Origin of the sequence: Salmonella sp. 741265073_HBA (assembly GCF_046569105.1) — a bacterium.
Lineage (GTDB): Bacteria > Pseudomonadota > Gammaproteobacteria > Enterobacterales > Enterobacteriaceae > Salmonella > Salmonella enterica.
Map to the genome: position 1 here is coordinate 57,672 of NZ_JBKFRY010000009.1, position 57,671 is coordinate 115,342.

Consider the following 57,671-nt stretch of genomic DNA (forward strand, 5'->3'; position numbering starts at 1 on the left):
CCCTGCAAGGGCAACTTTTCCTGCGTCCGCTGCGCGACGCTGTCGCGGCGTTGCCTGGCTTCCAGTTCGGCAATATTGCCGAAGAGAATCTTTCGCGCAGCCTGGACGAAGTTCAGCTTACGTTGGATAAAGGCGGACGTGGTGAAGTGAGTGCTGCCAGCCAGTGGCAAGAAGCGCATTCGCCGCTGCAGGTAATTCTACAGGCCAGCCTGCTGGAGTCTGGCGGTCGTCCGGTCACTCGTCGCGTAGAGCAGGCGATTTGGCCTGCCGATACGTTACCGGGAATTCGTCCACAGTTCGCCGCCAAAGCGGTATACGACTACCGTACGGATACCACCGTTAATCAACCGATTGTCGACGAAGACAGCAACGCCGCATTCGATATTGTTTACGCCAACGCGCAGGGCGAGAAAAAAGCGGTGTCCGGTTTACAGGTGCGGCTCATCCGCGAGCGTCGCGACTATTACTGGAACTGGTCGGAAAGCGAAGGCTGGCAGTCGCAGTTTGATCAAAAAGATCTGGTGGAGGGCGAGCAGACGCTGGATCTGAACGCGGATGAAACCGGAAAAGTCAGCTTCCCGGTGGAATGGGGCGCGTACCGTCTGGAGGTCAAAGCGCCGAATGAGACGGTCAGCAGCGTTCGTTTCTGGGCCGGCTATAGCTGGCAGGATAACAGCGACGGTAGCGGCGCGGCGCGTCCGGATCGCGTCACCCTCAAACTGGATAAAGCGAATTATCGTCCAGGCGATACCATGAAATTGCATATTGCCGCGCCGGTCGCCGGTAAAGGTTATGCGATGGTGGAGTCCAGCGACGGTCCGCTGTGGTGGCAGGCGATCGATGTGCCGGCACAAGGTCTGGAGCTCACGATTCCAGTGGATAAAACCTGGAATCGCCACGATCTCTATCTCAGTACGCTGGTGGTGCGTCCTGGCGATAAATCTCGTTCCGCGACGCCAAAACGCGCCGTGGGGTTACTACACCTACCGCTGGGGGATGAAAACCGCCGCCTCGATCTGGCGCTCGAAAGCCCGGCTAAAATGCGCCCAAATCAGCCGCTCACCGTCAGGGTGAAAGCCAGCGTTAAACACGGCGAAATGCCAAAACAGATCAACGTGCTGGTCTCCGCGGTCGATAGCGGCGTATTGAACATCACCGATTACGCGACGCCGGACCCGTGGCAGGCGTTCTTCGGTCAAAAACGCTACGGTGCGGATATCTACGATATTTACGGCCAGGTCATTGAAGGGCAGGGGCGGCTGGCGGCGTTGCGTTTTGGCGGCGATGGCGACGACCTTAAGCGCGGCGGAAAACCGCCGGTAAACCATGTCAATATCATCGCGCAGCAGGCGCAGCCGATCACGCTCAATGAGCAGGGCGAAGGGGTCGTAACGCTGCCGATTGGCGACTTTAACGGCGAACTGCGGGTTATGGCGCAGGCATGGACAGCGGACGATTTTGGTCGCGGCGAAAGCAAAGTCGTTGTCGCCGCGCCAGTGATTGCCGAGCTGAATATGCCGCGTTTTCTGGCGGGAGGGGATGTTTCGCGACTGGTGCTGGACGTCACCAATCTGACCGACCGCCCGCAGACGCTGAATATTGCGCTCGCCGCCAGTGGGTTACTGGAACTGCTTAGCCAGCAGCCGCAACCGGTCAACCTGGCGCCGGGCGTGCGCACCACCTTATTCGTTCCGGTACGCGCGCTGGAAGGTTTGGGCGAAGGCGAAATCCAGGCGACCATTAGCGGTCTGAATCTGCCGGGAGAAACCCTCGGCGCGCAGCATAAGCAGTGGCAAATCGGCGTGCGTCCGGCCTGGCCAGCCCAAACGGTAAATAGCGGCATTGCGCTGGCGCCGGGAGAGAGCTGGCATGTACCAGGGCAGCATCTGGCAAACGTCTCGCCAGCCACGTTACAGGGACAACTGCTGTTAAGCGGAAAACCGCCGCTCAATCTGGCGCGCTACATTCGCGAGCTGAAAGCATATCCGTACGGGTGCCTGGAACAAACCGCCAGCGGGTTATTCCCGGCGCTGTATACTAATGCCGCTCAATTGCAGTCGCTCGGTATTACCGGCGATAGCGATGAAAAACGGCGCGCCGCGGTGGATATCGGCATCTCCCGCATACTACAGATGCAGCGTGATAACGGCGGTTTTGCGCTATGGGATGAAAATGGGGCGGAAGAGCCCTGGCTAACGGCCTACGCGATGGATTTCCTCATTCGCGCGGGCGAGCAGGGATATAGCGTCCCGCCGGAGGCCATTAACCGGGGCAATGAGCGACTGCTGCGCTATCTGCAGGATTCCGGCACGATGCTGATGCTGATTCGTTATAGCGATAATACCCAGGCCAGTACTTTTGCCGCTCAGGCTTACGCCGCGCTGGTACTGGCGCGTCAGCAGAAAGCGCCGCTCGGCGCGCTGCGCGAAATCTGGGAGCGCCGTAGTCAGGCGGCTTCAGGACTGCCGCTGATGCAATTGGGCATCGCGTTAAACACGATGGGTGATGCCAGACGCGGCGAAGAGGCCATTACGCTGGCGCTGAATACGCCGCGTCAGGACGAACGGCAATGGATAGCGGATTACGGCAGTTCTCTGCGCGATAACGCTCTGATGTTGTCGCTACTGGAAGAGAACAACCTCAGACCGGACGCGCAAAACGCGCTATTAAGCTCGCTTTCTGAGCAGGCCTTCGGTCAGCGCTGGCTCTCTACCCAGGAGAACAATGCCTTGTTCCTCGCCGCGCATTCGCGACAGGCCAGCGCGGGCGCCTGGCAGGCGCAGACCTCGTTAGAGGCGCAGCCGCTGTCGGGCGACAAGGCGCTGACCCGTAATCTGGATGCTGACCAGCTGGCCGCCCTTGAGGTGACGAACACCGGTAGCCAGCCGCTATGGTTGCGTCTGGATAGCAGCGGCTATCCCTCATCTGCGCCTGAGCCTGCCAGCAACGTTTTGCAGATTGAACGACAAATACTGGGGACCGATGGTCAGCGCAAATCGCTGTCCTCGTTGCGTAGCGGCGAACTGGTGCTGGTCTGGTTAACGGTAGTGGCCGATCGCAATGTGCCGGATGCGCTGGTGGTGGACCTGCTCCCGGCCGGGCTGGAGCTGGAAAACCAGAATCTGGCTGACAGCAGCGCCAGCCTGCCGGAGAGCGGTAGCGAAGTGCAAAATCTGCTTAATCAGATGCAGCAGGCGGATATTCAGTATATGGAATTCCGCGACGATCGGTTTGTGGCTGCCGTCGTTGTCAATGAGGGCCAGCCCGTGACGCTGGTCTACCTGGCGCGCGCGGTAACGCCGGGGACGTACCAGCTTGCGCAACCGCAGGTGGAATCGATGTACGCGCCTCAGTGGCGGGCAACCGGCGCGAGCGAGGGGCTGCTGATTGTGACGCCTTAAATGAACGGTTGGCGTGGTAAACGTGGCCGCTGGCTGTGGCTGGCGGGCGCGCCGCTTTTTATTTTCCTGGCGTTATGGGCGGCGGATAAACTCTGGCCGCTGCCGCTCAATGAGGTCCATCCTGCGCGGGTCGTGGTAGCCCATGACGGTACGCCGCTGTGGCGCTTTGCCGACGCCGGGGGGATCTGGCGTTATCCGGTGACGATAGAAGAGGTCTCTCCCCGTTACCTGGAGGCCTTAATCAATTACGAAGATCGCTGGTTCTGGCGGCACCCTGGCGTTAACCCTTTCTCCGTCGCGCGCGCGGCATGGCAGGATCTTACCGCCGGGCGCGTTATTTCCGGCGGCAGTACGCTGACTATGCAGGTGGCGAGACTGCTGGACCCGCATTCGCGCACGTTCGGCGGTAAAATCCGCCAGCTTTGGCGCGCCCTCCAGCTTGAATGGCATTTGTCCAAGCGCGATATCCTGACGCTGTACCTGAACCGCGCGCCGTTCGGCGGCACGCTACAGGGTATTGGCGCTGCAAGCTGGGCCTACTTCGGCAAGCCGCCCGCGCGCCTGAGCTACGCTGACGCGGCGCTGCTGGCCGTATTGCCGCAGGCGCCGAGCCGGTTACGCCCCGACCGCTGGCCTGCGAGAGCCGAAGCGGCACGAAATAAAGTGCTGGATCGGATGGCGGCGCAGGGCGTCTGGCCTGCCGAAACGGTACGCGAGTCGCGTGAAGAACCGGTCTGGCTGGCGCCGCGTCAAATGCCGCAACTGGCGCCGCTTTTTGCCCGAATGATGTTGAGTAAAAGCCAGAACGACAAAATTGTGACCACGCTGGACGCCGGGTTACAGCGGCAACTGGAAGATCTGGCGCGGGCATGGAAAGGGCGGTTGCCGGCACGCAGTTCGTTGGCGATGATCGTTGTCGATCATACCGATATGAGCGTGCGCGGCTGGGTCGGATCGGTAGACCTTAATGACGACAGTCGTTTTGGTCATGTCGACATGGTAACGTCGATCCGATCGCCGGGATCGGTACTCAAACCCTTTGTGTATGGTCTGGCGCTGGATGACGGCTTGATCCATCCCGCATCATTATTACAGGACGTTCCGCGCCGCACCGGAGATTACCGCCCGGGAAACTTCGACAGCGGATTTCACGGCCCGGTCAGCATGAGCGACGCGCTGGTACGCTCGCTGAATCTGCCTGCCGTTCAGGTGCTTGAGGCCTATGGGCCGAAACGATTTGCGGCAAAACTGCGTAACGTCGGCCTGCCGCTATATTTGCCTGCTGGCGCGGCGCCCAATCTTTCGCTGATTCTGGGCGGCGCGGGCGCGCGGCTTGACGAGATGGCGGCGGCATACAGCGCGTTCGCTCGTCATGGGAAAGCGGCGAAATTACGGTTACAGCCGGACGATCCGCTGTCGGAAAGACCATTAATGTCGCCGGGAGCGGCGTGGATCATTCGACGAATTATGGCGGATGAAGCGCAACCCTTACCGGATAACGCGCTGCCGCGCATTGTGCCGTTGGCGTGGAAAACCGGCACCAGCTACGGCTATCGCGATGCGTGGGCTATTGGCGTTAACGCGCGCTATATCATCGGCATCTGGACAGGCAGACCCGACGGCACGCCTGTGGTGGGGCAATTTGGTTTTGCCAGCGCGGTGCCATTGCTTAACCAGGTCAATAATTTGTTACTGGCGCATACGGGACGCCTACCGGAAGATCCGCGTCCGCAGACGGTAAGCCGCGGCGTCATTTGCTGGCCGGGCGGACAGACTCTGCCTGCCGGAGACAGCAACTGTCGCCGCCGACTGGCGACATGGCTGCTTGACGACAGCCAGCCGCCCACGCTGCTGTTACCTGAGCAGGAAGACATCAACGGTATTCGTTTCCCGGTCTGGCTGGATGATACGGGGCGGCGTGTCGCTCCCGACTGTCCGCAGGCGCGTGCGCATACGTTTATCGTCTGGCCGCGGCCGCTGGAGCCGTGGCTGCCGCCTGCGGAAAGACGTAGCGCCCGCTTGCCCGCGGCGTCCGCTTACTGTCCGCCGCTACAGGGCAATGATGCCGCGCCGTTAATGCTGTCAGGAGTGAGGGATGGCGCGGTGATCAGGCAATTGCCAGACCAGGAAAACGTCACGCTGCCCGTCTCGACTACCGGCGGTAAAGGGCGTCGCTGGTGGTTTTTAAATGGCGAACCTGTTAATGGCGAAAATAATCGTCTTTCTTTATTACTCAATATCGCTGGACGTTATCAACTTGTCGTAATGGATGAGTCCGGTCAGGTTGCAGCGGTTAATTTTGAATTAATACGTTAACAACTCTTCAGAATAAATTATGAATTTCATTTAATTTAAAGTTAATGAGAATTATTAATTCTCCGGAATTACCCTTAATGAGGGAGCTTGATAAATATCAAGAGATCTAACACTTAAAAACGCGAGAATGGGTTTTTATTTGACGAGTCGGATCATGAAAAATATAAAAAGCCAGGGAAATGGCGAACAGCCTGCTATTTCTCGCCGCCACTTTATCCAGGCCAGCTCCGCGCTTATTGCGTTACCGTTTGTCTCCTCGCCAGCTACCGCTCAGGCGCGCGCTGTGACGGCAACTGAAAACAGGCCTGCGGAAAAAGTCGTTCAGACATGCAGCACTTTTGACTGCGGGGGCAAATGCGATATTCGGGCGCATGTTAGTGACGGTATCGTGACGCGAATTTCAACGCGACCGGATAATGCGCTGGATGCGCAAATGCCGGTGATGCGTGCCTGTGTTCGTGGACGCGCATACCGTAAATTTGTTTATCATCCTGACAGACTTAAATATCCCATGAAGCGCGTAGGAAAACGCGGTGAAGGAAAATTCGAGCGAATTTCCTGGGATGAAGCGACAACCTTAATCGCCGATAATTTAAAATCGATTACTGAAAAATATGGCCCGGCTTCGCGCTATGTTCATGTTGGCACTGCCGTTTCCGGCGGCACCTTTTCCGGCGATAAAATGGCGCGTCGCCTGCTGAATCTGACCGGCGGCTATCTCGAAAGCTACCATTCTGTGAGTATGGGCAACACGGCGGCCGCGACGCCTTATACTTACGGCATTGCCGCCAGCGGCAGTTCGCTGGATACGCTTTTGGAGACCAAACTGGTGATTCTGTGGGGCCATAACCCGACGGAGACCATTTTTGGTCATACCAACTATTTCTTGCAGAAGATGAAGCAGAACGGTACGCGGTTTATCGTGGTCGATCCGCGCTATTCCGACACCGTTTCGTCGCTGGCGGATCAGTGGATCCCGCTACTGCCCACCACCGACAATGCGCTGATGGACGCGATGATGTACGTCATCATCAGCGAGAATCTGCACGATCGCGCATTTATTGCGCGCTACGCTATCGGTTTTGACGAAGACTCAATGCCGGAAGGCGTACCGGCTAACGAATCGCTGGTGGCATATCTGACCGGCGCCAAAGACGGTGTCGTTAAGTCCCCCGAGTGGGCGGAAAAGATCACCCATGTGCCGGCGCAAACCATTCGCCAGTTAGCGCGTGATTACGCGAATACCAAACCCGCCGCGTTGATTCAGGGGTGGGGACCACAGCGCCACAACTGCGGCGAGCGCACCGCGCGCGGCTCGACTCTACTGGCGACCATTACCGGTAATGTCGGCATCAAAGGCGGTTGGGCTGCGGGTTACGGCGGCTGCGCTAACCGTAAATTTGCCGCGGGTCCGGAGATGCCGGATAACCCGGTAAAAGCCAAAATTTCGGTGATGAACTGGGTACAGGCCGCAGACGACGCCAGCAAAGTGACGCCGGATATGGGGCTGAAAGATGCCGATAAGCTGGACAGTAACATCCGTATTCTGTTCTCGCTGGCCGGGAACTATCTGGCGAATCAGAACCCCGATCTGCACCAGGCGGTACGCGTACTGGAGGATGAATCAAAGATCCAGTTTATTGTCGCCAGCGATCTGTTTATGACGCCGAGCGCGAAATACGCTGATCTACTGCTGCCGGAAACCAGCTTTATGGAACGCTGGAACATCGGTGAAACCTGGGGCACGGCAAGCTACCTGATACTCTCTGAAAAACTGATCGAGCCTGAATTTGAGCGGCGCTCCGACTACGACTGGCTACGTGAGGTGGCGGCGAAATTAGGCATTGAGAATGAATTTAGCCAGGGGCGCGATGAGAAAGCGTGGATTGAACACATCTGGGAACAGACGCGCCTGGCGATGCCGGACGAAAATCTGCCGGATTTCGCCACGCTGCAAAAGACCCGTCAGTATCTGTTCAAAAGCGCGCCATTTATCGCCTTTGAAGACAATATTCGCGATCCGGAAAATCATCCGTTCCCGACGCCGTCAGGGAAAATAGAGATCTTCTCGAAGCGCCTGTACGACATGCAGCATCCGGAAATCCCGGCGTTATCGCACTACGTTCCTGCGCATGAAGGCCCGGAGGATGCGCTGGCGAAAGATTTTCCGCTCCAGTTAATTACGTGGAAAGGAAAAAACCGCGCCAACTCAACGCAATACGCTAACCCGTGGCTGATTGAAGTGCAGCAGCAGACATTGTGGATCAACCCGCAGGATGCGCAAAAGCGCGGCATTACGCATGGTGACATGGTGCGCATTCATAACTCACGCGGGATTTGCGAAATCCCGGCGGAAGTGACGCCGCGCATTATTCCCGGCGTTGTCGCGATGCAGGCCGGCGCCTGGTGGCAGCCGGATGAGAACGGTATTGATAAAGGCGGCTGTGCGAACGTCCTCAGCTCGGCCCGTATTACCGCGCTGGCGAAGGGAAATTCACATCAAACCATGCTGGTGGAGGTGGCTAAAGCATGAGTCAGTTTACACATTACCCGCCGGTGAGCGATAAACAACTGGGATTTTTCATCGACTCCTCACGCTGCTCCGGTTGTAAAGCCTGCCAGGTGGCCTGCAAAGACAAAAACAATCTGGAAGTAGGCCGTCGTTTCCGCCGCGTCTATGAAGTCAAGGGCGGAAGTTTCATCCCGACCGGGCAGGGCGGGGTCAGCAATAACGTATTTGCTTATACGCTTTCCATTTCCTGCAACCACTGTGCGGACCCTGTCTGCACCAAAAATTGCCCGACTACCGCTATGCATAAACGCCCTGGCGACGGCATCGTGCGCGTTGATACCGACAAATGCGTCGGCTGTGGCTACTGCGCCTGGTCCTGCCCTTACGGCGCGCCGCAGCTTAACGAGCAGACCGGCCAAATGTCCAAGTGCGACATGTGCGTTGATTTACTGGCGAAAGGTGAACCGCCCGTCTGTGTCGCGACCTGTCCGCTGGAGGCCATCAAGTTTGGCCCGATTGATGAACTGCGCGCGAAGTACGGTAGCGTATGCGACGTTAACGGGCTGCCAGATTCATCCATAACCAAGCCTAATCTGGTTGTAAAAGCGCATCAGGGCGCAGAAAAAGAGGGTAAACGCCATGCATGAGTTACCGCTGCTGATTTTTACGCTCTGTTTGCAAGGGTCTGTAGGGGTGACTCTGTGGCTGGCGTTGGGCCGCCAGTACGCCGTAGAGGGACGCGTGCCTGCACGCGGCGCGCTTCCCGCGATGGCGGGGGCGTTTGTGCTGGCCTGCGTGGGGCTGCTTGCTTCAGCGCTGCACATGGGCTATCCCCTGAATGCGCTAAATGCGTTACGTCATGTCGCCAGTTCGTGGCTGAGTCGCGAAATCGTCTTTGCCAGCCTTTATCTGGCGGCGCTGGGACTGGGGGTTGTGCTGCTGTTTTTCCGAAAGCCAGGCTGGCAGCCGCTGCTGGCGCTGGCGGCAGCGTTCGGGCTGGTGGATGTATTCTGCATGGCGCAGGTTTATATCCATGCCTCGGTGGCGACCTGGCAGCATAGCAACACGCTGGCGCTGTTTTTTGGCACGTCAGGCATTATCGGTTCGGTAGTCATTGCGCTGGCTTATCTGCGCAACGCTGGCACCGCAATGCGCTGCGCTGTGGTGGTGGTCGCACTGATGGTGCTGATTCGCCTGATCATGCAGCCGCTATGGCTGGCGGATATTAATGCGGTGGATACGACGGTCGTCACTTTCCCGCATCATCCGCTACAGGCGCTGGCGCAGTTGCGTGACGTCTATCTTCTCGGCTGGTGTGTCTCAGCGGCGGGAATGCTCTGCTTTGCCGCAGGCGGTCTGCGAAACGCCAGAGGGACGCTGGTGGCGGGCAGCGTATTGCTGCTTATCGGCGAGATTATGCTGCGCTACGTCTTCTTTAGTATTGGCTGATGGTTAACCTGACGATCGATCCGGCGGTAGACGTGACGCAGGCCTGCGTCCGTCGTCGCTTTCGTTTTTCTTCCTGCCGCGCTTGCGCCGATGTTTGTCCGGCGCAGGCGTTTTCGCTGGCGCAGGGGCAGGTCAGCATAGATACGACGCGCTGCATAGCCTGTGGCGACTGTCTGTTTGTCTGTCCTGTTGACGCCATTACCGGTATCAAACCGGTTAAACGCTTTGTGCAGGGGGATACGTTGGTGGGGCCGTTTTCGCTACAGGCGCCAACGGTCGATGAACTGCTTCTCTGGCACAGCCAGTACGGTATTCGCTTTATTGATATTGCGGTGGAGCGATCGGCGCAGTGGCTGATGGCGCTGGCGGGGCTAAATTTAGCGCTGCGCCGCTATGGCGAGCCGGGCTGGTCTTTCAAACACGTTGTCGGCGCGGAGATTAACGCCTCGCGGCGCACTCTGTTTCATGTTCCGCGCGACGCCATTACCCCGTGCGCCGTCGAGCCGGGGAAACGGCGTCTCAGACAGGCGTTTTCCGCGTTCAGCGAATGCGTACCCGAAATCAGTCCGCAAGAGTGCAGGATGTGCGGCGCCTGCTGGCGAAGCTGCCCGGAGAACGCTATCCAGTTTGACGACAATACCCTGACGATAGCGGCGGCGCGTTGTACGGGATGCGGCGGCTGTGCGGCGGTATGTCCGCATCAGGCGCTGCGGCTGCGGTTTGACGTGGAACCCGCCTCAACGCGGCATAGTGCGGTGTATACGCTCACCTGCGAAAGCTGCAAACGTACTTTCCATGCTCTCACGCCTGAACACACGCACTGCGTGCTGTGTCAGTCCCCTGAGTTTGCTGTGCGCCTTTAACTTTTGTTGCTAATGCTCATTTTATTTTAAAAAAATGTTACCTGCATCCATAGGCAATTGATGGGATGCTCTTTATAATCCGCGCCTGACATAACAACAGAACATATTTCAGAGGTAAACATGGCTATTGAACGGACTTTTTCCATCATTAAACCCAACGCGGTGGCAAAAAACGTTATTGGCAGCATCTTTGCGCGCTTTGAAGCTGCAGGGTTCAAAATTGTTGGCACTAAAATGCTGCATCTGACCGTTGAGCAGGCGCGCGGCTTCTATGCTGAGCACGACGGTAAGCCGTTCTTTGACGGTCTGGTGGAGTTCATGACCTCTGGCCCTATCGTGGTATCCGTGCTGGAAAGTGAAAATGCGGTACAGCGTCACCGCGATCTGCTTGGCGCCACCAATCCGGCGAACGCGTTGGCGGGTACGCTGCGCGCCGACTACGCTGATAGCTTAACTGAAAACGGCACCCATGGTTCGGATTCGCTGGAATCCGCGCAGCGCGAAATCGCCTTTTTCTTCGGTGAAGGCGAAGTGTGCCCGCGCACCCGTTAATCTCCTTCGTCTTTCACGCTGTAAATGCGTTGGCGATAAATTATCGGTTCAAATATTATTTTCGCTAATGCCGCGTGCAGACGTGGCATCCTTACGCCAGAATTTGTACAATGCAGCGCCCCCGGACGAGCAGTAAGCTTACCGGGGCGTTTCTTTTTTCAACCCTCCAGGGGCCATAACGTGTAATAACGAGGCCGGAATAGCATATGTCTGAACAAATTGTCACACCTGAAAGCAGTACCCCGGTAGTTCCTAACAACGAAACAAAAATCAACCTGCTGGATCTCAACCGTCAGCAGATGCGCGAGTTTTTTAAAAACTTAGGTGAAAAGCCTTTCCGCGCCGATCAGGTGATGAAATGGATGTATCACTATTGCTGCGATAATTTTGATGAGATGACCGACATCAACAAAGTGTTGCGCGGCAAATTAAAAGAGGTCGCGGAAATCCGCGCGCCGGAGGTCGTTGAAGAGCAGCGTTCCTCAGACGGCACCATCAAGTGGGCGATTGCTGTCGGCGATCAGCGCGTTGAAACGGTCTACATCCCGGAGGACGACCGCGCTACGCTGTGTGTCTCTTCACAGGTAGGATGCGCGCTGGAGTGCAAGTTTTGTTCAACTGCGCAGCAGGGCTTTAACCGCAACCTGCGCGTATCGGAAATTATCGGTCAGGTCTGGCGTGCGGCGAAAATCGTCGGCGCGGCCAAAGTCACCGGCCAGCGTCCGATCACCAATGTGGTCATGATGGGGATGGGCGAGCCATTGCTTAACCTGACCAATGTCGTACCGGCGATGGAAATTATGCTCGATGACTTTGGTTTCGGCCTGTCCAAACGTCGTGTCACGCTCTCAACGTCCGGCGTGGTGCCTGCGCTGGATAAACTGGGCGATATGATAGATGTCGCGCTGGCTATCTCCTTACATGCGCCGAATGACACTATTCGCGACGAAATCGTCCCGATCAACAAAAAATACAATATCGAAACGTTCCTGGGCGCGGTTCGCCGCTATCTGGAGAAATCCAACGCCAATCAGGGGCGCGTGACGATTGAATACGTGATGCTTGACCACGTCAACGACGGCACTGAACACGCGCATCAACTGGCGGAGCTATTAAAAGAGACGCCTTGTAAGATTAATCTGATTCCGTGGAACCCGTTCCCTGGCGCGCCGTATGGCCGCAGCTCTAACAGCCGTATCGATCGCTTTTCTAAAGTTTTGATGAGTTATGGTTTCACGACCATCGTACGCAAGACGCGTGGCGATGATATTGATGCGGCGTGCGGACAGTTGGCAGGCGATGTGATTGACCGTACTAAACGTACCCTGCGTAAGCGTATGCAGGGAGAGGTGATTGACATCAAGGCTATTTGATAGCAGTTGCGCCACGGGGCATTCATTATACCGTGGCGCAATGTCAGTTGAATAATGTCTGGCGTTGTACTTGTCTGGTCAATAATAACGGTGCGTTTTTGTCGACTTTAAGGCAGTATGTAATGGTGCAACAAGAGTTTAGCCTTGTGTCTTAGCGGTTTTGTCATCTGCGGCCTGACAGGCTTATACTGTCTGACTAAGGTTAACTAACCTGATGTTTCGCGGTGTGGGCGGGCATTACGGCTCGTCGGCGCCTGAATCCTAATTTACACGTACCTGTAGCTGTAGCGAATGAATACTGAAGCCACGCACGACCAAAATGAAGCACAAACCACCGGCGTTCGTCTGCGCAATGCCCGTGAACAACTCGGACTCAGCCAGCAGGCTGTCGCTGAGCGACTTTGCCTGAAGGTTTCTACGGTACGCGATATTGAAGAAGATAAGGCGCCGTCCGATCTTGCTTCAACCTTCCTGCGCGGATATATCCGCTCATATGCGCGTCTGGTGCATGTTCCAGAAGAGGAACTGCTGCCGGGGCTGGAAAAACAGGCCCCGCTGCGCGCCGCCAAAGTCGCTCCGATGCAGAGTTTCTCATTAGGAAAGCGTCGCAAAAAACGCGACGGCTGGTTAATGTCTTTTACCTGGCTGGTACTGTTTGTGGTCGTAGGGCTCACCGGCGCCTGGTGGTGGCAGAACCATAAGGCGCAGCAGGAAGAGATCACGACAATGGCCGATCAAAGCACGGCTGAACTGAACGCAGATAAAGACAGCGGCCAAAGCGTACCGCTGGACACCCGTGACGCGACAAGCCAGGATACGACGCCAGCGCAAACGGCTCCGGCTCCTGCGACGCCGGTTGATTCGACAGCGGCGACGCAAACGCCAGCGCCAACGGCAACGCAAAATACGGTAGTCGCGCCTTCGCAGGCGAATGTCGATACGGCTGCGACATCTGCCGCGCCAGCGGCAACGGAAACGCCGTCCGCGCTGCCGACCAGTCAGGCTGGCGTAGCGGCGCCTGCTGCCGATCCGAACGCGCTGGTGATGAATTTTACCGCTGACTGCTGGCTAGAAGTCACTGACGCCACGGGTAAGAAGCTGTTTAGCGGTATGCAGCGTAAAGATGGTAATTTAAACCTAACAGGTCAGGCGCCTTATAAACTTAAAATTGGCGCGCCGGCCGCGGTGCAGATCCAGTATCAAGGAAAACCTGTCGATCTGAGCCGCTTTATCAGAACTAATCAGGTTGCGCGTCTGACCCTTAATGCCGAACCGACACCGGCGCAGTAACAGACGGGTAACGCGGGAGATTTTTCATGCATAACCAGGCTCCGATTCAACGTAGAAAATCGACACGTATTTACGTTGGTAATGTGCCGATTGGCGATGGCGCCCCCATCACCGTCCAGTCGATGACTAACACGCGTACCACTGACGTGGAAGCGACGGTTAATCAGATCAAAGCGCTGGAACGCGTTGGCGCAGATATTGTTCGTGTTTCTGTACCGACCATGGACGCCGCCGAAGCGTTCAAGCTTATCAAACAGCAGGTTAACGTCCCGCTGGTTGCCGATATTCACTTCGACTACCGCATTGCGCTGAAGGTGGCGGAATACGGCGTTGACTGCTTGCGTATCAACCCCGGCAATATCGGTAACGAAGAACGCATTCGCATGGTGGTGGACTGCGCGCGCGACAAAAACATCCCTATTCGTATCGGCGTAAATGCCGGATCGCTGGAAAAAGATCTGCAGGAAAAATACGGTGAGCCGACGCCGCAGGCGCTGCTGGAATCAGCCATGCGTCATGTCGATCATCTCGATCGTCTCAACTTTGATCAGTTCAAAGTGAGTGTAAAAGCGTCCGATGTATTCCTTGCTGTTGAGTCTTATCGTTTGTTGGCTAAACAGATCGATCAGCCGCTGCATCTGGGGATCACCGAAGCGGGCGGCGCGCGTAGCGGGGCAGTCAAGTCGGCGATCGGTTTAGGTCTGCTGTTATCGGAAGGTATCGGCGACACGCTGCGCGTATCGTTGGCGGCCGATCCGGTGGAAGAGATCAAAGTCGGTTTCGATATCCTGAAGTCGCTGCGCATTCGCGCGCGCGGCATCAATTTCATCGCCTGCCCGACCTGTTCTCGCCAGGAGTTCGACGTTATCGGCACGGTGAACGCGCTGGAGCAGCGTCTGGAAGATATCATCACCCCGATGGACGTCTCGATCATCGGTTGCGTGGTGAACGGGCCGGGCGAAGCGCTGGTATCAACGCTGGGCGTGACGGGCGGCAATAAGAAAAGCGGCCTGTATGAAGACGGCGTGCGTAAGGACAGACTCGATAACGACGATATGATTGCGCAGCTTGAATCTCGTATTCGCGCGAAAGCAAGTCAACTTGATGAAGCGCGTCGGATTGACGTGCTGCAGGTTGAAAAATAAGAACGTGATGGGAAGCGGCGCGCTTCCCGTGTATGATTGAACCCGCATGGCTCCCGGTTCGTTCGGGGAAGCGCTGAGGGTTCATTTTTATATTCAGAAAGAGAATAAACGTGGCAAAAAACATTCAAGCCATTCGCGGCATGAACGATTATCTGCCTGGCGAAACCGCCATCTGGCAGCGCATTGAAGGCACACTCAAAAACGTGCTCGGCAGCTACGGTTACAGTGAAATCCGCTTGCCGATTGTAGAGCAGACCCCGTTATTCAAACGCGCGATCGGTGAAGTTACTGACGTGGTTGAAAAAGAGATGTACACCTTTGAGGATCGCAACGGCGATAGCCTGACATTGCGCCCTGAAGGTACGGCGGGCTGTGTACGCGCCGGCATCGAACATGGTCTCCTGTACAATCAGGAACAGCGTTTGTGGTATATCGGCCCGATGTTCCGTCATGAGCGTCCGCAAAAAGGCCGCTACCGTCAGTTCCACCAGCTAGGCGCCGAAGTCTTCGGCTTACAAGGCCCGGATATTGACGCGGAGCTGATTATGCTGACCGCCCGCTGGTGGCGCGCGCTGGGCATCGCTGAACACGTTAGCCTGGAGCTGAACTCTATTGGTTCATTAGAGGCGCGTGCGAACTATCGCGATGCGCTGGTCGCGTTCCTCGAACAGCATCAAGAGACGCTGGACGAAGACTGCAAACGCCGCATGTATACCAATCCGCTGCGCGTGCTGGATTCAAAAAATCCGGACGTGCAGGCGCTGCTCAACGACGCGCCCGCTCTCGGCGACTATCTCGATGACGATTCACGCGAGCACTTTGCCGGCCTGTGTAAATTGCTGGACGCGGCGGGGATTGCCTACACCGTCAACCAGCGTCTGGTACGCGGTCTGGATTACTACAACCGCACCGTATTTGAATGGGTAACAAACAGTCTGGGGTCACAAGGCACCGTCTGTGCGGGTGGTCGTTATGACGGTCTGGTGGAACAACTGGGCGGTCGCGCTACCCCGGCAGTGGGCTTTGCGATGGGCCTGGAACGACTTGTTTTGTTAGTTCAGGCAGTTAATCCGGAATTTATTGCCTCTCCTGTTGTCGATATATACCTGGTAGCTGCCGGCGCACAAACGCAGTCTGCGGCAATGACGCTGGCGGAGCGGCTGCGCGATGAAATGCCAGGCGTGAAGCTAATGACAAACCACGGCGGCGGCAACTTTAAGAAACAGTTTGCCCGCGCCGATAAGTGGGGCGCCCGTATTGCACTGGTTCTTGGCGAATCTGAAGTCGCCGATGGGACTGTTGTAGTGAAGGATTTGCGCTCCGGTGAGCAAACGGCAGTGGCGCAGGACAGCGTCGCCGCGCATTTGCGCACTTTATTGGGCTAAGGAGAAGGACAGCGTGGAAATTTACGAGAACGAACACGACCAGGTGGATGCGATTAAACGCTTCTTTGCCGAAAACGGCAAAGCGCTGGCTGTCGGAGTGATTTTAGGGGTTGGCGCGCTGGTTGGCTGGCGTTACTGGAGCAGCCATCAGACGGAGTCCGCGCGTGCTGCTTCTCTGGCGTATCAAAATGCGGTGACGGCGGTAAGCGCCGATAAGCCGGATAGCATTCCCGCCGCAGAAAAATTCGCGGCTGAGAATAAAAATACCTATGGTGCGCTGGCGTCTATGGAACTGGCGCAGCAGTTTGTGGATAAGAATGAACTTAAAAAAGCCGAAGCCCAGTTGCAGCAGGGGTTGGCGGCCACCAGCGATGAAAATCTCAAAGCGGTGATTAATCTGCGTCTCGCTCGCGTTCAGTTACAGCTTAAGCAAGCTGATGCCGCGCTGAAAACTCTGGATGCCGTTAAAGGCGAAGGATGGACGGCCATTGTCGCTGATTTGCGCGGCGAAGCGTTGCTGAGTAAGGGTGATAAAAAAGGCGCGCGCAGCGCATGGGAAGCGGGCGTCAATAGCGATGCTTCTCCGGCGTTGAGCGAAATGATGCAGATGAAAATCAATAATTTGTCCATCTGAGAGGGACCCGATGCAATTGCGTAAATTACTTCTGCCAGGGTTGCTTTCCGTTACCCTGCTCAGCGGCTGTTCACTGTTTAGCGGCGAAGAAGATGTCGTCAAGATGTCTCCATTACCGCAGGTTGAAAACCAGTTTACCCCGACCACTGTCTGGAGCACCTCTGTCGGTAACGGAATTGGCGAATTTTATTCTAACCTTCATCCGGTAATGGCAGATAACGTGGTCTATGCAGCCGATCGCGCGGGCGTGGTAAAAGCGCTCAATGCGGATGATGGCAAAGAGATCTGGTCTGTGAATCTGGGCGAAAAAGACGGCTGGTTCTCTCGTTCGTCCGCGCTGTTGTCCGGCGGAGTCACGGTCGCGGGCGGTCACGTCTATATCGGCAGTGAAAAGGCCGAGGTTTATGCGCTGAATACCAGCGACGGCACTACAGCATGGCAGACGAAGGTCGCAGGCGAAGCGTTGTCTCGCCCGGTTGTCAGTGATGGAATCGTCCTTATCCATACCAGCAACGGTCAGTTGCAGGCGCTAAATCAGGCGGATGGCGCCATTAAATGGACGGTGAACCTGGATATGCCTTCGCTGTCGCTGCGCGGGGAATCTGCGCCGGCAACCGCGTTCGGCGCGGCTATCGTTGGTGGCGACAATGGCCGCGTCAGCGCCGTGTTGATGCAACAAGGCCAGATGATTTGGCAACAGCGTATCTCCCAGGCCACTGGCCCAACGGAAATTGACCGTCTGAGCGACGTTGATACCACGCCGGTTGTGGTAAACGGCGTCGTTTACGCGTTGGCGTATAATGGTAACTTAACGGCGCTGGATCTGCGCAGTGGTCAGATTATGTGGAAACGCGAGCTGGGTTCGGTCAATGACTTTATCGTCGACGGCGACCGTATCTACCTGGTCGATCAGAACGATCGCGTGCTGGCGCTGACCACTGACGGCGGCGTAACGCTGTGGACGCAAAGCGATCTGCTGCACCGTTTGCTGACCTCCCCGGTGCTGTATAATGGTGATTTAGTCGTCGGCGATAGCGAAGGTTATCTGCACTGGATTAATGTTGATGACGGGCGTTTTGTGGCCCAACAAAAAGTAGACAGTTCCGGTTTTCTGACCGAACCGACGGTGGCGGATGGTAAACTGCTCATCCAGGCCAAAGACGGTACGGTCTACGCGATTACGCGTTAATCGTCACGGTTGTGCGTTTTAAAAAACGGCTCCTGGTGTAGGGGCCGTTTTCCTGTTTTTAACAATGGCGCAAAATGCGCGCGTTGTCTGATGATTTTTTTAATGAGGCTTTAAACATGGTACCTGTGGTCGCGCTTGTCGGGCGCCCTAACGTCGGAAAATCCACGCTATTTAACCGTCTGACCCGCACCCGAGATGCGCTGGTTGCGGATTTCCCGGGTCTGACTCGTGACCGTAAGTACGGTCGTGCGGAGGTTGAAGGCCGCGAGTTTATCTGTATCGACACCGGCGGTATTGACGGCACCGAAGATGGCGTCGAAACGCGGATGGCGGAACAGTCGCTGCTGGCGATTGAAGAAGCGGATGTGGTGTTATTCATGGTAGATGCGCGCGCTGGCCTGATGCCGGCGGATGAAGCGATTGCCAAACATCTGCGTTCCCGTGAAAAACCGACCTTCCTGGTGGCGAATAAAACGGATGGTCTCGATCCCGATCAGGCGGTTGTCGATTTTTACTCGCTGGGATTAGGCGAAATTTACCCTATCGCCGCCTCACATGGTCGCGGCGTATTGAGCCTGCTGGAACATGTGCTTCTGCCGTGGATGGATGATGTCGCGCCGCAGGAAGAGGTGGATGAAGACGCGGAATACTGGGCGCAGTTCGAGGCGGAACAAAATGGCGAAGAAGCGCCGGAAGATGATTTTGACCCGCAAAGCCTGCCGATAAAGCTGGCGATTGTTGGTCGCCCGAACGTAGGTAAGTCCACACTCACTAACCGTATTCTCGGCGAAGAGCGCGTGGTGGTATACGACATGCCGGGCACCACTCGCGACAGCATTTATATCCCGATGGAACGCGACGAACGGGAATATGTGCTGATTGACACGGCGGGGGTGCGTAAGCGCGGAAAAATCACCGATGCGGTAGAAAAGTTCTCGGTGATTAAAACGTTGCAGGCGATTGAAGACGCTAACGTCGTACTGTTGGTTATCGATGCGCGCGAGGGGATCTCCGACCAGGATTTGTCTCTGCTGGGCTTTATCCTCAATAGTGGGCGCTCACTCGTTATCGTAGTCAACAAATGGGATGGCCTGAGTCAGGAAGTCAAAGAGCAGGTGAAAGAGACGCTGGATTTCCGTCTGGGCTTTATTGATTTTGCCCGCGTTCATTTTATCTCTGCGCTACACGGCAGCGGCGTCGGCAACCTGTTTGAGTCCGTACGCGAGGCTTACGACAGTTCCACTCGCCGGGTGAGCACTGCGATGCTGACCCGTATCATGACGATGGCGGTTGAAGATCATCAGCCGCCGCTGGTGCGCGGTCGCCGTGTAAAACTGAAATATGCCCACGCTGGCGGCTATAACCCGCCGATTGTGGTTATTCACGGCAACCAGGTAAAAGATCTGCCAGACTCCTATAAGCGCTATCTGATGAACTACTTCCGCAAGTCGTTGGAAGTGATGGGGACGCCGATTCGCATTCAGTTTAAAGAAGGGGAGAACCCGTATGCGAACAAGCGTAACACACTGACGCCAACGCAAATGCGCAAACGTAAGCGTCTGATGAAACATATCAAGAAAAGCAAGTAATGTTTTTTCAGTAATATTCCAGGCCTGACAAGCTCGCGCTATCAGGCCTTTCGAGTAAAAGTGAGTCACGCGCCTGAGGAGAATGTTATGGAAATAACCTGCCCCGTTTGCCATCACGCGCTGGAGCGCAATGGCGATACTGCGCATTGCGAGACATGCGCTAAAGATTTCTCGTTACAGGCAATTTGTCCTGACTGCCGCCAGCCGTTACAGGTTTTGAAAGCTTGCGGCGCAATGGACTATTTTTGCCAGAACGGTCACGGTTTAATTTCAAAAAAACGGGTTAATTTCGTCATTTCCGATCAATAAAACCGCTGTCGACGTTGCGCCGCAGAGCAGAGGCGCCGACGTCTTATCCGGCTAAAGGCAAAATAGTTATTCGATACTCCCGTAATATCAGCATAGTATTCTGCCCGGCGGCTATTTAATTCTTTTTATTTATTCAACTATTTATAGGGAATATTATTCCCTAAAATTAATATTATAAATAAATAGCAGCTTTCTTTTTTATTTATTATATCAATATTATTAGTCTGTTTCATATTAAACATTTCTTTTTAGGAATATATTTAGGCCTGTTGGTTATGATTCCGTGTGAATCATCCATATAATATCGTTTTATAGAGGCGTATTTATTTAACGACAGGGATATCATATGGTGCGAAGGATTCGCATTCTGGTTCTGCTATTAGTGTCTGGAGTATCAGTAGCGGCTTCCGGCGCAGATAACCCTGTATCTGCAAATAATGATGAAAGCCACTCCTCCCTGCCTGATTTAGCCAGCGAATCCGCGAAAAAAGAAGAACAGGAAAATAAAGGAAAGACCTTTAAAGAACGGGGCGCTGACTACTTTATTAATTCCGCCACCCAGGGCTTTGATAATCTCACCCCGCAAGCGTTGGAATCCCAGGCGCGCGGTTATATTCAAGGGCAAGTCACGTCTTCTGCGCAATCCTATCTCGAAGGTATGCTTTCGCCTTATGGTAAAGTTCGTACCAGTTTATCTATTGGCGAAGGCGGCGATCTGGACGGCAGTTCGCTGGATTATTTTATTCCCTGGTATGACAACCAGAGCACGCTTTTCTTTAGCCAGATTTCGGCTCAACGTAAGGAAGACCGCACCATTGGTAACGTTGGGCTTGGCGTGCGCCAGAATGTCGGCAACTGGCTGCTTGGCGGCAACGCATTCTATGACTACGATTTTACGCGCGGTCACCGTCGATTAGGTCTGGGAACCGAAGCCTGGACGGATTACCTGAAATTCTCCGGCAACTATTACCATCCTCTTTCTGACTGGAAAGATTCCAAAGATTTTGACTTTTATGAAGAACGACCCGCGCGCGGCTGGGATATCCGCATGGAAAGCTGGCTGCCGTTTTATCCGCAGCTTGGCGCTAAATTAATTTACGAACAGTACTACGGCGATGAAGTGGCGCTGTTTGGCACCGATAACCTGCAAAAAGATCCTCATGCCGTTACCGTCGGACTAAATTATACGCCGGTACCGCTGGTCACGGTTGGTACGGATTACAAAGCCGGTACTGGCGATAGTAACGATTTTAGCGTTAACGCGACCGTGAACTATCAGATAGGCACGCCGCTAGCGGCTCAGCTCGATCCGGAAAACGTTAAAATTCAGCACTCCTTAATGGGCAGCCGCACCGATTTTGTCGATCGTAACAATTTCATCGTTCTCGAATATCGCGAGAAAGATCCGCTGGACGTTACGTTGTGGCTGAAGGCTGACGCCACCAACGAACACCCGGAATGCGTGATTGAAGATACGCCTGAGGCTGCGGTGGGGCTGGAGAAATGTAAGTGGACGGTCAACGCGCTGATTAACCACCATTACAAAATTATTTCTGCTTCCTGGCAGGCGAAAAACAACGCCGCCCGTACGCTGGTGATGCCGGTAGTAAAAGCTAATGCGTTAACCGAAGGCAACAATAACAGCTGGAATCTGGTGCTTCCTGCCTGGGTTAATGCCGAGACCGAGGAGCAGCGCACCGCCCTGAACACCTGGAAAGTACGCATGACGCTGGAAGATGAAAAGGGCAATAAGCAGAACTCCGGCGTGGTTGAAATCACCGTCCAGCAGGATCGCAAAATTGAACTGATCGTCGACAACATTGCCGATACCGATCGCAGCGATCACAGCCATGAAGCCAGCGCGCTGGCCGATGGCGAAGACGGCGTGGTGATGGATCTCCTGATCACCGATTCTTTTGGCGACGCCACGGATCGCAATGGTAACGAACTGGTGGACGATACCATGATGCCAGAGTTGTACGACAGCAATGATAAAAAAGTCACCCTGGCCCAGACGCCCTGCACCACGGAAACCCCCTGCGTGTTTATTGCCAGCCGTGACAAAGAAGCGGGGACGGTGACGCTTTCCAGTACCCTGCCGGGAACTTTCCGCTGGAAGGCGAAAGCAGACGCCTATGGCGACAGTAACTACGTTGATGTCACTTTTATCGGCGACAACCTGAGCGCGCTGAATGCGGTGATTTATCAGGTCAAAGCCGCCAACCCTGTCAACCTTATCGGCAAAGAAGATAAGCACCCTACGGTCAATAATACCTACCGTTTCCTGCTGTGGCGCGACAAGAATAAAGACAATGTTTTTCAGATGTCCGAGCAGCTCACGGAAGAAGAGATGGCGCTGTACGACTACCAGTGGGAGTTTACCGGGCAAAGTACAAACGGACATACCGGCGCGTTGGCCAACACCATGAATGAAGATCTTGTCCTGCCAGTAACCAATAAAGAGGCGGCGCAGAAGTTTGCCGCCAATGAGGAAGATGGCGTTCAGGGTTACGGCATACGCGTTACGTATAGCCAGAAATAGCGTCAGCGTTATGGCTGACCAGCCAGCCGCTGAATTTGGAGAAAAAGGAGAGTCTGAATGCAAGCAACAGTAAAACGGCGGCTGACGAAGGTCGCTTTAGCATTAGTGGTTGCCGGATATTGCGCCGCGCCAGCGGTGGCGGCAAACGGTAATCTGAAATCGGGGCAGTGGCAGATTGTCTCTGAACAGACGGGCACCATTCAGGGTACGGTGCCGTGGATTACCCGTGCGGCGGATAAAACCGCGGATACCGACAAAGATCACGTGACGGTAACTATCGATCGCGGCTCAAGGACCATTACGACCGAAGGCGATAAGCAGTTTCACGTTGGCGATAAAGTCACGGTGAACTGGGCGATTGGCGATACGGAAGGCGACCTCGACACCGACAACGCCGCCACGAAACTGACGGTGCAGTGGATGAGATACAGCGACCAGAATGGTAGCAATCCCGAAGAGATTGGCACCAAAGGTAGCGATACCTATGAAATTCAGGCGGGTGATGCAGACCACTATATCGGTATCAAAATCACGCCAACCACCACTACCGGCGACCCTGCCGTGGCAACCGAACTGCTGTTGAAAGACCTGTCGACCAATACGGGCGGTGGTTCGGATGACGACGATATTCCGGAAGGTCCGGTGGTGGATGAAAACGTCCATGTGGTTATCTACGAGTCTGGCTCAACCACCAACCTGCTGGGTACCTCTACTCCGCTCAAAACCAACACAACTTATAAAGTTCTGTTGTGGAAAGATAAAGAGGGTGGTACGGCAGGTAAATACGATACCGGTGAAGAGGTTACCAGCCAGTACGACTACCGCTGGAAATTCGTCGGCACCAGTAAAATTGCAGGTACCGGTACTGGCGGTATCGTCAACGAAAGCTGGAACGATAAAGACCTTGTCATCCCTGTCACCAACGCCGAAGCGAAAACGGCGTTCGAGGGAGCAGACGGCGGCGTTACCGTGGGTAGCGACGGTGTCCAGGGCTTTGGTTTGTCCATCGACTACAGACGCAAATAAGTTGTCCTCAACATACCACTCCCTGCGGGGAGTGGTATTTTCCGCGCACTTTGCTTAGCTGCACGCTAAGCAAAGTGGGTTGAATTACGACAAAGAATGAAAACGGGTGGCTATCGCTCATGGGCAGGAATCGGCAAGTGAATAAAGTTGTACATTTCTTACTGACATTACTGATCATGTTTGCAGCGTCGATCGCGCCTGCGCAGGCGCTATTGAAGGGCGGAACCTGGCAAGAGCTGAACTCGACGACCGGCGCGGTTAACGGCACCGCGCCGCTGGCCGACGGTGCCATTATTCCCCTGTATCAGGGAAGTATGCTGCTTGACCCTACCAAAACCTACGATATTGAATTCACCGCCATGCCGCGCGATTTTAGTGCGGATGCGGCTCCAGATTCGATGCGTGCGGTTAACGCCCTCGATACCGAAGGCGATCTTTTTACCGATCCGCCGAGCATCGCCTGGGAAAATCAACAGCCGCCGACCATGAGCCTGGTATGGGCCGATGCCGCCACGCCAGACACGCCCCTCTCGCCACAGCCGATTCTCAACCAGACCTTTTGCGCTCAGAATCTGGCGGGTCGGCAACTGGTTGCCTGGGCGCAGTTGGAAGATGAAACAAACGTTCCCGCGCTGTGGCTTTATACCCGAACCGGCGTGCCAAATAATGCGATCATTCCGCTGCTTAGCCCAAAAGTGACACTGAATATCAAACCGGCGGTGAACGATCCCGTTTCCGCGAGCGGCGATCATTTTGACGCTAATTTTGACGCCTCGAAAGTCAAAGCCGGGGAGAGCATTACCCTTACCATCTCCACCAAAGCCTGTAATGGCGACGTGGCGCCGAATGCCGCCTTCGTGATCCGTCGCGAGGATGCAATAAATCGCCAGGGCGTGGTCAATAACGCTAACCCGGTACACGTTGGTAATACTGAGCTGACGACCGCGCAAACAGAGTATCATGGTGTAACGGACGAGCAGGGCAACGCCACGGTAGTGGTGACGCAGGATCAAGGCCCAGGCGTAAAAACGCGTCTTATCGTCTCTTCGGCAAACTATCCCACGCTAACGGCGAATGTCGACGTTATTTTCACCACCATTACCAGCCCGGACAGCGATAAGGCCAGTATGTACGGCCATATGGTGGAGAGCACCACGGCAACGCTGAACGGTACGACCTACACCTTTACTCGGCCAAAACTGGCGGCGGAAACCAGCGGAAATAGCACCGTTGTGGATACCAACGAAACCTGGGCGCTGTTTACCTGGAGCGGCGCGGATAACCATTGCGACATTCTGCCGGACGCCGAACAGCTGGTGGAGCTAAGGCAAGAGCATAGTACGTTGGAAACCTGGACCGGCTGGCCGGTATCGGGCGATGCGGCATACTGGTCGTCTAACAAAGATCAACTGAGCGGCTATCACGCTGCGGTGCATATGAACAGCGCGTCGGTCGCCAGAGTTGCCGACAGTAATACGTTGCTGGTCAGCTGTGTGGATAAGGCCCAGCCTGCGGCGCACCCGCAGATAACCCTCTCTCCAGAGGGACCCTATAAAGCGCAGGTAGGGGAAGAGATTGATCTGGCGATGACCGTGGTCGACAAAGACACGCAAAAACCGCTGCCTTATCGCTACGTGGAGATATTGATTGATCCGGCGAAGAACCGCAAGGGAGAGCATCAGGATGCGTGGGATAATCAGCGGGTAACGGTGAGTAGTGACGATATGCGCGCTTCTTCACCGGAGCACTATACCGGGATGACCGACGCCAACGGCCAGGCGCACCTGACGTTAAAGCACGACAGCGGCCTGGGCGTTGAGACGCCCATCCGCATCGTGATGCCGGATGATGAAGGCGGCAGCGTCGAACTTCCCTTTAGCGTGATTTTCACCGTGGTCACCAGCCCGGACGTGGATGGCGCCAACATGTGGGGCCATATGCAGGGCGTAATAGACGCGGGTAACCTGTATAAACGCCCGCTGCTGGCGGTGGAAAGCAGCCACAAAGACGGCCAGTTCAGCGAAAATAACGAAGAGTGGGCGACATTTAACTCGGTGGCGTCTGCTACCGCGCAGTGCGGCACCGGCCAGGTGCCGGACCAGTCATCGCTGGCACATTTGTACAGCGAACATGCTGGCGGCCAGATAGAAAGCGAACACGGCTGGCCGACCGAAGATTATTTCATCGCCGCCGACAGCGACGCCTCCGGAACGGTACACGTCAACCTCGAAAACGGCGATAGCGGCAAATTTGCCAATGAACCGAACTACCTGACCTGCTCGGCTAACGAAATGGTGGCGGTGCTGGACGTCTACTTCAACGACGACCCGGTGATCAAAAACGCCGACGCCAAAGTGGGTGAACAGATTAAGCTGAACGTTCATTCGCGCAACGCCCTCAACGACATGGCGGTCGCCTATACCGACTTCACCGTCACCATGGCGAACGGCAGGCGGCGCGACGGGCTGACGACCGGCTTTACCGATACCAGCAACGGCGAGATGCAGTTTGACGGCGTCGGCTACGTTGCCGGACAGGTTTATCAGGGGATCACCGACGCCAACGGCGACGCGACCATTATCCTCACCCAGCCGAAGGGCGTGGGGCTGCTGACGCCGTTAAGCATCACGCCCGTCGATTCATTAATCAGCTCGCCCATTTCTCGCAGCGTGAAGTTTACTGTCGCCACCAGCCCGGATACGGCAAAAGCCAAAATGTGGGGCCATATGGCCGACACCATCACCGTCGGCGATCTGACCTTTGAGCGACCGAAGCTGGCGGATGAAGTGGCGCCGGAACGTACCCAGGTTGAAGCCAACGAAACCTGGGCGCGCGTCCTTCACCCTGACGCGGCGGGTAATCCGGATAAGGGCGGCTGCGCGGCGAACCACCTGCCGCGCATCGACCAGCTTGAGGCGCTGTACAAGGCCAACAGCGACGGCGCGATAAAAAGCACCCAGGGTTGGCCGACATTGCTTAACTATTGGTCGTCCACCTTCCAGAGCGCCAGCACGTGGAAACTGATCTCACTGTTTAGCGGCAGCGAATTTGCCAACGCCAACGTCTCAATTTACGCCAGCTGTCTGGTCAACGCTAACCCGGCGACGGCCTCGATTACCATTGAGCCGGTCGATCCATCATTATGGTACGACGGCAGCGGCGTCCACGCGGTCAAAGCCAAAAAGGGCGATACTGTCCAACTGAAGGTGACGGTGAAGGACGCCAACGGCAACCCGGCGCCGGAAGCGCCGTTTGTGCTCACCCGTGGCGACGGTTATGACCGTCGCGGGGAGCAGTACACCGCCCAGGACGGTAGCGATCAGCAAAATATCGTCACGCCCGTGGTGATCGATGGTGAATCACTGGCCTGGACCACCACTAAAATGGGGATGCTGACCGGCGCTGACGGCACCCGCATCATCAGCGTCACCCGCCCGGACACCCACGGTACCCGTACGGCCATTATTGCCACGCTGTATGAAAACGCCGCTGTGAGCGCCAGCATTGATACGATATTTACCGTCATCACCAGCCCGGATGTTGACGCCGCCCGTATGTGGGGGCATATGTCGCCGTCACTGACGGCGGAGGACGGCACGGTGTATCAGCGCCCGCTGCTTTACGACGAGGCGAATAAGTCAAATGTCGTTTCGTACCTGGAAGATAATGAAACCTGGGCCGGTTTTTTCGGGCCGACAACAACGAAAACCAATCCGGCCAATTGCGCCAGCGGCTATTATCCTGCCTTAGCATCGCTGGATTCACTGTACAGAAAATACCCCGATCGCACGATAAAAACGGCCCAGGGCTGGCCTGTCGTCCGTTCTTACTGGAGTAATTCGAACGCAGGGTCAATAAGCTCCTCCACTTCCCGTAACTATTATGCCGTCGATCTGAGTGACGATACTCGTCGGGCGGCGGGCGTGGACTCGACTTACAGTACGCAATATCTAATTTGCTCCCCGACGTCGCAGGTGCCGGCCATGCAGATTACGTTGACCTCCACGCTGGCGACGGATAGCGATGTACAGGCGGTGAAGGTGAAAAACAGCGAATCGCTCCCGTTGATCGTCACCACCACCGATGCGGCGGGCAACCCGGCGCCTTATGCGTTTTTTTCGCTTACACGTGACGCCGGGTCGGCGCGTAAAGCCGGCTATGACTTTACTGGCAACGCCGATATAGGAGTGGCGCAGAGCAGTGGCGCGACGCAACAACTCACTGATGCAAATACGCTTTATGGTGTGACCGGGGCAGACGGTACGTTAGCCCTCACGCTGACCGAGCCAAATGGGCCGGGGGTGAAAAACGTGCTGACTGCGGCGCTGACCGATACGCCGATGGTGACCTCATCGCTGCCGGTGGTGTTCACCACTATCACCAGCCCGAACAGCGACAAAGCCAACATGTACGGCCACATGCCGGAAACCTTCACCGCCAGCAACGGCGCGAAGTTTATGCGCCCGCTGCTGTATGACGAACTCTCATCGCAGGAGCATACGGCGAGTTATCCTGAAACTAATGAAACCTGGTTTACGGTGAATAATTTTAATACCGGTGATTATGGCGCGTGCTCGATGAATCAGATGGCCACACTGGTGGATCTCCAGGCGCTGTACGGCGATCACCCCAGCGGCAAGGTCACGACCGACCTTGGGCTGCCCATCAAGAAGAAATGGTGGGCGGGCGACAGCCTGATAAAGAATCAAACCCTTTACTGGCAGTTTATTGATCTCAGTACGAATAAAGGCGGCACTAGTCAGGAGACCCCGGGTAATTACTATTACCAGCTCTGTCTGACGGAACCGCGTCATATGAATATGGCGTTCTCGGCGGACGTGTGGAACGCGGATAAATCGGCGGCGGTGGCGAAAAAAGGCGAGGCGATACCGATGACGGTCACGGTAACGAACGCCGCCGGGCAACCACAGGCGGGGGCGACGGTTATGCTGACGCGTGATTACTCTTATTCACGTGGTACGGTGGATAGCGGAGCCATTCAGCCCGGCGTGATTGGCGAGCCGGTTGCGTCCAAAGGTTCGTCATCAGACATGACCCTGACGCCGGTTTCGCCTGCGGGTGCGGCATTGCCGTTTACTAACCAGAAGGGAACCAGCACGAAATGGTATGGCTTTACCGGCGATGACGGTAAGCTGCGGTTCACGTTAAACCAGGATAAATCGCTGGGTTTGAGAACGTCCGTCACGGCGACGCTTGCGGATCAAGCTACCGAGACGACGAGCGTCGATGCGATCTTTACGGCGCCAACCAGCCCGGATACCCCATATGCGTCGTACTGGGGCCATATGCCGGATACCGTGAAGGTTAACGGCGTCACGTTGCGCCGCCCGTATCTGAGAGCCGAGCTCGCTAAAAAGGGGCCGGGCGTGTGGCCGTTTAATAATGAGGTATGGTCGCCGAACTATATCGATTACGCGAGTGGCGGACATGCGGATACATCGCTGGTTGTTCTTTGCGGATCGCAGGAAAACATGGCCTCGCTGGACGATTTGAAGGCGCTACGTGACGTTATTGGCACCTTGCGATGGCCGACGTCAGCACCAGCGTCAAGTTACACCTATGACTATATGTCGCAAACGGAAGGGAGCCAAAGCGGTCGTTTCTGCTCATTTAACGAAACCACCGGGGTGGAAACCTGTACTCGTGTGAAAAGTGATTTTGGTTTTGGGACGTGTCGGGTGCAGTAGGTTGAGTGAGGCAAAAGCCGAAACCCAACATTGCGACGCCGGATGCTGGGTGTGAACGTTGGGTTGTGCTTCGCTGCACCCAACCTGGGTATCCCTTGTGACTGGCGTTGTTGGGTAGCGATGCGTTTTTAATTCCTGGTATTAATGGAATGAACTGCAACGAAATAGACTTTTTTCAGGTATATCAGTGAAATCGAAAAAGTGTGTCGGTTTTTTATCCTGGTTGCTGCTATGCGCCTTCATTTTAACGCCTTTCTTCGCGCAGGCCGTGCGAAGCAGCGGTGCATGGCAAGAACTCACTGAGCAAACTGCGGCTATTAACGGTACTCCCCCTCAGGCCGATAGTGTGACGATCCCGATATATCAGGGCAGCGTTCAGTTGCGCTCGGATGTGGCGAATCCTGTTGATTATTTCGCGAAACCCAGCCAGTTCAGCACCAGTGATGCCGGCAGCGCGCTGACCTTAACCAATCCGCACGACACCGAAGGCGATATCTTCGCCGTGCCGCCGTTGGCCTGGCAGGCTGAACGTGCGCCTACCGTCACGCTGGTGTGGGCCGACGCCGCCACGCCGGAGACACCGCTTTCTCCGCAGCCGTCGGCAAACCTGACGTTCTGTGAGCAAAATATGGCAGGCCGCCATCTGGTGGTCTGGCCGCAACTGGATACCTCAACCGCCATACCGCCGCTGTGGTTGCTTACCCGCACTGGCGTGCCTTATAACACGGCGGTCGAAGTGCTTGATCAAAAGTTTGCCGTGGATATCGCGCCAGCCATGGGCGACCCGGTAACGCTTGCCGCCGATCATCTGGACGAGTCGTTAAACGCCGCGAAGGTCAAAGTCGGTGAAAGCATCACGCTGACGGTGAATACCAAAGGCTGTAATGGCGAGCCTGTGGGCAATATCGCGTTCGTGATCACCCGCGGCGATGCGCAAAACCGCCAGGGCGCGGTAAACAATACCGCGCCAGTGCGCGTCGACAGCACCGAACTGACCACCACCGCCACGGAATATCACGGCATCACCAATGCGGAAGGGGTAGCGACGGTAACCGTCACCCAGACTAACGGTCCGGGTGTGAAAACCCCGCTGATGGCGCACCCGTCAGGCGCGCCTGCGCTGAAAGCTGGCGTGGACGTGATTTTTACCACCCTCACCAGCCCGGACAGCAGCAGCGCCAACATGTACGGTCATATGGCAGAGACGTCCACCGCCACGGTGGACGGCGCAAGCTACACCTTTTACCGCCCCAAACTGGCGGCGGAAACCGACGGTGAAGACCGCACCGCCAGCATCAACAATGAAACCTGGGCGCAGTTCAACTGGGGTCACGCCGACGCGCACTGCGATATTCTGCCGGATGCACGCCAACTGGAAGGGTTAAAAATTGCGCGCGGCGATCTGGCCACCACCCTCGGCTGGCCGGTAGGGCTTACATCCGGTGATGAAGAGTACTGGTCCTCCTCCCAGGGATCGACTGCCACTGACCATATCAGCATTGATATGCGTAGCCGCGCCCTTACGCAGATGCCGGACGCCACGCAATCGCTGGTTAGCTGCGTGGATAAAGCCCCGCCTGCGGTCACGCCGAAATTAGTGATTAGCGCCGATAATTTTGATTCAACGGTCAACGCGGCGAAAGTGAAGGTGGGCGAAGAGATCAACATGAAGATCACCGTCACCGACAGCGCCACCAATAAACCGCTGCCTTATCGCTACTTTAACGTCTACCTGGGCGACGAGCAAAATCGCCAGAATCAAAAGAACGCCGATATTGATAGCGGGCATCAGTGGACGGATGATCCGGTAATTATCACCAATCTGGCAGGCAGCGACGGCCACTATCATGGCGTCACCGACGCCAACGGTCAGTTCTCGCTGGTGTTGACTCAGGATAAGGGTGCGGGCGTATTAACCCCGGTGCGCGTGGTGCTGTTCGACGGCACGGAAGCGACGCAGAACGTGATTTTTACCGTCGTCACCAGCCCGGACGTGGCGCAGGCGCGCATGTGGGGCCATATGCAGGGCGTGGTGGAAGCGGGCAATATCTACAAACGCCCGCTGCTGGCAGAAGAGGCCGCGCAGGATACCGGTTCCGAATTTGAGAATAACGAATACTGGGCGACGTTTAACTCGGTAACGGCGGCGACGAACCAGTGCGGTACCGGCCAGGTGCCGGGGCAACTGCTATTGGATACGCTGTATCAGGCCCATTCCGGTAACGCGATGGAAACGACCTACGGCTGGCCGACGCAGAAACACAGCTATATCGCGGCGGATACCGATGGCGCCACCACTGCACACGTCAACCTGGCGACCGGCGCGGACAGCATGTTCAGCGGCGCCGAACCGAATTATCTTTCCTGCTCCGGCAATGAGTTAGTGACCAGCCTGGACGTTTACTTTAATGGCGATGAGTCGTTACGCAATGCGGTAGCCAAAGTCGGCGAACAAATCACAATGAATGTCCATTCCGTCAATGCGCTGAATGGGTTAAGCGTGCCCAACGCCCGCTTTACCGTCACCCTGGCGCACGGCAAAAATCGCCACAACGCCACGACGGGCTTTACCGATCCCAGCGACGGAACGCTGGTGATGGGCGGGACGCCGTTTGGCTCTTCCCAGGCGTCAATGACGTACCAGGGCATGACCGATGCCGAGGGCAACGCCACGCTGGTGATTGAACAGCCGCAGGGCGTGGGCTTACTGATGCCGCTGAGCGTCCTGCCGGTCAACTCACTGATTACCACGCCCGTCAACCGCAGCGTGAAATTTACCGTCCCCACCAGCCCCGATACGCCGGATGCGCAGATGTGGGGCCATATGGCGGACACGCTCACCGTGGGTGATATGGAATTCCAGCGGCCAAAGCTGGCGGCGGAAGCGACTGCCGCCACCCGTATCCAGGAGCAGGATAACGAAACCTGGGCGCGCGTCAGCCACGCCGACGCGCTGAATAACCCCGACGCCGGGGGCTGTGAGGCCAGCCATTTGCCGCGTGCCGATCAGCTTGCCGCGCTGTACGCCTCCCGCGACGGCAATAAAATCCATACCGTATCCGGCTGGCCGACGACGTATGACTACTGGTCATCCACCTTTGCCAGCGCCGCTACATGGCAGGCGGTATCACTGGCGGCGGGCGGCTATACCGCCTCCGGCGACGCGTCGGACTACGTGAGCTGTCTGGTCAGCAAAAATCCGACGGCGGCGTCTATCACTATTGAGCCAGTGGATGCGGCATTGTGGTATGACGCAAACAGCGAACACGCGGTGAAGGTGAAAAAGGGCGATACGCTCCAGCTTAAAGTCACGGTAAAAGACGCCAGCGGCAATCCGCTGCCGCAAGCGCCGTTCGTGTTAAGCCGCGGCGACGGCTATACCCGCCAAAATGAAAAACACATCGCCGGCAGTGGCGATGGCATTGTCTCGGCGGTAGTGATCGACGGTGATTCGCTCAACGACACCGCCACCAAAATCGGCGGTCTGACCGGCGAGGACGGTAGCAAAATTATCAACGTCACCCGACCGGATACCCACGGTACGAAGGTCGCGATTACGGCGGCGCTGTACGATAACGCCAGCGCGACGGCCAGTATCGACACCATTTTTACCGTGGTCACCAGCCCCAATAGCGACAAAGCCAAAATGTGGGGCCATATGCCGGAAACGGTGACGGCGGCCAATGGCGTGGTGTTTAAGCGCCCGCTGTTATCGGCTGAAATCGCCAGCGGCATTACCCACGGCGACAATACGGAAAACAACGAAACTTGGGGCAGCGTCGATTTTGAGGTGGCGAAAGATGCCTGCGGCGCGGGATTTGTGCCCACGCTTGCCGATCTCCAGTCGCTGTACGACACCTGGCCTGGCGGCGCAATCAATACCCAGCAGGGCTGGCCGCTGGACGGTAAAAACTACCAGGACAGCACCGCCGATTTGAGCAGAAGTACGGAAAACCGCTACGTTAAGTCGATTAATCTGCGCGACGGCGGCATCGGTTCGCTGCTGTGGAATGAAAAGCTCTATTTTGTTTGCCTGCAAAACGCCCATCCGGCGGCGACGCAGATAACGCTGACCTCGCCGCGGTATAACGACAGCGACGGTTTCGCTAACGCGAAGGTCGGCGAGACGATTCCGCTTACTATCACCACGCTGGATGCCCAGGGCAACCCGGTGGCCGATACGCCGGTTATCTTTATGCGCGGCGACAGTATTGGGCGCGCGAATCAGGAGGTGAATAGCTCGGTGGCGGCGGAGATACAGATAAACCACAGTGACGGGCGTAACAGCGGCGTTAAATATTATACCGCCACTGGCGCCGACGGTACGTTGACGCTGGATATCAGCCAGGATGGGGGCGCTGGCTTTAAAACGCCTCTGACGGCGTCGATAGAGCACAGCAACGTCGCAACGACCGCGCCGCTGCCGGTTATTTTCACTGTGGTTACCAGCCCGGACACGCCGAAGGCCAACTACTGGGGCCATATGGCGGAAACGTTAACCGACAGCAGCGGCGTGGTGTACAAGCGCCCGTTGTTGTCCAGCGAGTTCAGCGCTACACCCGGTAAAACGCTGACTATCGCCAACGGTAGTTACGACAAAGGCGAAACCTGGGGCATGATAACCGTCGATAAAGCCTGGAACGGCTCTGGAGGCGGCTGCGGACGCGATTATCTGCCTACCGTTAGCAATCTTCAGACGTTGTACCGTACCTGGCCCGATAACGCTATGCGTAGCAGCAATGGTTGGCCAATGACCAGTGCTGGCAATAGCAACGTTAGCCGCTACTGGTGGGCGGGGGATTACGTGATATCGTCAGACGGCGCGCAGTCGCTCTACGCGGCGGTCAACCTGTTTAACGACGGCAATGATGTCAAAACGACGACCAGCACCTCGACTTACTACATGCAGACCTGTCTTGCCTCGCCGCGCCGCGTCGCCGCCAGCCTGACGCTGACGCTGGCAGGTCAGGATGAAACCACCGGAATCGCAAAGGCGGAGAAGGGTGAGCAGATGGCCGCCACCATCGACGTGAAAGACGCCGCAGGCCAGCCGATGAAAAACGTGATGGTGAAAATCAGCCGGGGAGTTTCCTACTCGCGCGCCAACAGCGCCACATCGGCTTCAGGCGCCACAGACGATATTACGTTACGTAATGTGATGCCGTCCGGCCTTGCGACATACCTGCTGGATACCTCGGCGAAATATCTGTATGCGCAAACCGATGCCCAGGGACAGGTGACATTTACCCTTGCTCAGGACAGTACCTCCGGTTTAAAGACCACTATCAGCGCCGCCACGATGGACGGCAGCAACCTGACGGACAGCAAAGACGCTATCTTTACCGTTATCACCAGCCCGGATACCGACAAGGCCACATACTGGGGTCATATGCCGGAAACCTTTACCAATAGTAAAGGGGTGGAGTTTGCCCGGCCGCTGCTGCGCGCCGAGCTTTCTTCAACCACGGATACTTCTGGCTATTCGGCAAATGGCGAAACCTGGTATACATGGAGCCGTTATCCAAACCTGTATCAGGATTCCGCCAGTCCGTGTGATCGCCTGGGGTTGCCGACGATGGATGATTTAAAAACGCTATATAGCGACTATCCGCAGGGCGGGCTAACGGCGGCCTTTGGGCTACCGGTGGCTGCGGGGAAATACTGGGGAGCGGGGGATTCGAAAGTCAACGATACGCACTCGACGAATAATTTCCAGTACATCAGGCTAAATACTGGCGAGACGACAACGACAAGCACCAATACTGCGACGGCGCAACTCTGCCTGACGAAGCGCAGGGTGCTGTCGATAGCGCTGACTTCCAGCGCCATGAACGCCGAAAAATCCGCGGCGCTGGCGAAGAAAGGAGAAAAAATTCCGCTTACGGTGACCGTCACCGACGGCGACGGTACGCCGCAGCCCAATGTCCCCATTCGTCTGGGGCGAGGGAACTATTCGCAAAACCGGGCGGGCGGCGATGAAAACGGCAGCAACAGCGACATGCTGCTAACGCCAATTGCGCCGCCAGCGGATGCCAAAGTATTTGCCTATCATTATTCCGGCGAGCAACTCTGGTATTGGTACGGCACCACGGATGAGAGCGGTAGGGTGCAGTTTGAACTGACGCAGGATAACACTCCCGGCCTGAAAACACGGCTGGAGGCGATGCTTCCTGACAATCCGCCGACGGTCAGCGATATGGACGCGATATTCACCGTCATTACCAGTCCGGACAGCGATAAAGCCAAATACTGGGGACATATGCCGGAAATCGTTACCAACAGCGCGGGCGTGAAGTTCCGGCGTCCGCTGCTGGCGGCGGAGATGACGTCGAATAGCGGTACTTACCTGGTTAACAATGAAAAATGGCCCTTAGTTACCGCAGCGAACACTGAAAAAGCGGGCGCAACCGGCTGTGATGCGGAATACCAGCCGTTGTCAGGCGATCTACAAACGTTGTATGGCGACAATCCCAACGGCGAAATCGGCACAAACTACGGCTGGCCGGTGGCGGGGAACAAATCCTGGTGGGCGGCGGATCGTGCGCCGAATACCGGATATTACCAATTTATAAACCTGAATAGCGGCGGTAAAGGTACCGCCAGTTCGTCGACTGCCACCGGTGCTCAGGTATGCCGGGTCGAGCCGCATACTTCTACTCCTGCCAGTATTACGCTGACCTCAACGGCGATGGACAGCGCGAAAAACGCGGCGGTAGTGGAGAAGGGAGGCGCGATGCCGTTAACGGTGACGGTAAAAGATAGCAGCGGTAACCCGGTCGCCAACGTCGGTTTTACGTTGTCGCGTGGCGATTCGAAAAATCGGGCAGGTACGGTGGTAACGGATGGCGACGTGGCAGCGGATGCCGGAGCAGACGATCTCATGCTTAAAGCGCTGACTCCCGCAAGCGCCAGCCAAAGTATGACCACCACCGGGATTGTCTTTACCGGCACTACTGGCAGCGACGGTACGGCAACGTTTACGCTTAATCAGGATAAAAGCCTGGGGTTGAAAACGCCACTCACGGTGAAACTGACGGACAATACGGCTCTTCACGCATCACTGGATGTGATTTTTATGGTACTTACCAGTCCGGATACGGATAAAGCGTTGTTCTGGGGAAATATGGCGGATACGACATCCGTTAACGGAAAAACGCTGCATCGTCCGTGGCTTCAGGCTGAGCTGCTGTCAGGCGTGACGCCAGTATTTACCAACGGAGTGCATATAAATAACGAGTACTGGGCGATGGCGCATACGGTGGACAACACTAAATGGGATATTGCCAAACAGTGCGGTAGCCTTAGCAAAGCGCCGGATAATAACGACCTGTTGACGCTGTATCATTCCATTGGCTCGTTAGGCTGGCCGACGCAGGGCTATCCCTATTTATCTAAATCAACCTCGAGCGGCGGCATGTATTGCGGTGTGGATGAGAATACCAGGAGTCAAAACTGCGCCATTAAGCCGGCAAGTTCAGCAGGTTATGCGACGTGCGTGGATTAACGTATTAAGCGTCTGGCACGAAAAGAATCTGCTTTTCACGTTCCATTGAGCTTCATGAAAAAGTAATCGGCGCATTCATTGAAAAGTATATGTTCTGCTAACTGGAGTCACCACCGTTTGCCGCGAGTGTGTAAAAGCGCTGTCTCCCTTCTGCAACCCGGCATCTGGCGCTATCCATATACTCTAAATAATTCGAGTTGCAGGAAGGCGACATAAAGTAAGTGACTGGGGTGAGGGAACGCAGCCGCAGCACATGCAACTTGAAGTAGGACGAATATATTTACAATAACACCAGGTGTCGCATGATAAACACACCTTTTTGCCTCGCGAATCTATTTATTCCAATATATGTAATCATTAAATGTTATTTACAACGTGAATGCTTATAGAATGGATAAATATATTTATATAAATTATAAATCAAACAGAAATTGACCTGCCATTGAAATAATCCTTGAAATTGGTTAATAATTTGGCTTTGATAATATATTGTAACAGGTGGTTGCAATCATTCGTAGCGCCATGTTTTTGTTATTTATTATTTAACTCATTGATATACACCATTTAAACGTTATTTACAGCCCAATCAAAATCAAGCTTGCTTCGTGAACGTTATTAAAAGGAAATTTAAAAATTGAACAGGACCTACAGTATTGTCTGGAGCGCCGTGCGAAATATGTATATCGTGGCTTCAGAACTGGCGCGAGGCCACAGCAAAGTTAAAATACAGGCGCACGCTAATGAAGTCTCCCCTTTTATTAAAAAGCCTGAGTCAGGATGGACAATTAGTGCAAAACACAATGCGCTGACCTTTGCAATTGTTGCCGCGCTTGGGCTCGCCAGCCCGCTGGCCATGGCCGATAATTCGGTGTCCTACATTGACGGAGTTGACCACGACCTGAACGCAGAAACGTCGCCGATGTTCTATTCTGGCGCCGATGAAGGCGCCGCGCTGTACCTCGAAGGCTTACCTACTCAAGGCCAGGGCTGGCAGCCCACTTCAGCCACGGGCACGAATATCGAGATTGGAACGGACGGCGGTGGAGCCCCCCTTTCAAGTGGCGGTGATGCGGTGGCTACAGCGATTTCGCTCTATCGGGGAGCAACACTTGAACTGACCGAGGCAAAAATTTATACGAAGGGAAGATATACCCAAGGTATCAACCTCGACGAGCAAAGCAACCTGACGTTGAATGGAGGAAGCCTTGAGGTTGAAGGCAATTACGGCATTTTGACGCTCTATAAAAATTCACAAGCCACCCTGATTGGCACCGAGGTCACCGCAACGGCGGACACAAGCAGCGACATATCGTTACAGCAAGGCAGCACGCTGAACATCAAGGACGGGAGTAAAATCACGCTCACTAGGGGGCAATTGAGTGTGGTTGGCGACACGAACGGCAACGCCTTCCTGAATGTGAGCGATAGTACGGTGAGTTCTACGGGCGCGGATAGTACGGTTGTTGCCGCCAACCGGGGTATTCTCAATATCAAGAACTCTTCCGTCACGCACAATAACGCCACAGGTGCCGCCATTGAGGCATCAAGCGCGTCGACGCTGAACGTTTCCGGTGATGATAAGAGTCAGATGATCGTCAACTCCAAAGGCGTTGGCGTGAAAGGCATTGCTTCAAGCGTAGAGATTGACGGAGCAACCATCACCGCCGACGACGACGGCATTTTAATGACAAGCCAGGGAAAAAGCGGTTGGTATGACGATACTAACGCGTTAACCGTCAATAATGCGAACGTCGCCTCCCAAACCGCCGCGCTGCACGTTGACAGCAAAACGAATATTAACGACCCTATCGAGCTCACCAACAGCACATTGACTGGTCCGACCGCCATCAAACTGGAAAGCGCGGTGACCGTACAGGCTAACAGTACAGCGCTTGATGGCAACGTTGACGCGGGAATCACCGCATCGTCCTTGTCACTGACCAATTCTTCACTGCAAGGAAGCGTCAACGGCGTTTATAGCTCATTAACACTCGACGCCGACAGCCAGTGGACCATGAGCGGCAGTTCGGCGCTTGGAAGCCTGACCAGCAATGGCGAAATTACCCTCGGAGACGGTAGCGCTTCGGCAAAAACATTACAAATCACTAACGCGCTCACGCTACAAAACGATAGCCAACTGAACATCACGCTATCTGCCACTGACTCCCCGGCGATCACCACCGCTAGCGCCACACTTGATGGTTCACTGACCTTAAATCTCGATTCAACAGCGGCTTTTGGAGACCCGACATCGGATCAACAGTTCAAGTCAATTACCCTGATTGATTCTGATAACGCAATAAGCACCAATGTTGACAGTCTGACAACGAATATCGACACCGACTCACTGCCAGATTACCTGACCTTCGGCGTCGACGTTGACGCTAACGATAACACCAACTTCGTTCTGGAGCAGCAGCTCAGTTGGAATGCTAACGCGACTTCCATTAGCGAAGCGAGCGGCACCTTTACCCTCGGTGATAATGAAACGTTTGAAGTTACCAGCGAGCTGAGTAAGGTTTCCCCCGTACCTGGCGGCTGGGACGGCGAAACGTTGACCAAAGAAGGCGATGGCACGCTCATTCTCAGCAACACGGCGAATGACTATGGCAATACCAACATTAACGGCGGTACGCTGTCTGCGAATGATGCCGCCGCGCTCGGCAGTGGCGACGTGGCCATTGCAGAAAACGCAAAGCTTGAGTTGGGCCAGGGAACGCTGGATAACAACGTCACCGGCGGGGGCCAAATTATCAAAAGCGGTAGCGGTGATCTCATCGTGACCGGCGATAACACTTACTCCGGCGGCACCACCATTACCGGCGGTATGCTGACGGCTGACCATGCGGATTCGCTGGGTACCGGGGCTATTGCCAACAACGGCGTGCTTCAGGTCGGCGAGGGCGAGCTGGAAAATACGCTTTCCGGCAGCGGTTCGCTGGTGAAAACCGGTATGGGCGAACTGACGTTAAGCGGTGATAACACTTACTCCGGCGGCACCACCATTGCCGATGGTGTGCTGATTGTCGCTAACGTTAACGCGCTGGGCGGCGGTGATGTCGATAACGCGGGTACGCTGAAGCTGGACGCGGAGGGCGAATTCAACCTTGCGAATGTCACGACCCAGTCTGGAGCAACGACTGAGCTGGCCAAAGGTACGACGCTCAACGTCGACTCGCTGACTCAGCAAGCCGACAGTACGCTGAATATTGACCTCAGTAAGGCCAACGAAAGCGCCATTACCGCCGACAGCGTCACGCTGGCTGGTACGCTGAATGTTACCGGCATCGGCAGCGTTACAGACAGCTGGACGCCTGAGGCATACACCTACACGCTGATTGACAGCGACAGCGCCATTACCAGCGATTTCGACAATCTGACCGTCGCGGGAATGAGCAGAGAAGATGTTGACTTCCTGACTATCGACGGGAAAGTCGACGAAGCAGACAACACCCACTATGATCTGACGGCCTCCCTCTCCTGGTATGCGGACAGAGACAACGCTTCTACCGACGCTCACGGTACCTTTACCCTTAGCGACCCTGACGGCAGCTTTAACGTTGCGGCTAATCTGACAGACGTTGACGACACGCTTGATCCGAATAGCACCTGGGACGGTAAATCGCTGACCAAAGAAGGCGCAGGCACGCTGATCCTCTCCGGCGACAACGACTACAGCGGCGGCACCACCATCAATGAAGGTACGCTGGTTGCCGCCAGTACGACGGCGCTGGGCACCGGTCTGGTAGACAATAACGCCACGCTGGTGCTGGACGCAGACGGTGAAGTCAGCGCGGTGGGCGGCATCACCACTCACAGTGGTGCGACAACCCAACTGGCGCTCGGCACCTCGCTGGATCTCGGCGACAGCGCGTTAATTCAGCAAGATGGCAGTATGCTGAACGTTGAGCTGAATAGTGACTCAGTGCAACCGCTGATTACCGGTGGCAGCGCCACGCTTGGCGGCGATCTGGTCATCAGCGACGACGGCCTGCAAACGCGCGCCTCCGACGCGGAGTTCCAGTCCTTTAAACTGATGGATATGACCAGCGATATCAGCGGCGACTTCACCAGCCTGACGATGAACCTCACCGACCAGCCGGACTATCTGACCGTAACCGGGACAATCAATCCTGAAGATGCGTCAGAATATATGCTTACCGAAGGGCTGAGCTGGAATGCGACCGCCACGTCAGCGACGCCAGCACATGGCACTTTTACCCTGGGCGCAGGCGACAGTTTTGAAGTCACCAGCGTTCTGGGCGATAAAACCGGCAACGGCGACTGGGACGGTAAATCGCTGACCAAACTGGGCGCGGGTAAACTGACGCTGAGCGGCGCGAATACCTATAGTGGCGATACTAACGTACAGGAAGGCACGCTGTGGCTGTCCGGGGACGGCTCGATTGGCGAGATGGGCAGCCAGCAGGCGGTGAACGTCGCCTCTGACGCGATCTTTGGCGGCAGCAACGGTACTACCGTTAACGGTAAGGTGACCAACGAAGGGACGCTGGTCTTCGGCGACAGCGAGGAAACAGGCGCCATCCTCACCCTCAATGGCGATCTGATCAACATGGGGACGCTCACCAGCGGCAGCTCCTCCAGCACGCCAGGCAATACGCTTTATGTCGATGGCGATTACATCGGCAATGGCGGCTCGCTTTACCTGAATACCGTCCTGGGCGACGATGATTCGGCGACCGATAAGTTGGTCATTACCGGCGATGCCTCCGGCTCCACCGATCTGTACATCAACGGCATCGGCAGTGGGGCGCAGACCACTAACGGTATCGAAGTGGTGGATGTTGGCGGCACATCGACAAGCGATGCGTTTGTGTTAAAAAATGAAGTTAACGCCAGTCTGTATACCTACCGTCTGTACTGGAATGAAAGTGACAACGACTGGTATCTGGCGTCAAAAGCACAGTCTGATGATGACGACAGCGGCGGTGATGTCACGCCTCCGGACGACGGCGACGATGGCGGTAATGTCACGCCTCCGGACGATGGCGGCGATGTCGCACCACAGTACCGTGCGGATATCGGCGCGTACATGGGCAACCAGTGGATGGCGCGCAACCTGCAAATGCAGACCCTCTATGACCGCGAGGGCAGCCAGTATCGTAATGCCGATGGCAGCGTATGGGCACGCTTCAAAGCGGGTAAAGCGGAATCCGAGGCTGTCAGCGGCAATATCGATATGGACAGCAACTACTCCCAGTTCCAGTTAGGCGGCGACATTCTTGCCTGGGGCAACGGCCAGCAGAGCGTTACCGTTGGCGTCATGGCGAGCTACATCAACGCCGATACCGACAGCACCGGTAACCGTGGCGCAGACGGTAGCCAGTTCACCAGTAGCGGCAACGTAGACGGCTACAACCTCGGCGTCTATGCCACCTGGTTTGCCGATGCCCAAACGCATAGCGGCGTGTACGTCGACAGCTGGTATCAATATGGTTTCTACAACAACAGCGTAGAGAGCGGTGATGCGGGCTCTGAATCTTACGATTCAACCGCTAACGCCGTCTCGCTGGAAACTGGTTATCGCTACGATATTGCGCTGAGCAACGGCAATACGGTTAGTCTGACGCCGCAGGCGCAGGTTGTCTGGCAGAATTACTCAGCGGATAGCGTGAAGGATAACTACGGCACCCGGATCGATGGTCAGGATGGCGACAGTTGGACAACGCGTCTGGGTCTGCGTGTTGACGGCAAGCTGTACAAAGGCAGCCGTACGGTTATCCAGCCGTTTGCTGAAGCTAACTGGCTGCACACCAGCGATGATGTGTCGGTATCGTTTGATGATGCTACGGTGAAACAGGATCTTCCGGCTAACCGTGCGGAGCTGAAAGTAGGTCTGCAGGCAGATATCGATAAGCAGTGGAGCGTTCGCGCTCAGGTTGCCGGGCAGACTGGCAGCAATGACTTTGGCGATCTGAACGGTAGCCTCAATCTGCGCTATAACTGGTAAGTTAGACAAAACCGGGCGGGTGTTCCCTGCCCGGTTTTGAGGCGAATGACAAACCGGTTGATCGTCGAATTGTGGTTACACCTTATCCGGCGTAGCGCGTGGGTTGGCTGAGGCGAAGTCGAACCCCAACATCGCGCTGCAAAGGGTGGGGGGGGGTTGGATTACGTGCCCGGCGTGACGGATTTGACTTCACTTTCAAGCCAGCCGTCCTCCAGTCGCGTGGTCATAATATCGCCTGCTTTGACCTGTTTGATCTTTTTCAGCACCTTGCCGTTCGTTGTCGTCGAAACCGTATAGCCGCGCGCCAGCGTGGCTAACGGGCTGACCGCTTCCAGATGCGTGACCGCGTTGCCAAAGCGTTCGCGCTGTTCGCTTAACCGTGAGCGGATATTCTCCGTCAGACGATATTCCAGCTGTTGGATGCGCGACTGCGCGCGGTGAATGCGCGGCTGCGGATTTTGCTGGCTCAGGCGTTGACTTACGCGCTGTTGGCGCTGAGTGGCCTGCTTAATCCTGGCCTCAAGCGCAAATCCCATCCGTTGGCGTAGACGTTCCAGGGCAGTTTGCTGGCGGGCCAGACGCAGTTGCGGATGTTGCTGTTGCAGACGGTGAAAAATCTGCGTGAAACGACGGCTGCGGTTGGCGAGGTAGTAGTCCATCGCCATGCCCAGACGCTGCTGGGCGGACTGGATCTGACGCAACAACTCCTGCTGGTTACGGCTGACAATTTCTGCCGCTGCTGATGGCGTCGGCGCGCGCAGGTCGGCGACAAAATCAGCTATCGTGACGTCCGTTTCGTGACCGACGGCACTGACCACCGGAATGCGGCTGGCAAAAATCGCCCGCGCCACGCGTTCGTCGTTAAAACTCCACAAATCTTCCAGCGAACCGCCGCCGCGCCCGACGATCAGTACATCACACTCGCCCCGCGCGTTCGCCAGTTCTATAGCACGAACGATCTGCCCCGGCGCGTCGTCGCCCTGGACTGCAGTCGGGTAGATAATAACGGGCAGGGATGGGTCACGACGCTTCAGCACATGGAGAATATCGTGCAACGCTGCGCCGGTTTTCGAGGTGATCACCCCCACGCAGTGGGCCGGGGAGGGCAGCGGTTGTTTATGCTGCTGATCGAACAAGCCTTCGGCCTGGAGTTTGGCTTTTAGCTGCTCATATTTCTGCTGCAACAAGCCTTCGCCCGCTGGCTGCATACTTTCGGCGATGATTTGATAATCGCCGCGCGGCTCGTACAGCGTAATGTTGGCGCGTACCAGCACCTGCTGCCCGTGCTGCGGACGGAACGTCACCCGGCGATTGCTGTTACGGAACATCGCACAGCGCACCTGAGCGGTATCGTCTTTGAGCGTAAAGTACCAGTGGCCTGACGCAGGTTGCGTGAAATTAGAAATCTCGCCGCTGATCCATACCTGTCCCATCTCCTGTTCTAACAGCAGACGAACCGTCTGGTTAAGGCGGCTTACGGTAAAAATTGAGGAAGTTTGAGAGGATAACATGTGAGCGGGATCAAATTCTAAATCAGCAGGTTATTCAATCGATAGTAACCTGCTCACGGGGGATCGCAAGCACTATTTGCAAAAAAATGTAGATGCAACCGATTACGTTCTGTATAATGCCGCGGCAATATTTATTAACCTCCCAGGTGAGATATTGCCCATGCTACGTATCGCTAAAGAAGCCCTGACGTTTGACGACGTCCTCCTTGTTCCCGCTCACTCCACCGTTCTGCCGAATACTGCCGACCTTAGCACGCAGTTGACGAAAACCATTCGTCTGAATATTCCTATGCTTTCTGCGGCGATGGACACCGTGACGGAAGCGCGCCTGGCAATTGCCCTGGCTCAGGAAGGCGGCATTGGTTTTATCCACAAAAACATGTCCATCGAGCGCCAGGCGGAAGAAGTTCGCCGCGTGAAGAAACACGAGTCCGGCGTAGTGACCGACCCGCAGACCGTCCTGCCAACCACCACGTTGCATGAAGTGAAAGCCCTGACCGAGCGTAACGGTTTTGCGGGCTATCCGGTGGTGACTGAAGATAACGAGCTGGTGGGTATCATCACCGGTCGTGACGTGCGTTTTGTGACTGACCTGAACCAGCCGGTTAGCGTTTACATGACGCCGAAAGAGCGTCTGGTGACCGTTCGTGAAGGCGAAGCCCGTGAAGTCGTGCTGGCAAAAATGCACGAAAAACGCGTTGAAAAAGCGCTGGTCGTTGATGATAACTTCCATCTGCTTGGCATGATTACCGTAAAAGATTTCCAGAAAGCGGAACGTAAACCAAACTCCTGCAAAGATGAGCAGGGCCGTTTACGTGTCGGCGCGGCGGTCGGCGCAGGCGCGGGCAACGAAGAGCGCGTTGACGCGCTGGTGGCGGCAGGCGTTGACGTACTGCTGATCGACTCCTCTCACGGTCATTCAGAAGGCGTGTTGCAACGTATCCGTGAAACCCGTGCTAAATATCCTGACCTGCAAATCATCGGCGGCAACGTCGCGACGGGCGCAGGCGCTCGCGCACTGGCGGAAGCCGGTTGCAGCGCGGTGAAAGTGGGTATCGGCCCTGGCTCTATCTGTACGACTCGTATCGTGACTGGTGTGGGCGTTCCGCAGATCACCGCTGTTTCCGACGCGGTGGAAGCGCTGGAAGGCACCGGGATTCCGGTTATCGCTGACGGCGGTATCCGTTTCTCCGGCGATATCGCCAAAGCCATCGCCGCAGGCGCGAGCGCTGTCATGGTGGGCTCTATGCTGGCCGGTACCGAAGAATCCCCGGGCGAAATCGAACTCTACCAGGGCCGTTCGTACAAATCTTACCGCGGCATGGGCTCGCTGGGCGCGATGTCCAAAGGTTCCTCCGACCGTTACTTCCAGAGCGACAACGCCGCCGACAAACTGGTGCCGGAAGGTATCGAAGGCCGCGTAGCCTATAAAGGTCGCCTGAAAGAGATCATTCACCAGCAGATGGGCGGCCTGCGCTCCTGTATGGGGCTGACCGGTTGTGCTACCATCGACGAACTGCGTACTAAAGCGGAGTTTGTGCGTATCAGCGGTGCGGGTATCCAGGAAAGCCACGTTCACGACGTGACCATCACCAAAGAGTCCCCGAACTACCGTCTGGGCTCCTGATTTTCTTCGCCCGACCTTCGCGTCGGGCGATTTATTTAATCTGTTTCACTTGCCTCGGAATAAGCGTCAATGACGGAAAACATTCATAAGCATCGCATCCTCATTCTGGACTTCGGTTCTCAGTACACTCAACTGGTTGCACGCCGCGTGCGTGAGCTGGGTGTTTACTGCGAACTGTGGGCGTGGGATGTGACAGAAGCACAAATTCGTGACTTCAACCCAAGCGGCATTATTCTTTCCGGCGGCCCGGAAAGCACCACCGAAGAAAACAGCCCGCGCGCGCCGCAGTATGTCTTTGAAGCAGGCGTGCCGGTATTTGGCGTCTGCTACGGGATGCAAACCATGGCGATGCAGCTTGGTGGTCATGTAGAAGGTTCTAATGAGCGTGAATTTGGTTACGCGCAGGTTGAAGTATTGACCGACAGCGCGCTGGTTCGCGGTATTGAAGATTCCCTGACCGCCGACGGCAAACCGCTGCTGGACGTGTGGATGAGCCACGGCGATAAAGTGACGGCGATTCCGTCCGACTTCGTGACCGTCGCCAGCACCGAGAGCTGTCCGTTCGCCATTATGGCCAACGAAGAAAAACGCTTCTACGGCGTACAGTTCCACCCGGAAGTGACCCATACCCGCCAGGGTATGCGTATGCTGGAGCGTTTTGTACGCGATATCTGCCAGTGTGAAGCCCTGTGGACGCCGGCGAAGATCATCGACGACGCCGTGGCGCGCATTCGCGAGCAGGTGGGCGACGACAAAGTAATCCTCGGTCTCTCCGGCGGCGTGGATTCTTCCGTCACCGCGATGCTGCTGCACCGCGCGATCGGCAAAAACTTGACTTGTGTATTCGTCGACAACGGCCTGCTGCGTCTCAACGAAGCCGAGCAGGTGATGGACATGTTTGGCGACCATTTTGGTCTGAACATTGTTCACGTACCGGCAGAAGATCGCTTCCTGTCCGCGTTGGCTGGCGAAAACGATCCAGAAGCCAAGCGTAAGATCATCGGTCGCGTTTTTGTGGAAGTGTTCGACGAAGAAGCGCTCAAACTGGAAGACGTGAAATGGCTGGCGCAGGGCACCATCTACCCTGACGTTATCGAATCTGCGGCGTCTGCAACCGGTAAAGCGCACGTCATCAAATCTCACCACAATGTCGGCGGCCTGCCGAAAGAGATGAAGATGGGGCTGGTTGAACCGCTGAAAGAGCTGTTCAAAGACGAAGTACGTAAGATTGGTCTGGAGCTGGGCTTGCCGTACGACATGCTGTACCGTCATCCGTTCCCGGGGCCGGGCCTCGGCGTACGCGTACTGGGCGAAGTGAAGAAAGAGTACTGCGACCTGCTGCGCCGTGCTGACGCCATCTTCATTGAAGAACTGCGTAAGGCGGATCTGTACGACAAAGTCAGTCAGGCGTTTACCGTGTTCCTGCCGGTCCGTTCCGTAGGCGTCATGGGCGATGGTCGTAAGTACGATTGGGTGGTCTCTCTGCGTGCTGTCGAAACCATCGACTTTATGACCGCACACTGGGCGCACCTGCCGTATGACTTCCTGGGTCGCGTTTCCAACCGCATCATCAATGAAGTCAACGGGATTTCCCGTGTGGTGTATGACATCAGCGGTAAACCACCGGCTACCATTGAGTGGGAATAAGCCGATAACCCTTCCTGTGTTTTCATGAACAGGTAAAAGGAAATTTAACCCTCTGTTTTTGCAGAGGGTTTTTATTTATGTGCATAGATGCATTTTTTGTGTAGCGCACAGCTCCTGACGGCAAATTTGACGTAATTACGAACCCACGAAGGTTGGCTGTATCTTGCCGTGGTCGTTGATTTGTTCTCGCGCAAAGTTATCGGCTGGTCAATGCAACCACGAATGACAAAAGATATTGTCCTGAATGCGCTTCTGATGGCCGTGTGGCGACGTCATCCCAAAAACAGGTGCTGGTTCATTCTGATCAGGATAGTCAGTACACCCGCTATGAATGGCTGAAATCGCACGGACTGGAGGGCAGTATGAGCCGTCGTGGCAACTGTCATGACAATGCGGTTGCAGAAAGCTTTTTCCAGCTACTGAAGCGTGAACGGATAAAGAAAAAGATCTACCAACGACTCAGAAGTGCCCAGGTTATCCGTGGCGATTCAGCCCAAATAAGGGGTATTTAAAATATAATAACTTTATTCTTCAACTATATAACCAACGTCCAGCTTTAGCACTTTCAACGAGCATACCAACCGTTAGTGGCTTACGCGGATCAGGCTCTTTACTTCCAAAGTACTCTGGATTCAGATAGTTGAGTATGTCAAATCCTTCTGGATCTACATTCCAACGCTTGAAGTACTCTTGTAGAAGTTCTTCACTATCTTCAAAAACGAGTTTAAGATCATCCCTAATACTGGTATCAAGCGTGATGGTTCGCTTTGGCCCACAGAGAAAGTACTTTTTAGTGTTATATTCCTGATCGATAAAATCGATAATTTCTTTCTTAATATCTCTCATTAGAAGTACGTCCACTGAATGCGATCTTTAGGAACCGCCACACGATTAAATGTATCTTTAATATCACGCTGGATATCATAAATCGTAGTGAATGTCATAACCCAACCGAGCCAGGGTACATTACGACCAACGAAACGACCTAAATTATTCGTTGAGCTTAGCTGTAATGAGTTGATGGTTTTGCCTGTCAACGTTGGTAATCTGATCCCAGGTGGCAGTTTATAGTTCAACCAATTACTGATGTACTTAGAAGCAATTGATGTTCCTGGAGTTGTCCCACGAGGTTTACCCCTCGTAGGTAGAACTGGTTGCCCTGAGATAACCAGTGCAGCATCGACCGCTGAGATCCCCAGATGATCGCTCACAACGGCGATGGTGATAGCCCACCATAGTTGTTGTGGTGTCAGGTTGGATAACCCGCCGTAGAAGTACGTACCATTCAATGTTTCAGTAGTGTCCATTTACTCACCCCTTCTAACCATGACCAAAAATTATACAACACCTAATCTCTTTGTTCTAACTAATAATTACGGGGTAGTAAGCGATTCACCTCTTTGAAAAAAAAGATCATCGGGGTTGTTTTGCAGTACATGATAGGGGCACGCTGAAGGCTATCGGGTTTTGTATTCGGTCGAGGGAATCTTAGTAACCGCGCATGTGATCTTATCACCCAGGCAGGATATCCCGCGGTTGCTCTTTAAGCGTCTGATCATGGCCTGAACCCATTGAGTGGGTTGTCTTTTTGCGTTAACGCTAAAGCTTCTTTTTCTTGCGCGGGCTTTTTAACGGATAACAGCTTAACGTTGTCCCGGTGTGGTGACAGAAAGCGATGACTGTTGCGCTTCTTTTTTATCCTGATGGTGCTGCCAGGCGCCGATAGAAGAGTAGACGAAACGTCCAAAGAAGAAGAGAAAACTGATAAGCAGTACGATACGGGTCATGCGAGTGTTAAATCGATGTCGTTTTCGCATACTGTTGGCCTGACTCACAAAGGGTTCCTTAACGTTGGCCCAGCGGTATGGGCGGGATCAGGCTGGGTTCTTCAAGGGTATTATCAAGGCGAAGAACGTAACAAGCCTGCGTTCACTCTACATTAAGGCATACTGCGAACCGATGGTCAATTCCTCTTAATGTAAAATTGCGTCAGTTGATTTATCTTATATTGTTATGGAAGATAATTTTAGTATTTACATTAATAATAAATTAATGATAACAAAGAATAAAAAGGCGAATAAAGGCTGCAGGAGAAAGGTAATAATTGACTTAAATCAAATGTTACTTTTGTTTAATAATTACAATCGATGACTATCGTGTGATGTATATCGCATCATCAATTTAAAGTCAGGTGGGATGCCTGTCTGTTAACGCCCCTTTGGGATTGGGGGGTTCTGCTGAGCATCTATGAAACTAAATAAAACTTATATAAATATCAGAGATAAATGGTGGGGACTACCGCTCATTCTCCCTTCGATTTTACTACCTGTTTTAAGTAGCGCAAATACTTATGCGCTTACCAGCACTGGAAATGTGGTTCTTTTTTACCTGCCGTTAGCTTTTATGCTTAGCCTGATGCTCTTTTTCGGCTGGGCAGCACTGCCGGGTATTGTGCTTGCTATCTTCTGGCGCAGATACCCGCAGACAGGGCTGTATGAAACCCTTTCTGTGACGATGCACTTTATCATTACTATCGTGCTAAGTTGGGGCGGCTATCGTGTCTTTTCCCCACGGCGAAACAATGTTTCCCACGGCGACGCCCACCTGTTGTTTCAACGAATATTCTGGCAGGTATTTTGTTCTGCAACATTATTTCTGGTCATCTACCAGTTTGCCGCTTTTGTTGGCATGTACGAAAGCAAAGCCAGCCTGATGGGGGTAATGCCCTTTAATATCAACACGCTGATTAATTACCAGGCGTTACTGGTCGGTAACCTTGTCGGCGTGCCATTGTGCTATTTTATTATTCGTACTCTCCGCAATCCGCTGCACCTACGGGGGTATTATCAGCAATTAAAGCTACAGATTGATAGCAAGGCCACTAAAAAAGAGATCGTTATTTGGCTGGCCGTATTGACTACACTAATGTTTATACTGTGTATGCCATTGACTGATAATAGTTCAATATTTAGTACCAACTATACGCTTTCGTTATTATTGCCGGTCATGCTGTGGGGCGCGATGCGCTATGGCTATAAGTTTATTTCAATTATCTGGGCCGTCGTGCTAATTACGTCAATTCATTATTATCAGCGTTATATGCCCTGGTATTCAGGTTATGATACGCAATTAGCGATTACCTCTTCGAGCTATCTGGTTTTTTCTTTTATTGTTAATTATATGTCTGTACTGGCCACGCGTCAGCGCGTAGTGAGTGGTCGCGCACGGCGGCTGGCCTATCTTGACCCGGTTGTACATCTTCCCAATTTACGTGCGTTAAACCGCGCGCTCCAAAATGCGCCCTGGTCTACGATCTGTTTTTTACACGTGCCGGGCCTGGAGCTATTGGGTAAAAATTATGGCGTCATGCTACGCATCCAGTATAAGCAAAAGCTCTCTCACTGGATTACGCCGATGCTGGCCTCAAATGAGTGCGTCTACCAGATGTCAGGGCACGACCTGGTGCTGCGTCTTAATACAGAGGCGCATCAGCAGCGTATTGAAGCGCTGGATAAACATATTAAGCAGTTTCGGTTTATCTGGGATGGACTGCCGCTACAGCCGCCTGTCGGCGTGAGCTACTGCTGCGTGCGTTCTCCGGTTAGCCACCTTTATCTTCTGCTGGGCGAATTAAGCACCAGTTCCGATCTTTCGTTGACGACTAACGCGCCGGAGGATTTACAGCGGCGCGGCGCAATGCACCTGCAGCGCGATTTGAAGGGCAGAATTGCGATGATGAATCGCCTGCAACAGGCGTTGGAGCACGATCATTTTTTCCTGATGGCGCAGCCTATTTTTGGTGTTCGTGGGGACGTTTACCATGAAATTTTACTGCGACTCAGGGATGACAACGGCGACGTTATCAACCCGGACAATTTTTTACCCGTGGCGCATGAGTTTGGTTTGTCTTCCGCTATCGATCTCTGGGTGATTGAAAACACGCTGCGGTTTATGGCGGCCAGCCGGGAATATATGCCCGCGCATCGTTTTGCCATTAATCTGTCGCCAACATCGGTATGCCGCGCCCGTTTTCCTGCAGAAGTTAAGCAGTTGCTTAAACAATATCAGGTTGAACCCTGGCAACTGGTTTTTGAGGTAACGGAAAGCAACTCTCTCACCAATGCTGAGCAGGCGCAGTTGACGCTGGGACAGCTACAGCAGTTTGGCTGTCAGATAGCGATTGATGATTTCGGTACTGGCTACGCCAGCTATGCGCGGCTGAAAAACGTTGACGCCGATATTCTTAAAATTGACGGCAGTTTTATTCGCAATATAGTGTCAAACAGTCTCGATTATCAGATTGTAGCTTCTATTTGTCATTTAGCGCGAATGAAAAATATGCAGGTCGTCGCGGAGTATGTCGAGAGCGAAGAAATACGAAGCGTCGTGCTCTCGTTGGGGATCGACTATCTTCAGGGATATTTAATTGGCGAGCCGCAGCTATTATCTGAGATTCAGTAAAGGCAGACGCCGCGGCGCGGCGTCTGGCCCACAATTTACGCGGCGATCTCCGGCGAGCTTTCTTCCTCAATATTGAGACGCCAGCCAGTTACCGCTTCCCAGTACTGCTGTTCTTTTTCCAGATCAAGCAGTACCAGCGCATTCTGGCTGAACCAGTCATGCGGAAAACATAACGTCCAGTGGCTGTCATCGGTCGTTAGCCGCAGCGTCGGCGGCGTGGTGGTCGCCTGCCGCTGGTTGTTCAGTAATACGCCCAGCCGAAGTAGCTGAATTAACGGCAGATACTGTTTTTTCTTAAACAGCGTAAAGCGGGGCATATCATCCAGTTTTATGGCTTTACGATGGTAACGTACCAGCGTCGCCATCATCATTTGCTGCTCCTGATTAAAGCCGGGCAAATCGCTGTGTTGCAGAATATAAGCCGAATGGCGATGTAAACCGCTGTGATTAATATTCAGTCCAACCTCATGCAGCATTGCCGCCCAGCGGAGCAACGCTTCAAGCTGCGGATGCGCCAGTTTTGGCTGCTGGGCCTGCCACTGTTCGTACATCTGCATGGTGGTTTCCAGCACGCGTCTGGCCTGTTCTCTGTCAATGTTGTATTGATTGGCCAGACTTTTTGCGGTACGGCTGCGAACATCCTGATGGCGGAAGCGGCCTTCCATTTCATACAGCACGCCTTCACGCAACGCGCCGTCGGAAAGGCGAAGCTCGCGGATAGCCAGAGCATCAAAAACGCCGCACAGAATTGCCAGGCCCGGCACAAAGACCGCTTTGCGTTCTTCAGACAGACCCGGCAGGCTGAGCGCATTAAAGGAGCGGTGCTTCAACACTTCTGACTTCAGTTTATCAAGGCGCTCCGGCGTAATGAAGCCATCTTTCTCACCCAGCGCCAGGAGAACTTCATGAGCGGCCTTAATCGTACCGGAAGCGCCCATCGCCACGTTCCAACCCTGAATACGATACTGCCAGGTTAAGGTTTCCAGTTTTTGCGCCGCCGCCATTCGGGCGCGCTGGAAGTTTTCTTTATTGATAACGCCGCCGGGAAAGTAGAGCTGCGCGAAGCTCACGCAGCCCATACGACGGCTTTCAACCAGCCTGGGTTCGAAGTTTTCGCCAATGACCAGCTCTGTTGACCCGCCGCCGATATCGATCACCAGCTTGCGGCCTTTTTCCGGCTGCGTATGTTCTACGCCCATAAAAATCAGGCGCGCTTCTTCGTTACCGGAAATAATCTCTATCGGGTAGGGAATAACCTTTTCCGCGCGTTTGAGAAAATCAGCGGCATTTTGCGCCTGACGTAACGTATGGGTGCCTACGATACAGACGCTGGAAGGGGAGAAACCTTGTAAGCGTTCAGCAAACAGCGACAGACAGCTAAGCCCCCGTTCCATGGCTTCTTCGCTGAGTTTGTTATCTGCGCCCAGCCCGTCCGCCAGATGGACGCGCTGTTTTAAGCGCCCGATAATCTGCATTGCGCCGTCAACCACGCGGGCAATAACCATATGAAAGCTGTTTGAGCCGAGATCGACCGCAGCGAACTCCTGCGGGCGGGGGGATTTATCGTAAATTGGCATAGCGTTAGTCTGGTTGCTCGAATGATTTGATGTAGTCATAAATTGCCAGCTGCGCCTGGACTTTACGGCGATTGCCGCGCGGTACGTAGCGGTTGCTGAGTTCTTTATCGATAAAACGCGCTTTTACCGTGTCGCTAAACAGAATGTCAATGATATCCAGGACGCGTTGTTTAAGCCGCGGGTCGAGGATAGGCGTAGCGACTTCGATACGGTAGTCAATATTACGCGTCATCCAGTCAGCTGAAGAGAGCCAAACTTGCTTATCACCGCCGTTTTCGAAAATATAAACCCGATCGTGTTCCAGATAGCGATCCACGATGCTAATCGCACGAATATTATCGCTAATGCCTTCCAGTTGCGGAATAAGAGAGCACATACCGCGCACCAGTAGATTGACCTGGACGCCCGAACCCGACGCGGCGTATAGCCTGTCGACCAACCCTTTATCGACCAGGTTGTTAAGCTTTAAGGTAATCCCTGACGGTAAGCCTTGCTGGGCATTGGCGATTTCACGATCGATCATCTCATACAGCAGACGCCGTGAGTTTTGTGGAGAAACCATCAAATAATCGAAAGTGACCGGGCGATAGGGGTTTTCAATAAAATTAAAGACCCGACGCACTTCATTGGTAATGCGCGCATCGGCGGTCAGCAGCGAATAATCGGTATACAGCCGCGCCGTTTTTTCGTTGAAGTTACCGGTGCCGATATGCGCATAACGCACCACGTCATCGCCCTCTTTTCGTGAGATGAGGAAGAGTTTGGCGTGAATTTTCAGCCCGGGTGCAGAGAAAATAACATGGACGCCCGCTTCGGTTAACCGCTTGGCCCAGTGAATATTTGCCTCTTCATCGAAGCGCGCCTGCAACTCCACCACCACGGTGACTTTTTTGCCGTTATGGGCGGCATGGATCATCGAGTCAATAATGCGCGAGTCTTTCGCTACGCGATAAATATTGATTTTGATCGCCAGCACGCTTGGGTCAAACGACGCCTGACGCAGCAGTTCCAGCACATGTTCAAAGGTGTGATAAGGATAATAGAGCAGCACATCACGTTCACGAATCGCGTCGAAACCGTTACGAAACTTCTCTTTATCAAACCAAAGATGGCGTAACCGCGGTAACGGTTTATTGACCAGGTTGGCTTTACCGACATTCGGAAAATTAATAAAGTCTTTAAAATTGTGGTAGCGCCCGCCGGGTACGATTGAGTCATACCGGGAGATCGTCAGTTTTTCCCGCAGCACGTCGACCAGCGCGGCGGGCATATCGCGTTGGTAGACAAAGCGCACAGGTTCAGCGGTCAGGCGCTGCTTCAGGCTGGAAGACATCAGCTCCATCAGACTGGATTCCATCTCATGCACCAGGTCATATTCGGCATCGCGGGTCATTTTCATCGAATAGGCATTAAGCGCGTCATAGTCGAAGAACCCTTTAAAAATGTCATCCAGGCAGTAGCGCAGAATATTATCCAAGAGGATCATCGGTTTGCGTCTGCGCGGTGTTTCCGGCGGCAGATTAACGAAGCGTGGGACTTTGTCGGACGGTATCTCCAGCAGCGCATAGTTGATGGTGTCGCCACGGATAATCTCCACCGCCAGATAGGTGTAATCATCCTTTAAAAACTGAACAAGATCCGTCTCCCGGTTAATGAGAATCGGGGTAATATGCTGGCGCAAATAGTGCTTAAAATAGTGGCGCAACCAGCTTTGTTGGTTCACCGAGAGCTGACGCTCGTTGATCAGAAAGATTTGATTACGCGCCATTTCCAGCAGTAATTCGTTGTACAGGCCGTCGAACTCCTGGTCTGCTTTCAACACGCGGGACTGAATTTTGCCTAACAAATGGCGTGAATGAGAATTTGAACCCTGTTCTTCGCTGATAATAATACGTCGTTTCAGTTCAGCGAAACGCACTTTGTAGAACTCGTCGAGGTTATTAGAATAGATTCCCAGGAACCGCATCCGCTCAATCAACGGGTTGGATTTGTCCGCCGCTTCCTGTAACACGCGTTCGTTAAATGCTAACCAGCTTAGTTCTTTCTCGATATATAGCTTTTCCTGACCCATTACTACCTATACTCCGTTTTATTCACGGGACACTGCCTGATGATTATGGCGAGCATTACGCGTTAATGTCCAACTGCGCCAGAAAAATATGACAATAAACTGATAGCATAAAGGAAGGGAAAAGAGTAGGCCGGATAGGCATTTATGCCGCCATCCGGCAAGCAGACGCAGTCCTGTTCGATGACGTATTATTCGTCAGACGCATAACCTTGCGGCGGCAGACGACGCCCGTCCAGCCAGGCGGCGTTATCGCGCATCTTTAGACGCCCCTGCGCAAACCAGCTAATCACCAGCGGATAAATCGCATGTTCCTGAGTCTGTACGCGTGCGGTGATATCATCTTCGCTGTCGTCGGCAAAAACCGGCACCTTCGCCTGGAGAATGACCGGGCCGCCGTCGAGTTCGTCTGTCACGAAATGTACCGAGGTACCGTGCTCCTCATCGCCGTTTTCCAGCGCCTGGCGATGGGTATGCAACCCCGGATATTTTGGCAGCAGGGAAGGGTGAATGTTCAGCAGACGCCCGTAGTAATGCGCGACAAACATCGGACTCAGAATACGCATAAAACCGGCCAGCACGACCACATCGGGCGCATACGCGTCTATCTTGCGAATCAACTCGCGATCGAAGGCGTCGCGGCTGTCAAACCGATCGGCAGTCAGCGCTTGCGCCGGAATGCCGGCTTCTCTGGCGCGTTCAAGGCCGAACGCGTCGGCCTTATTGCTGAATACTGCCCTGAGGGTGCCTTTAATTTTCTTCGCTTCGCAGGCATCGATAATCGCCTGTAAATTGCTTCCATTGCCGGAAATCAGCACCACAATATTCATTATTCAATAACCACACGCTGTTCGGAATCAGAGGCTTTGATGATACCGATTTTCCATGCGTTTTCACCTTTCTCGTTTAGCAGAGCAAGCGCTTTGTCCGCTTCCGGAGCGGAGAGCGCAATCACCATGCCGACGCCGCAGTTAAAGGTACGGTACATTTCATGTCGGCTGACATTACCGGCGGTTTGCAGCCAGGTAAAGATGGCGGGCCACTGCCATGACGACTCATTAATTACTGCCTGGGTATTCTCCGGCAGAACGCGCGGAATATTCTCCCAAAAGCCGCCGCCGGTGAGGTGGGCGATAGCGTGTACATCCACATTTTCAATCAGTTCCAGAACCGATTTTACGTAGATACGGGTCGGTTCAAGCAGATGATCGGCCAGCGGCTTCCCTTCCAGCAAAGTGGCTTGTGGGTCGCAGCCGCTAACGTCAATAATTTTCCGCACCAGCGAATATCCATTCGAGTGCGGGCCGCTGGAGCCGAGCGCAATCAGCACGTCGCCTTCGGCAACCCGGGAGCCGTCGATGATTTCTGATTTTTCGACTACGCCGACGCAGAAACCCGCCACATCGTAATCTTCGCCGTGATACATGCCCGGCATTTCCGCCGTCTCGCCGCCGACCAGCGCGCAGCCGGATTGCAGGCAGCCTTCGGCAATACCGTTGATCACGCTGGCAGCGGTATCGACATCCAGTTTACCCGTAGCATAGTAATCGAGGAAAAACAGCGGTTCCGCGCCCTGAACGACCAGATCGTTTACGCACATCGCCACCAGATCAATACCGATAGCGTCGTGACGCTTTAAGTCCATCGCCAGGCGAAGTTTGGTGCCTACGCCGTCAGTGCCGGAAACCAGTACCGGTTCACGATATTTTTGCGGCAACGCGCACAGCGCACCGAAACCGCCCAGACCGCCCATAACCTCCGGGCGGCGAGTTTTCTTCACTACGCCTTTGATTCGATCAACCAGAGCGTTACCCGCATCAATATCGACGCCGGCATCTTTATAGCTAAGAGAGGTCTTATCGGTCACTGCCTGGTTCCCCACGTTTTTTCTTGCGGTAAAAGTTAAATTCGGCGCAATTCTAACAGGGAAAGCAAACGTTTGCGAGCGTGGTCTGCGCCCTGGATATCCGGGCGATTTTTTTGGCATGGTTTCGGTCGCTGCTTGAAAATTTCTCTGTTGGT

Annotated in this window: 32 protein-coding genes and 3 pseudogenes (1 of these 35 only partly in view); 27 read left to right on the forward strand and 8 right to left on the reverse strand. The window is 54.7% G+C overall.

What is annotated here, in order from left to right; all coding sequences use genetic code 11:
* The 21 genes and pseudogenes from ACLD3P_RS13605 to shdA form a co-directional block, all read left to right on the forward strand.
* Positions 1-3,401, forward strand: the 3' portion of a protein-coding gene (locus ACLD3P_RS13605) for an alpha-2-macroglobulin family protein (protein WP_411006394.1). Its footprint begins 1,540 nt before the window's first position; only the last 3,401 of its 4,941 coding nucleotides appear in the window; its start codon lies beyond the left edge, outside the window; the stop codon is at positions 3,399-3,401.
* The gene (gene pbpC, locus ACLD3P_RS13610; RefSeq protein WP_411006393.1) at positions 3,402-5,717 is read left to right on the forward strand and encodes a penicillin-binding protein 1C; all 2,316 of its coding nucleotides are present in this window, start codon (positions 3,402-3,404) and stop codon (positions 5,715-5,717) included.
* Between the two features lie 154 nt (positions 5,718-5,871).
* The gene (locus tag ACLD3P_RS13615) at positions 5,872-8,250 is read left to right on the forward strand and encodes a DmsA/YnfE/YnfF family dimethyl sulfoxide reductase (protein WP_368655505.1); all 2,379 of its coding nucleotides are present in this window, start codon (positions 5,872-5,874) and stop codon (positions 8,248-8,250) included.
* Positions 8,247-8,876, forward strand: coding sequence for a DMSO/selenate family reductase complex B subunit (locus tag ACLD3P_RS13620; protein WP_000077436.1), 630 nt, complete (start codon positions 8,247-8,249; stop codon positions 8,874-8,876). The genes ACLD3P_RS13615 and ACLD3P_RS13620 overlap by 4 nt, the downstream gene beginning before the upstream one ends.
* Positions 8,869-9,678, forward strand: a complete 810-nt coding sequence (locus ACLD3P_RS13625) for a dimethyl sulfoxide reductase anchor subunit family protein (RefSeq protein ID WP_000544885.1) — start codon at positions 8,869-8,871, stop codon at positions 9,676-9,678. Before ACLD3P_RS13620 ends, ACLD3P_RS13625 begins: the two co-directional genes overlap by 8 nt.
* The gene (locus ACLD3P_RS13630; RefSeq protein ID WP_411006392.1) at positions 9,678-10,541 is read left to right on the forward strand and encodes a 4Fe-4S binding protein; all 864 of its coding nucleotides are present in this window, start codon (positions 9,678-9,680) and stop codon (positions 10,539-10,541) included. The genes ACLD3P_RS13625 and ACLD3P_RS13630 overlap by 1 nt, the downstream gene beginning before the upstream one ends.
* 120 nt (positions 10,542-10,661) lie before the next feature.
* A complete protein-coding gene (gene ndk, locus ACLD3P_RS13635; protein WP_000963846.1) occupies positions 10,662-11,093 on the forward strand; it encodes a nucleoside-diphosphate kinase in 432 nt (143 codons plus the stop codon).
* Between the two features lie 206 nt (positions 11,094-11,299).
* Positions 11,300-12,466, forward strand: coding sequence for a bifunctional tRNA (adenosine(37)-C2)-methyltransferase TrmG/ribosomal RNA large subunit methyltransferase RlmN (locus tag ACLD3P_RS13640; protein WP_000003213.1), 1,167 nt, complete (start codon positions 11,300-11,302; stop codon positions 12,464-12,466).
* Positions 12,467-12,757: 291 nt separating this feature from the next.
* Entirely contained in the window at positions 12,758-13,756 is a 999-nt protein-coding gene (rodZ, locus tag ACLD3P_RS13645) for a cytoskeleton protein RodZ (protein ID WP_052942688.1), read from the forward strand.
* A gap of 26 nt (positions 13,757-13,782) precedes the next feature.
* Entirely contained in the window at positions 13,783-14,901 is a 1,119-nt protein-coding gene (gene ispG, locus ACLD3P_RS13650) for a flavodoxin-dependent (E)-4-hydroxy-3-methylbut-2-enyl-diphosphate synthase (protein WP_000551832.1), read from the forward strand.
* 110 nt (positions 14,902-15,011) lie between these two features.
* Positions 15,012-16,286: a histidine--tRNA ligase gene (gene hisS / locus ACLD3P_RS13655; RefSeq protein ID WP_001107141.1), complete on the forward strand. Its 1,275-nt coding sequence runs from the start codon at positions 15,012-15,014 to the stop codon at positions 16,284-16,286.
* Between the two features lie 13 nt (positions 16,287-16,299).
* A complete protein-coding gene (locus ACLD3P_RS13660) occupies positions 16,300-16,920 on the forward strand; it encodes a YfgM family protein (protein ID WP_000409190.1) in 621 nt (206 codons plus the stop codon).
* A 10-nt stretch (positions 16,921-16,930) separates the two neighbouring features.
* On the forward strand, positions 16,931-18,109 hold the full coding sequence (gene bamB, locus ACLD3P_RS13665; RefSeq protein WP_001177072.1) for an outer membrane protein assembly factor BamB: 1,179 nt from the start codon (positions 16,931-16,933) through the stop codon (positions 18,107-18,109).
* A gap of 116 nt (positions 18,110-18,225) precedes the next feature.
* Positions 18,226-19,698, forward strand: coding sequence for a ribosome biogenesis GTPase Der (gene der / locus ACLD3P_RS13670; RefSeq protein ID WP_000249411.1), 1,473 nt, complete (start codon positions 18,226-18,228; stop codon positions 19,696-19,698).
* 87 nt (positions 19,699-19,785) lie between these two features.
* Positions 19,786-20,007, forward strand: coding sequence for a zinc ribbon domain-containing protein (locus tag ACLD3P_RS13675; RefSeq protein ID WP_024797651.1), 222 nt, complete (start codon positions 19,786-19,788; stop codon positions 20,005-20,007).
* 346 nt (positions 20,008-20,353) lie between these two features.
* Positions 20,354-22,549 carry an intimin-like inverse autotransporter SinH gene (gene sinH / locus ACLD3P_RS13680; protein WP_411006391.1) on the forward strand — a complete coding sequence of 732 codons (2,196 nt, stop codon included), beginning with the start codon at positions 20,354-20,356 and terminating at the stop codon, positions 22,547-22,549.
* Between the two features lie 57 nt (positions 22,550-22,606).
* Positions 22,607-23,575, forward strand: a complete 969-nt coding sequence (locus ACLD3P_RS13685) for a SinI family autotransporter-associated protein (RefSeq protein ID WP_024797649.1) — start codon at positions 22,607-22,609, stop codon at positions 23,573-23,575.
* 119 nt (positions 23,576-23,694) lie between these two features.
* Positions 23,695-29,283, forward strand: coding sequence for a DUF823/DUF824 repeat adhesin RatA (gene ratA / locus ACLD3P_RS13690; protein ID WP_411006390.1), 5,589 nt, complete (start codon positions 23,695-23,697; stop codon positions 29,281-29,283).
* A 187-nt stretch (positions 29,284-29,470) separates the two neighbouring features.
* The gene (gene ratB / locus ACLD3P_RS13695) at positions 29,471-36,787 is read left to right on the forward strand and encodes a DUF823/DUF824 repeat adhesin RatB (protein WP_411006389.1); all 7,317 of its coding nucleotides are present in this window, start codon (positions 29,471-29,473) and stop codon (positions 36,785-36,787) included.
* Positions 36,788-36,888 (forward strand): annotated as a pseudogene (locus tag ACLD3P_RS13700) (IS1 family transposase); the annotation flags it as partial.
* A 533-nt stretch (positions 36,889-37,421) separates the two neighbouring features.
* Positions 37,422-42,758, forward strand: coding sequence for a fibronectin-binding autotransporter adhesin ShdA (gene shdA, locus ACLD3P_RS13705; RefSeq protein ID WP_411006388.1), 5,337 nt, complete (start codon positions 37,422-37,424; stop codon positions 42,756-42,758).
* Positions 42,759-42,919: 161 nt separating this feature from the next.
* Here shdA and xseA read toward each other — a convergent pair whose 3' ends face one another.
* Positions 42,920-44,269: an exodeoxyribonuclease VII large subunit gene (gene xseA, locus ACLD3P_RS13710; RefSeq protein WP_020899077.1), complete on the reverse strand. Its 1,350-nt coding sequence runs from the start codon at positions 44,267-44,269 to the stop codon at positions 42,920-42,922.
* Between the two features lie 160 nt (positions 44,270-44,429).
* Here xseA and guaB point away from each other — a divergent pair, with 160 nt between their 5' ends.
* From guaB to ACLD3P_RS13725, 3 genes and pseudogenes are all read left to right on the forward strand, one after another.
* The gene (guaB, locus tag ACLD3P_RS13715; RefSeq protein ID WP_000944174.1) at positions 44,430-45,896 is read left to right on the forward strand and encodes an IMP dehydrogenase; all 1,467 of its coding nucleotides are present in this window, start codon (positions 44,430-44,432) and stop codon (positions 45,894-45,896) included.
* Positions 45,897-45,965: 69 nt separating this feature from the next.
* Positions 45,966-47,543: a glutamine-hydrolyzing GMP synthase gene (gene guaA / locus ACLD3P_RS13720; RefSeq protein WP_000138293.1), complete on the forward strand. Its 1,578-nt coding sequence runs from the start codon at positions 45,966-45,968 to the stop codon at positions 47,541-47,543.
* 135 nt (positions 47,544-47,678) lie between these two features.
* Positions 47,679-47,998: pseudogene (locus tag ACLD3P_RS13725) on the forward strand (DDE-type integrase/transposase/recombinase); the annotation flags it as partial.
* Between the two features lie 76 nt (positions 47,999-48,074).
* Here ACLD3P_RS13725 and ACLD3P_RS13730 read toward each other — a convergent pair.
* Positions 48,075-48,404, reverse strand: coding sequence for a DUF1493 family protein (locus tag ACLD3P_RS13730; protein ID WP_023994424.1), 330 nt, complete (start codon positions 48,402-48,404; stop codon positions 48,075-48,077).
* Entirely contained in the window at positions 48,389-48,850 is a 462-nt protein-coding gene (locus ACLD3P_RS13735) for an STM2901 family protein (protein WP_000381628.1), read from the reverse strand. Before ACLD3P_RS13735 ends, ACLD3P_RS13730 begins: the two co-directional genes overlap by 16 nt.
* Before the next feature lie 139 nt (positions 48,851-48,989).
* On the opposite strand from ACLD3P_RS13735, the pseudogene ACLD3P_RS13740 reads away from it, so the two are divergent.
* Positions 48,990-49,109: pseudogene (locus tag ACLD3P_RS13740) on the forward strand (hypothetical protein); the annotation flags it as partial.
* Positions 49,110-49,186: 77 nt separating this feature from the next.
* Here ACLD3P_RS13740 and ACLD3P_RS13745 read toward each other — a convergent pair.
* On the reverse strand, positions 49,187-49,378 hold the full coding sequence (locus ACLD3P_RS13745; RefSeq protein WP_000075924.1) for a YfgG family protein: 192 nt from the start codon (positions 49,376-49,378) through the stop codon (positions 49,187-49,189).
* 178 nt (positions 49,379-49,556) lie between these two features.
* Here ACLD3P_RS13745 and ACLD3P_RS13750 point away from each other — a divergent pair, with 178 nt between their 5' ends.
* Positions 49,557-49,694 carry a hypothetical protein gene (locus tag ACLD3P_RS13750; RefSeq protein WP_001540598.1) on the forward strand — a complete coding sequence of 46 codons (138 nt, stop codon included), beginning with the start codon at positions 49,557-49,559 and terminating at the stop codon, positions 49,692-49,694.
* Positions 49,695-49,790: 96 nt separating this feature from the next.
* A complete protein-coding gene (locus tag ACLD3P_RS13755) occupies positions 49,791-52,004 on the forward strand; it encodes an MASE1 domain-containing protein (RefSeq protein WP_411006387.1) in 2,214 nt (737 codons plus the stop codon).
* 35 nt (positions 52,005-52,039) lie between these two features.
* On the opposite strand, the gene ppx is transcribed toward ACLD3P_RS13755, so the two are convergent.
* The 4 genes from ppx to purM form a co-directional block, all read right to left on the reverse strand.
* The gene (gene ppx, locus ACLD3P_RS13760; protein WP_001123330.1) at positions 52,040-53,581 is read right to left on the reverse strand and encodes an exopolyphosphatase; all 1,542 of its coding nucleotides are present in this window, start codon (positions 53,579-53,581) and stop codon (positions 52,040-52,042) included.
* A 4-nt stretch (positions 53,582-53,585) separates the two neighbouring features.
* Positions 53,586-55,652, reverse strand: coding sequence for a polyphosphate kinase 1 (gene ppk1, locus ACLD3P_RS13765; RefSeq protein WP_094887613.1), 2,067 nt, complete (start codon positions 55,650-55,652; stop codon positions 53,586-53,588).
* Positions 55,653-55,840: 188 nt separating this feature from the next.
* Positions 55,841-56,479: a phosphoribosylglycinamide formyltransferase gene (purN, locus tag ACLD3P_RS13770; RefSeq protein WP_001028589.1), complete on the reverse strand. Its 639-nt coding sequence runs from the start codon at positions 56,477-56,479 to the stop codon at positions 55,841-55,843.
* Complete coding sequence (purM, locus tag ACLD3P_RS13775) at positions 56,479-57,516, reverse strand: phosphoribosylformylglycinamidine cyclo-ligase (protein ID WP_316970568.1); 1,038 nt, start codon at positions 57,514-57,516, stop codon at positions 56,479-56,481. The genes purN and purM overlap by 1 nt, the downstream gene beginning before the upstream one ends.
* Positions 57,517-57,671: the final 155 nt, after the last annotated feature.

Excerpts from the sequence above, each read along its gene's own strand:
- ndk (WP_000963846.1), top strand. The coding sequence starts at position 10,662 with ATGGCTATTGAACGGACTTTTTCCATCATTAAACCCAACGCGGTGGCA.
- ACLD3P_RS13640 (WP_000003213.1), top strand. The coding sequence starts at position 11,300 with ATGTCTGAACAAATTGTCACACCTGAAAGCAGTACCCCGGTAGTTCCT.
- ACLD3P_RS13755 (WP_411006387.1), top strand. The coding sequence starts at position 49,791 with ATGAAACTAAATAAAACTTATATAAATATCAGAGATAAATGGTGGGGA.
- ACLD3P_RS13630 (WP_411006392.1), top strand. The coding sequence starts at position 9,678 with ATGGTTAACCTGACGATCGATCCGGCGGTAGACGTGACGCAGGCCTGC.
- rodZ (WP_052942688.1), top strand. The coding sequence starts at position 12,758 with ATGAATACTGAAGCCACGCACGACCAAAATGAAGCACAAACCACCGGC.
- bamB (WP_001177072.1), top strand. The coding sequence starts at position 16,931 with ATGCAATTGCGTAAATTACTTCTGCCAGGGTTGCTTTCCGTTACCCTG.
- purN (WP_001028589.1), bottom strand. The coding sequence starts at position 56,479 with ATGAATATTGTGGTGCTGATTTCCGGCAATGGAAGCAATTTACAGGCG.
- ACLD3P_RS13620 (WP_000077436.1), top strand. The coding sequence starts at position 8,247 with ATGAGTCAGTTTACACATTACCCGCCGGTGAGCGATAAACAACTGGGA.
- ispG (WP_000551832.1), top strand. The coding sequence starts at position 13,783 with ATGCATAACCAGGCTCCGATTCAACGTAGAAAATCGACACGTATTTAC.
- ACLD3P_RS13615 (WP_368655505.1), top strand. The coding sequence starts at position 5,872 with ATGAAAAATATAAAAAGCCAGGGAAATGGCGAACAGCCTGCTATTTCT.
- ratA (WP_411006390.1), top strand. The coding sequence starts at position 23,695 with ATGGGCAGGAATCGGCAAGTGAATAAAGTTGTACATTTCTTACTGACA.
- ACLD3P_RS13750 (WP_001540598.1), top strand. The coding sequence starts at position 49,557 with ATGGAAGATAATTTTAGTATTTACATTAATAATAAATTAATGATAACA.
- ACLD3P_RS13675 (WP_024797651.1), top strand. The coding sequence starts at position 19,786 with ATGGAAATAACCTGCCCCGTTTGCCATCACGCGCTGGAGCGCAATGGC.
- pbpC (WP_411006393.1), top strand. The coding sequence starts at position 3,402 with ATGAACGGTTGGCGTGGTAAACGTGGCCGCTGGCTGTGGCTGGCGGGC.
- ACLD3P_RS13625 (WP_000544885.1), top strand. The coding sequence starts at position 8,869 with ATGCATGAGTTACCGCTGCTGATTTTTACGCTCTGTTTGCAAGGGTCT.
- ppx (WP_001123330.1), bottom strand. The coding sequence starts at position 53,581 with ATGCCAATTTACGATAAATCCCCCCGCCCGCAGGAGTTCGCTGCGGTC.
- ppk1 (WP_094887613.1), bottom strand. The coding sequence starts at position 55,652 with ATGGGTCAGGAAAAGCTATATATCGAGAAAGAACTAAGCTGGTTAGCA.
- der (WP_000249411.1), top strand. The coding sequence starts at position 18,226 with ATGGTACCTGTGGTCGCGCTTGTCGGGCGCCCTAACGTCGGAAAATCC.
- ACLD3P_RS13685 (WP_024797649.1), top strand. The coding sequence starts at position 22,607 with ATGCAAGCAACAGTAAAACGGCGGCTGACGAAGGTCGCTTTAGCATTA.
- guaA (WP_000138293.1), top strand. The coding sequence starts at position 45,966 with ATGACGGAAAACATTCATAAGCATCGCATCCTCATTCTGGACTTCGGT.
- sinH (WP_411006391.1), top strand. The coding sequence starts at position 20,354 with ATGGTGCGAAGGATTCGCATTCTGGTTCTGCTATTAGTGTCTGGAGTA.
- xseA (WP_020899077.1), bottom strand. The coding sequence starts at position 44,269 with ATGTTATCCTCTCAAACTTCCTCAATTTTTACCGTAAGCCGCCTTAAC.
- ACLD3P_RS13735 (WP_000381628.1), bottom strand. The coding sequence starts at position 48,850 with ATGGACACTACTGAAACATTGAATGGTACGTACTTCTACGGCGGGTTA.
- guaB (WP_000944174.1), top strand. The coding sequence starts at position 44,430 with ATGCTACGTATCGCTAAAGAAGCCCTGACGTTTGACGACGTCCTCCTT.